The sequence below is a fragment of the Nocardioides sp. CFH 31398 genome (genome assembly GCF_022436705.1).
Lineage (GTDB): Bacteria > Actinomycetota > Actinomycetes > Propionibacteriales > Nocardioidaceae > Nocardioides.
Window position 1 is genome coordinate 56906 of the sequence record NZ_JAKUHT010000006.1, and the last position, 57023, is coordinate 113928.

Annotated in this window: 50 protein-coding genes (2 of these 50 running past the window's edge); 32 read left to right on the forward strand and 18 right to left on the reverse strand. The window is 73.7% G+C overall.

Annotated elements, in window-relative coordinates:
* Positions 1–595 carry the 5' portion of a hypothetical protein gene (locus tag MJ876_RS07040; RefSeq protein WP_240235531.1) on the reverse strand. Its footprint begins 935 nt before the window's first position, so the window shows 595 of its 1530 coding nt (coding positions 1–595); its start codon is at positions 593–595; the stop codon falls past the left edge of the window.
* Positions 596–666: 71 nt separating this feature from the next.
* On the opposite strand from MJ876_RS07040, the gene MJ876_RS07045 reads away from it, so the two are divergent.
* Positions 667–1584, forward strand: a complete 918-nt coding sequence (locus MJ876_RS07045; RefSeq protein WP_240235532.1) for a GNAT family N-acetyltransferase — start codon at positions 667–669, stop codon at positions 1582–1584.
* Positions 1585–1630: 46 nt separating this feature from the next.
* Positions 1631–3145 carry an IMP dehydrogenase gene (gene guaB / locus MJ876_RS07050; protein WP_240235533.1) on the forward strand — a complete coding sequence of 505 codons (1515 nt, stop codon included), beginning with the start codon at positions 1631–1633 and terminating at the stop codon, positions 3143–3145.
* Positions 3146–3173: 28 nt separating this feature from the next.
* Here the strand turns inward: guaB and MJ876_RS07055 are convergent, their stop codons facing one another.
* Positions 3174–3563, reverse strand: a complete 390-nt coding sequence (locus MJ876_RS07055) for a tautomerase family protein (protein ID WP_240235534.1) — start codon at positions 3561–3563, stop codon at positions 3174–3176.
* 44 nt (positions 3564–3607) lie between these two features.
* On the opposite strand from MJ876_RS07055, the gene MJ876_RS07060 reads away from it, so the two are divergent.
* The 5 genes from MJ876_RS07060 (at position 3608) to MJ876_RS07080 (ending at position 8573) form a co-directional block, all read left to right on the forward strand.
* Positions 3608–4426, forward strand: coding sequence for a hypothetical protein (locus MJ876_RS07060; RefSeq protein ID WP_240235535.1), 819 nt, complete (start codon positions 3608–3610; stop codon positions 4424–4426).
* Positions 4427–4435: 9 nt separating this feature from the next.
* Positions 4436–5542 (forward strand): GuaB3 family IMP dehydrogenase-related protein, encoded by a 1107-nt coding sequence (locus MJ876_RS07065; protein ID WP_240235536.1) that lies wholly within the window; start codon positions 4436–4438, stop codon positions 5540–5542.
* Positions 5543–5842: 300 nt separating this feature from the next.
* Positions 5843–7267, forward strand: coding sequence for an APC family permease (locus MJ876_RS07070; protein WP_240235537.1), 1425 nt, complete (start codon positions 5843–5845; stop codon positions 7265–7267).
* A complete protein-coding gene (locus tag MJ876_RS07075; protein ID WP_240235538.1) occupies positions 7267–7731 on the forward strand; it encodes a universal stress protein in 465 nt (154 codons plus the stop codon). The genes MJ876_RS07070 and MJ876_RS07075 overlap by 1 nt, the downstream gene beginning before the upstream one ends.
* Positions 7728–8573 (forward strand): carbon-nitrogen hydrolase family protein, encoded by an 846-nt coding sequence (locus MJ876_RS07080; RefSeq protein WP_240235539.1) that lies wholly within the window; start codon positions 7728–7730, stop codon positions 8571–8573. The genes MJ876_RS07075 and MJ876_RS07080 overlap by 4 nt, the downstream gene beginning before the upstream one ends.
* Here MJ876_RS07080 and MJ876_RS07085 read toward each other — a convergent pair.
* A complete protein-coding gene (locus MJ876_RS07085) occupies positions 8560–9048 on the reverse strand; it encodes a hypothetical protein (RefSeq protein WP_240235540.1) in 489 nt (162 codons plus the stop codon). The two genes, MJ876_RS07080 and MJ876_RS07085, sit on opposite strands and share 14 nt — an antisense overlap.
* Here MJ876_RS07085 and MJ876_RS07090 point away from each other — a divergent pair.
* Genes MJ876_RS07090 through MJ876_RS07100 form a run of 3 tightly spaced genes read left to right on the forward strand, consistent with a single transcriptional unit; the run spans position 9047 to position 13065 of the window.
* On the forward strand, positions 9047–10528 hold the full coding sequence (locus MJ876_RS07090) for an FGGY family carbohydrate kinase (RefSeq protein WP_240235541.1): 1482 nt from the start codon (positions 9047–9049) through the stop codon (positions 10526–10528). The genes MJ876_RS07085 and MJ876_RS07090 overlap by 2 nt on opposite strands.
* A 49-nt stretch (positions 10529–10577) precedes the next feature.
* Entirely contained in the window at positions 10578–11741 is a 1164-nt protein-coding gene (gene xylA, locus MJ876_RS07095; RefSeq protein WP_240235542.1) for a xylose isomerase, read from the forward strand.
* 1 nt (position 11742) lies between these two features.
* Positions 11743–13065: an ROK family transcriptional regulator gene (locus tag MJ876_RS07100; RefSeq protein WP_240235543.1), complete on the forward strand. Its 1323-nt coding sequence runs from the start codon at positions 11743–11745 to the stop codon at positions 13063–13065.
* On the opposite strand, the gene MJ876_RS07105 is transcribed toward MJ876_RS07100, so the two are convergent.
* The 4 genes from MJ876_RS07105 to MJ876_RS07120 all read right to left on the reverse strand — a co-directional run bounded on the left by MJ876_RS07105 (position 13052) and on the right by MJ876_RS07120 (position 17633).
* Positions 13052–14302, reverse strand: a complete 1251-nt coding sequence (locus tag MJ876_RS07105) for an ROK family protein (RefSeq protein ID WP_240235544.1) — start codon at positions 14300–14302, stop codon at positions 13052–13054. The two genes, MJ876_RS07100 and MJ876_RS07105, sit on opposite strands and share 14 nt — an antisense overlap.
* A gap of 6 nt (positions 14303–14308) precedes the next feature.
* Positions 14309–15622 carry a sugar ABC transporter permease gene (locus tag MJ876_RS07110; protein ID WP_240235545.1) on the reverse strand — a complete coding sequence of 438 codons (1314 nt, stop codon included), beginning with the start codon at positions 15620–15622 and terminating at the stop codon, positions 14309–14311.
* Positions 15623–15659: 37 nt separating this feature from the next.
* The gene (locus tag MJ876_RS07115) at positions 15660–16439 is read right to left on the reverse strand and encodes an ATP-binding cassette domain-containing protein (protein WP_240235546.1); all 780 of its coding nucleotides are present in this window, start codon (positions 16437–16439) and stop codon (positions 15660–15662) included.
* Between the two features lie 102 nt (positions 16440–16541).
* Positions 16542–17633, reverse strand: a complete 1092-nt coding sequence (locus MJ876_RS07120) for a sugar ABC transporter substrate-binding protein (RefSeq protein WP_240235547.1) — start codon at positions 17631–17633, stop codon at positions 16542–16544.
* Between the two features lie 299 nt (positions 17634–17932).
* Between MJ876_RS07120 and MJ876_RS07125 the strand changes: the two genes are divergently transcribed.
* The 5 genes from MJ876_RS07125 to MJ876_RS21580 all read left to right on the forward strand — a co-directional run bounded on the left by MJ876_RS07125 (position 17933) and on the right by MJ876_RS21580 (position 24587).
* Positions 17933–19549: a succinic semialdehyde dehydrogenase gene (locus MJ876_RS07125; RefSeq protein WP_240235548.1), complete on the forward strand. Its 1617-nt coding sequence runs from the start codon at positions 17933–17935 to the stop codon at positions 19547–19549.
* The gene (locus tag MJ876_RS07130) at positions 19546–21339 is read left to right on the forward strand and encodes a GMC oxidoreductase (protein WP_240235549.1); all 1794 of its coding nucleotides are present in this window, start codon (positions 19546–19548) and stop codon (positions 21337–21339) included. Before MJ876_RS07125 ends, MJ876_RS07130 begins: the two co-directional genes overlap by 4 nt.
* 165 nt (positions 21340–21504) lie before the next feature.
* A complete protein-coding gene (gene guaA / locus MJ876_RS07135; protein WP_240235550.1) occupies positions 21505–23094 on the forward strand; it encodes a glutamine-hydrolyzing GMP synthase in 1590 nt (529 codons plus the stop codon).
* Positions 23095–23336: 242 nt separating this feature from the next.
* On the forward strand, positions 23337–24410 hold the full coding sequence (locus MJ876_RS07140; protein WP_240235551.1) for a substrate-binding domain-containing protein: 1074 nt from the start codon (positions 23337–23339) through the stop codon (positions 24408–24410).
* Between the two features lie 51 nt (positions 24411–24461).
* A complete protein-coding gene (locus tag MJ876_RS21580; RefSeq protein ID WP_275694591.1) occupies positions 24462–24587 on the forward strand; it encodes a hypothetical protein in 126 nt (41 codons plus the stop codon).
* A 133-nt stretch (positions 24588–24720) separates the two neighbouring features.
* Here MJ876_RS21580 and MJ876_RS07145 read toward each other — a convergent pair whose 3' ends face one another.
* The 4 genes from MJ876_RS07145 to MJ876_RS07160 all read right to left on the reverse strand — a co-directional run bounded on the left by MJ876_RS07145 (position 24721) and on the right by MJ876_RS07160 (position 30508).
* The gene (locus tag MJ876_RS07145; RefSeq protein WP_308192575.1) at positions 24721–25857 is read right to left on the reverse strand and encodes an acyl-CoA dehydrogenase family protein; all 1137 of its coding nucleotides are present in this window, start codon (positions 25855–25857) and stop codon (positions 24721–24723) included.
* 45 nt (positions 25858–25902) lie between these two features.
* Positions 25903–27159: a YeeE/YedE family protein gene (locus MJ876_RS07150; protein ID WP_240235552.1), complete on the reverse strand. Its 1257-nt coding sequence runs from the start codon at positions 27157–27159 to the stop codon at positions 25903–25905.
* A gap of 89 nt (positions 27160–27248) precedes the next feature.
* The gene (locus tag MJ876_RS07155; RefSeq protein ID WP_240235553.1) at positions 27249–28292 is read right to left on the reverse strand and encodes an LLM class F420-dependent oxidoreductase; all 1044 of its coding nucleotides are present in this window, start codon (positions 28290–28292) and stop codon (positions 27249–27251) included.
* Complete coding sequence (locus tag MJ876_RS07160; RefSeq protein WP_240235554.1) at positions 28289–30508, reverse strand: acyltransferase family protein; 2220 nt, start codon at positions 30506–30508, stop codon at positions 28289–28291. The genes MJ876_RS07155 and MJ876_RS07160 overlap by 4 nt, the downstream gene beginning before the upstream one ends.
* Before the next feature lie 97 nt (positions 30509–30605).
* Here MJ876_RS07160 and MJ876_RS07165 point away from each other — a divergent pair, with 97 nt between their 5' ends.
* Positions 30606–31130: a hypothetical protein gene (locus MJ876_RS07165; protein WP_240235555.1), complete on the forward strand. Its 525-nt coding sequence runs from the start codon at positions 30606–30608 to the stop codon at positions 31128–31130.
* 304 nt (positions 31131–31434) lie between these two features.
* Here the strand turns inward: MJ876_RS07165 and MJ876_RS07170 are convergent, their stop codons facing one another.
* On the reverse strand, positions 31435–31977 hold the full coding sequence (locus MJ876_RS07170; RefSeq protein WP_240235556.1) for a YbaK/EbsC family protein: 543 nt from the start codon (positions 31975–31977) through the stop codon (positions 31435–31437).
* A gap of 67 nt (positions 31978–32044) precedes the next feature.
* On the opposite strand from MJ876_RS07170, the gene MJ876_RS07175 reads away from it, so the two are divergent.
* Positions 32045–33133 (forward strand): glycerophosphodiester phosphodiesterase family protein, encoded by a 1089-nt coding sequence (locus MJ876_RS07175; protein ID WP_240235557.1) that lies wholly within the window; start codon positions 32045–32047, stop codon positions 33131–33133.
* Positions 33134–33219: 86 nt separating this feature from the next.
* Entirely contained in the window at positions 33220–34443 is a 1224-nt protein-coding gene (locus MJ876_RS07180) for a glycerophosphodiester phosphodiesterase (RefSeq protein ID WP_240235558.1), read from the forward strand.
* On the opposite strand, the gene MJ876_RS07185 is transcribed toward MJ876_RS07180, so the two are convergent.
* Entirely contained in the window at positions 34440–34637 is a 198-nt protein-coding gene (locus tag MJ876_RS07185; RefSeq protein WP_240235559.1) for a PspC domain-containing protein, read from the reverse strand. The genes MJ876_RS07180 and MJ876_RS07185 overlap by 4 nt on opposite strands.
* Before the next feature lie 75 nt (positions 34638–34712).
* Here MJ876_RS07185 and MJ876_RS07190 point away from each other — a divergent pair, with 75 nt between their 5' ends.
* The 4 genes from MJ876_RS07190 to betT all read left to right on the forward strand — a co-directional run bounded on the left by MJ876_RS07190 (position 34713) and on the right by betT (position 40574).
* On the forward strand, positions 34713–35084 hold the full coding sequence (locus MJ876_RS07190; protein WP_240235560.1) for a hypothetical protein: 372 nt from the start codon (positions 34713–34715) through the stop codon (positions 35082–35084).
* The gene (locus MJ876_RS07195; RefSeq protein ID WP_240235561.1) at positions 35081–36607 is read left to right on the forward strand and encodes an aldehyde dehydrogenase family protein; all 1527 of its coding nucleotides are present in this window, start codon (positions 35081–35083) and stop codon (positions 36605–36607) included. Before MJ876_RS07190 ends, MJ876_RS07195 begins: the two co-directional genes overlap by 4 nt.
* Positions 36604–38367: a choline dehydrogenase gene (betA, locus tag MJ876_RS07200; protein WP_240235562.1), complete on the forward strand. Its 1764-nt coding sequence runs from the start codon at positions 36604–36606 to the stop codon at positions 38365–38367. The genes MJ876_RS07195 and betA overlap by 4 nt, the downstream gene beginning before the upstream one ends.
* A 152-nt stretch (positions 38368–38519) precedes the next feature.
* A complete protein-coding gene (gene betT, locus MJ876_RS07205; protein WP_240235563.1) occupies positions 38520–40574 on the forward strand; it encodes a choline BCCT transporter BetT in 2055 nt (684 codons plus the stop codon).
* Between the two features lie 27 nt (positions 40575–40601).
* On the opposite strand, the gene MJ876_RS07210 is transcribed toward betT, so the two are convergent.
* Positions 40602–41180 (reverse strand): TetR/AcrR family transcriptional regulator, encoded by a 579-nt coding sequence (locus tag MJ876_RS07210; RefSeq protein WP_240235564.1) that lies wholly within the window; start codon positions 41178–41180, stop codon positions 40602–40604.
* Between the two features lie 64 nt (positions 41181–41244).
* Here MJ876_RS07210 and MJ876_RS07215 point away from each other — a divergent pair, with 64 nt between their 5' ends.
* Together MJ876_RS07215 and pcrA are read left to right on the forward strand one after the other, a co-directional pair.
* On the forward strand, positions 41245–41898 hold the full coding sequence (locus MJ876_RS07215) for an NAD(P)H-dependent oxidoreductase (RefSeq protein ID WP_240235565.1): 654 nt from the start codon (positions 41245–41247) through the stop codon (positions 41896–41898).
* A 46-nt stretch (positions 41899–41944) separates the two neighbouring features.
* Complete coding sequence (gene pcrA, locus MJ876_RS07220; RefSeq protein ID WP_240235566.1) at positions 41945–44407, forward strand: DNA helicase PcrA; 2463 nt, start codon at positions 41945–41947, stop codon at positions 44405–44407.
* 280 nt (positions 44408–44687) lie between these two features.
* Here the strand turns inward: pcrA and MJ876_RS07225 are convergent, their stop codons facing one another.
* Positions 44688–45557: a M23 family metallopeptidase gene (locus MJ876_RS07225; RefSeq protein ID WP_240235567.1), complete on the reverse strand. Its 870-nt coding sequence runs from the start codon at positions 45555–45557 to the stop codon at positions 44688–44690.
* Between the two features lie 303 nt (positions 45558–45860).
* On the opposite strand from MJ876_RS07225, the gene sucC reads away from it, so the two are divergent.
* Both sucC and sucD read left to right on the forward strand, forming a co-directional pair.
* Positions 45861–47024: an ADP-forming succinate--CoA ligase subunit beta gene (gene sucC / locus MJ876_RS07230; protein ID WP_240235568.1), complete on the forward strand. Its 1164-nt coding sequence runs from the start codon at positions 45861–45863 to the stop codon at positions 47022–47024.
* 11 nt (positions 47025–47035) lie between these two features.
* On the forward strand, positions 47036–47917 hold the full coding sequence (sucD, locus tag MJ876_RS07235; protein ID WP_240235569.1) for a succinate--CoA ligase subunit alpha: 882 nt from the start codon (positions 47036–47038) through the stop codon (positions 47915–47917).
* Positions 47918–48027: 110 nt separating this feature from the next.
* On the opposite strand, the gene MJ876_RS07240 is transcribed toward sucD, so the two are convergent.
* On the reverse strand, positions 48028–49884 hold the full coding sequence (locus MJ876_RS07240) for a hypothetical protein (RefSeq protein WP_240235570.1): 1857 nt from the start codon (positions 49882–49884) through the stop codon (positions 48028–48030).
* A gap of 103 nt (positions 49885–49987) precedes the next feature.
* Between MJ876_RS07240 and MJ876_RS07245 the strand changes: the two genes are divergently transcribed.
* The 5 genes from MJ876_RS07245 to MJ876_RS07265 are packed head-to-tail and all read left to right on the forward strand — an operon-like array spanning position 49988 to position 54768.
* Positions 49988–51262 (forward strand): DUF6350 family protein, encoded by a 1275-nt coding sequence (locus MJ876_RS07245; RefSeq protein ID WP_240235571.1) that lies wholly within the window; start codon positions 49988–49990, stop codon positions 51260–51262.
* A gap of 33 nt (positions 51263–51295) precedes the next feature.
* Positions 51296–51907, forward strand: coding sequence for a phosphoribosylglycinamide formyltransferase (gene purN / locus MJ876_RS07250; protein WP_240235572.1), 612 nt, complete (start codon positions 51296–51298; stop codon positions 51905–51907).
* Positions 51904–53478, forward strand: a complete 1575-nt coding sequence (gene purH, locus MJ876_RS07255; protein WP_240235573.1) for a bifunctional phosphoribosylaminoimidazolecarboxamide formyltransferase/IMP cyclohydrolase — start codon at positions 51904–51906, stop codon at positions 53476–53478. Before purN ends, purH begins: the two co-directional genes overlap by 4 nt.
* Positions 53479–53521: 43 nt before the next feature.
* On the forward strand, positions 53522–54379 hold the full coding sequence (locus MJ876_RS07260; RefSeq protein WP_240235574.1) for a bifunctional methylenetetrahydrofolate dehydrogenase/methenyltetrahydrofolate cyclohydrolase: 858 nt from the start codon (positions 53522–53524) through the stop codon (positions 54377–54379).
* Positions 54380–54390: 11 nt separating this feature from the next.
* The gene (locus MJ876_RS07265; RefSeq protein WP_240235575.1) at positions 54391–54768 is read left to right on the forward strand and encodes a DUF3017 domain-containing protein; all 378 of its coding nucleotides are present in this window, start codon (positions 54391–54393) and stop codon (positions 54766–54768) included.
* Between the two features lie 68 nt (positions 54769–54836).
* Here the strand turns inward: MJ876_RS07265 and MJ876_RS07270 are convergent, their stop codons facing one another.
* Complete coding sequence (locus MJ876_RS07270) at positions 54837–55826, reverse strand: malate dehydrogenase (protein WP_240235576.1); 990 nt, start codon at positions 55824–55826, stop codon at positions 54837–54839.
* Positions 55827–55951: 125 nt separating this feature from the next.
* On the opposite strand from MJ876_RS07270, the gene MJ876_RS07275 reads away from it, so the two are divergent.
* Positions 55952–56665 (forward strand): hypothetical protein, encoded by a 714-nt coding sequence (locus tag MJ876_RS07275; protein WP_240235577.1) that lies wholly within the window; start codon positions 55952–55954, stop codon positions 56663–56665.
* Between the two features lie 41 nt (positions 56666–56706).
* Here MJ876_RS07275 and MJ876_RS07280 read toward each other — a convergent pair whose 3' ends face one another.
* Positions 56707–57023, reverse strand: the 3' portion of a protein-coding gene (locus tag MJ876_RS07280) for an MIP/aquaporin family protein (RefSeq protein WP_240235578.1). The gene runs 898 nt beyond the window's last position; the window shows 317 of its 1215 coding nt (coding positions 899–1215); the start codon falls outside the window, past its right edge — the gene reads right to left on this strand; its stop codon occupies positions 56707–56709.

The following is a 57023-nucleotide window of genomic DNA, read 5'->3' on the forward strand; positions in this document are numbered from 1 at the left end:
CGCGCGGGCCCAGGGTCGCCGAGGCGACGAGCAGCACGGCGCCGAACACGAGCCCGCCGACGAGGTTCTGCTTCATGCCGAGGGCGGCGGCGGCCAGGAACCCGGCGGCGGCCGCCTGCACCAGCGCGCGGGCCGGCGGGGGCTCCTCGGCGCCCGTGCGGGAGGCGAGCAGCGCCAGCCAGCAGCTGCCCATCACCAGCGGCAGCCCCAGCAGCTCGCCCTTCACCGCGACGGAGTCGATGGCGGTGTTGGAGACGACGGCGGCCGTGGCGACCGCCGTCCAGGCCGAGGCGCGCTCGCCCGCGACGACCCGGGCGCAGCCGGCCGCCGCGACCACGAGCAGCACCGCCGCGACGGCACCGGCCGCCCGCAGCGCGGTGACGCCGCCCAGGTGGTCCAGCAGCCCCACGAGGGCGATCAGCGGCGGGGGCCGGTCGACGAAGTACGGGCCGTACATGCTCGTCGGCTCCGGGCGCCAGGCCCGGGCGACGAGGATGAAGCCCGCCTCGTCGGGCCGCACGGGCCAGAAGTGGCCGGGGAAGCGGAGCAGGGCGGCGGCCCCGGCCGCCGCCGCGACCACAGCCCGACCCCCCACGTGGACCGAGGTTAGCGGCGCCGAAACACGGGCGACGCCGCTCCGCAACGACTCGGCGTCACCCTGGGCGCATGCTCTGGCGCGTCCGCACCACCCTGCCCGACCGTCCCGGCGCGCTCGCCGCCCTGGCCCAGGCCTGCGGCGAGGCCGGGGTGAACGTCATGGGCCTGCAGATCTTCCCCGGTGTCGTCGCGGTCACCGACGAGCTGGTGCTGCGCACGCCGGCGGGATGGGGAGCCGACGACCTCGCCCGGCTCGTGGTCGCCGCGGGCGGGGAGAGCGTCGCCGTGGTGGGGTGCTCCGAGGCGGCGCTCGTCGACCAGCCCGCCCGCTACCTGCGGGCGGCCCGGTCGGTGCTCGCGAGCCCGTCCAGCTTCACCGAGGTCGTCGCCGACCTCTTCGACGCGGGCGCCGGTCCGGAGCCCGGCCCCGGGCTGGAGGGAGGCCCGGGACCGGACGTCATGGAGATGAGGGTCGGCGACGTCGTCGTGCAGGTGTGGCGCCGGACGCCGTTCACGGCGACGGAGCACGCCCGCGGCGCCGCGCTGGCCGACCTGCTGGCCGACGTCCTCTCCCGGGGGCGGACCGAGCTGGCGCCGCCCGTCGCGGGCCCCGAGAGCCACGCCGACGTCGAGTACGTCGTCGGCCCGGGGGGCGCCGGCGACGTCGAGGCCGTCGTCGGTGCGACCGTGGTCGGGTCGGCGACCCTGGACGGGCCCACCCCGGACGGCGTGATGACGCTGCGGCTGCACGTCGACCCCACGTGGCGCCGGCACGGGATCGGCACCCGCCTGCTGCGGACGGCGGCCCGCGAGGCGGCGGAGCGGGGCGCCGGCGAGCTGCTCCTGGAGACCGCCGCCGACAACCAGGCCGTGCTCCCGATGGTGCTCGCGGCGGGCCTGCGGGGACGGATCCGCGTCAGCGCCGGACGGCTCGCCGTGCTCGTGCCGGTGCGGGGGCGGTCGCCCCGGGTCGCGCGCACGGGGTGACTACAGTGGGGGGTCCCGGCAGGCAGTGGAGAGGACCCCGCAGGCGATGGACGAGACGACCGGCATCCCGGACAAGTTCGCGGCGGTGGGGCTCACCTACGACGACGTGCTCCTGCAGCCCGGTCACTCGGACCTGGCGCCGTCGGACATCGACACCACCACGCGGCTGACCCGGGAGATCGACCTGCGGGTGCCGCTGATCAGCGCGGCGATGGACACGGTCACCGAGTCCCGCATGGCGATCGCGATGGCGCGCGAGGGCGGCATCGGCGTCCTGCACCGCAACCTGTCGACGGCCGACCAGGCCTACCAGGTCGACCTGGTCAAGAGGACCCAGACCGGCATCATCTCCAACCCGGTCACGATCGGCCCCGACGCGACGCTGGAGGAGCTCGACCGGATCTGCGGCGAGTACCGCGTCTCCGGCCTGCCCGTCGTCGACACGGACATGCGGCTGCTCGGCATCATCACCAACCGCGACCTCCGCTTCACCCCGGTCGCGGAGTGGGCGAGCACCAAGGTCGACGAGATGATGACCCCGATGCCGCTGATCACCGGCCACGCCGGCATCAGCCGCGACGAGGCCACCGCGCTGCTGCGCAAGCACAAGCGCGAGCGGCTGCCGCTGGTCGACGACGCCGGTCACCTCGTCGGCCTCATCACCGTCAAGGACTTCGTGAAGGGCGAGCAGTTCCCCCACGCCTCGTACGACGCCGACGGGCGGCTCATGGTCGGCGCGGCCATCGGCTACTTCGGCGACGCCTGGGAGCGGGCGACCACGCTGGTCGAGGCTGGCGTCGACGTCCTCGTCGCCGACACCGCCCACGGCCACGTCAGCCTGCTGCTCGACATGGTGCGGAAGCTCAAGTCCGACCCGGCCACGAAGCACGTCCAGGTCATCGGCGGCAACGTCGGCACCCGCGAGGGCGCCCAGGCGTTCGTCGACGCCGGCGCGGACGCCGTCAAGGTCGGCGTCGGGCCGGGCTCGATCTGCACCACCCGCATCGTCACGGGCGTCGGGGTGCCCCAGGTGACGGCCGTCCACGAGGCCTCGCTGGCGTGCGGCCCGGCCGGCGTCCCGGTCATCGCGGACGGCGGGATGCGCCACTCCGGGGAGATCGCGAAGGCGCTCGTGGCGGGCGCCGACTCGGTCATGCTCGGCTCGCTGCTCGCGGGCTGCGAGGAGTCGCCCGGCGACCTCGTCTTCGTCAACGGCAAGCAGTTCAAGAAGTACCGCGGCATGGGCTCGCTCGGCGCGATGAGCAGCCGGGGCAAGAAGTCGTACTCCAAGGACCGCTACTTCCAGGCCGAGGTGACCAGCGACGACAAGATCGTGCCCGAGGGCATCGAGGGCCAGGTCGCGTACCGGGGCCCGCTCTCCGCGGTCGCCCACCAGCTGCTCGGGGGGCTGAACCAGTCGATGTTCTACGTCGGCGCGCGGACCGTCCCGGAGCTGAAGGAGAAGGGCCGCTTCGTGCGGATCACCTCCGCCTCGCTCCAGGAGTCGCACCCGCACGACGTGCAGATGACGGTGGAGGCGCCGAACTACTCGGGCCGCTGAACGGCGCGCCCGTCCTGGGGCTGTCGGGTCACAGCTCGCCGGTCAGGAACTGCGCGCGGCCCCGGCCGAACGACCAGTCGTCGCGCCCCACCTCCGCGACGGAGACCAGCAGGTCCTCGCCCCGCAGCCCGCACCGCTCCTCGAGCCGCTCGGCGAGCGCGGCGTACAGGGCCTGCTTCTGCTCGGTGCTCCGGCCCTGCTGGAAGACGTGGACGACCACCTGCTGCGAGGTGCGCTCGTAGCCGAGCCCGGTGTCCTCGAGGATGATCCGGCCGGGCGGGTGCTCGGTGATGACCTGGTAGCGGTCGCGGGGCGGGGCGGCGAAGACGTCGAGCATGCACTCCTGGACGACGTCCGCGAGCAGACGGATCTCCTCGTCGGTGCGTCCGGTCTCGAGGTCGATGCGTACGAGGGGCATGGGAGCGGGGTACCCCACCGGCCCGTCGTGAGAGCATCCGGCACATGGGGAGCGTGCTGTCCGTGGAGGTGCGACGGCCCGCGGCGCCGGGGGAGGACCCGACGGGTGAGCCGTTCGCGACCTCCTTCGCGGTCGAGGAGGGCACGACGCTGTCGGGGTTCGCGGAGCAGCTGGTGTCGTCCGGGTACCTGCCCGGACTCCCCGGTGACGGCGCCGGCCTCGTCTGGATGCTGGTCGAGGGCCCCAGCCGCGACCCCGTCGTCCTGCTGCACGGCGGCGGCGCCGACCTGGTGCCCGCCGACCGCCCGCTGCGGGCGCCGTACCGCTTCCACCTGACGGTGCACCCGGCGGCCACGCCCGAGCAGGTGCGCCGGCGGGTGGAGCACGGGCCGTGGGACGGACCGGGGCGTCGTCCCCCACGCATGCTGCCGGGCGGGATCCAGGTCGGGCTGACCCGTGCCAGCGTCCACGCCGGCGACGACGCGGAAGCGCCCCACCACCGGACCCTCGACCTCCCTGCCGGGGCGACGATCGCGGAGCTCGCGGCCCGGGTGTTCGCCAGCGGGTACGGCGCCTCGGTGGTCGGCGGCTCGGTCTGGTTGCTCCGGCTGGGGGACAGCCCCGTGGCCGTGATCACTCAGGCCGACGCCGACGTGGTCAACGGCCGGGCGCGCCCCGACGGCACCCGCCTGAACCCCCACTCCGGTCGTTGGATCCAGGCCTCGATCCTCGTCGACTCGCTGCTGCTGGTCGGCCGGGGGTGGACCCCGGTCGACGACGGCGCGGAGGCCCACCTCGAGTACCGACGGACCGAGCCCCCCTTCGGCGTCCTCGACGAGGCACGGCGCAGCAGCCGGTCCTAGGCTGATCCCATGACCGAGATCCAGATCGGCCAGGCCAAGCGAGCCCGGCGGGCCTACGCCTTCGACGACATCGCGATCGTCCCGTCGCGGCGCACGCGCGACCCCGAGGAGGTCAGCACCGCCTGGCAGATCGACGCCTACCGCTTCGAGCTGCCGGTCATGGCCGCCCCGATGGACTCGGTGATGTCCCCGGCGACCGCCATCGCCCTGGGCCGTCACGGCGGCCTCGGCGTGCTCAACCTCGAGGGCCTCTGGACCCGCTACGAGGACCCCACCGGGCTCCTCGAGGAGATCGCCGAGCTGCGCGGCCCGGCCGCCACCCGGCGGATGCAGGAGATCTACGACCAGCCCGTCGTCCCCGAGCTCGTGGCGGAGCGGCTGCGGGAGATCCGCGAGGCCGGGGTCACCGTCGCCGGCTCGCTGTCGCCGCAGCGGACGAAGGAGCTGGCCAAGACGGTCGTCGACGCGGGCGTCGACATGTTCGTCATCCGCGGGACGACGGTCTCCGCGGAGCACGTCTCGTCGTCCTCGGAGCCGCTGAACCTCAAGGAGTTCATCTACGAGCTCGACGTGCCGGTCGTGGTGGGCGGCTGCGCGACCTACCAGGCCGCGCTGCACCTGATGCGGACCGGCGCGGCCGGCGTCCTCGTCGGCTTCGGCGGCGGCGCCGCGCACACCACCCGCTCGGTGCTGGGCGTCGCGGTCCCCATGGCCTCCGCGGTCGCGGACGTCGCCGCCGCACGCCGGGACTACCTCGACGAGTCCGGTGGCCGCTACGTCCACGTCATCGCCGACGGCTCGATCGGCCGGTCCGGCGACCTGGCGAAGGCCATCGCCTGCGGCGCGGACGCCGTCATGGTGGGCTCGCCGCTGGCCCGCGCGACCGACGCCCCCGGCAGGGGCTTCCACTGGGGCGCCGAGGCCCACCACCCCGAGCTCCCCCGCGGCGAGCGGGTCGAGTTCGGCACCGTCGGCACCCTCGAGCAGATCCTCTTCGGCCCCTCCGAGGTCGCCGACGGCACCATGAACCTCATCGGCGCCCTCCGCCGGTCCATGGCGACCACCGGCTACACGGACCTCAAGGAGTTCCAGCGCATCGAGGTCATCGTCCAGTAGGCCGTCCCTGCGCGGTCGAGCTCCTCGAGACCGCCGGTCGGTCGAGGTGTGGCGGGCACGACCCCCGATCCGGGGTCGTACCCGCCACAGATGCCCCCCCTGTGGAGATGTCCCCACACCCCGGAGGCCTCGTGGCTCGCCAGGGCTCGCTCCCTGCTGACCACCCCCGTCGGGCTCGGGCCCCACAGACCACCCCGGCAGGCCCGCAGCGCGCCTGGTTGACACACCCAGGCGATGACGGTCGACTGTGGGGTTCCGGCAGCACACACCACGGGCCCGGGCCCGGGAAGCGAGACGCTCGTGTCCGACAGCGCCGTACCGAAGGCCGAACCCGAGAGCGAGCTGAGGCGCTCGATCACGGGACGCCTGCTGTTCTTCTACGTGCTGGGCGACGTCCTCGGCTCCGGCATCTACGTCCTGATCGGTGCGGTCGCCGGTGAGGTCGGCGGAGCGTTCTGGGCGGCCTTCGCCGTCGGCGTCACCGTCGCCGCCTTCACCGGCCTGGCGTACGCCGAGCTCGCGACGAAGTACCCCCGGGCGGCCGGCGCCTCGCTCTACGTCAACAAGGCCTTCGGCAGCCGGGCCCTGACCTTCCTCACGACCGTGCTCTACCTGTCGGCGACCTTCGCCGCCGCCGGGTCGCTGGCCGCCGGCTTCGCCCGCTACTTCGGGCAGATCTGGTCGCTGCCGCCCGCGCTGCTGATCATGATCGTGTTCATCATCCTGCTGGCGATCGTCAACTACGTCGGCATCACCGAGTCGGTCGTCATCAACATGGCGATGACGATCGTCGAGGTCACCGGCCTCGTGATCGTGTTGCTCATCGGCGCCATCTACGTCGGCCAGGGCAAGGCCGACTTCACGGTGCTCACCAACTTCAGCAGCGGCGACAACGTGGTGTTCGCGATCATCGCCGGCGTCGCCCTGGCCTTCTTCGCGATGACCGGGTTCGAGAACGCCGCGAACGTCGCCGAGGAGACGATCGACCCGTCGCGCAACTTCCCCCGCGCGCTGATCGGGGGCATGGCGGCGGCCGGGGTCATCTACGTCCTGGTCTCGATGTCGGCGGCGCTCGTCGTCCCGGTCGACACGCTCGCGAGCTCCGACGCCGCGCTGCTCGAGGTCATCCGCGCCGGGATCCTCCCGATCTCGGTGTCGGTCATGGTCCTCGTCTTCGCCATCATCGCGATGGTGGCCATCACCAACACCACGCTGGTGCAGGTCGTCACGCAGTCGCGGATCCTCTACGGCATGGCCCGCGAGGACGTCGTCCCCGCGGCCTTCGCCAAGGTCCACCCGACCCGCCGCAGCCCCGTGGTGGCCCTGGTGTTCTCCGCGGTCGTCGTGATCGCGCTGCTGGTCGCCGGCGACCTGCTGAACCGGATCGGCCTCCAGGTCGACATCGTCGAGAGGCTCGCCGCCGTCACGGTCGTGCTGCTGCTCGTCGTGTACGCCGGCGTCATCGTCGCCTGCCTGAAGCTGCGGGGCAGCGACGAGACGTCCGACACCTTCCGTGCCCCGACGGCCCTGCTGCTCGTGGGCCTGGTCGGCAACGTCGTCCTGCTCTACTACGTGATCTCCACCGATCCCGGCTCGCTGATCTGGTGCGCCGGACTGGTGGCGGTGGGCTTCGTGCTGTTCGTCGCCGAGCTCGCCCTCGGCAAGCGTGACCGTCCCGCGGGTGTGCGGCGCGGGGAGCCCATCGACGGGAAGAAGGACCACTGATGGCCACGAAGGGGATGCACGTCGTCGTGGCGACGGACGGCTCGAAGCAGTCGCTCGCCGCCGCCAAGCACCTGATGTCCTTCGCCGACCCGGAGAAGATCGCCGAGATCTCCGTGGTGGGCGTGATCAGCCCGTACGCCTCCGTCGCCTTCGCCGACGACATCTCGGGCCGCGACGACCCGGACCAGTCGTTCCGCGACGCCGCCAACGACGCCGTGGCCACCGTCGCCGGGGTGCTCGAGGGCTGGGGACCGAAGGTGTCGAAGAAGGTCCGCAGCGGCTCCCCGGCGAACGAGATCGTCAAGGCCGCCACCGCGGTGGGTGCCGGCCTCGTGGTGGTGGCCAGCGGAGGTCGCGGCCTGTCCGAGACGATCCTGCTCGGCAGCACCGCCCAGCGCGTCCAGCACTCCGCACCGTGCCCCGTCCTCGTCGTGCGACCCGCGAAGCGCAAGAAGAGGAAGTGACCCTGCGGCTCGCCGCCGCCCAGGCGGAGGCCGTCGCCGCCCACGACACCGACGGGCTCGCGGCGAACGCGACCACGGCCGCACGCCTGGTCGACCGCGCCGCCGACGAGGGGGCGCGGGTGGTCGTGCTCCCCGAGGCCTTCCTGACCGGGTACGACGCCGCCGTGCTCGCGGGCCCGCTGCCCGGGCCGGGCGACCTCGACTCGGCCTGGCTGGACCCGCTGCGGGAGGCCGTCGAGCGCACCGGGGTGGTGGCGCTGGTCGGCGTCGCCCTGGACCGCGGCGGCTCACGCACCCTGTCGCTCCTCCTCGCCGCGCCGGGTCGCCAGGAGGTCGTCTACGACAAGCAGCACCTCGACGGCCCCGAGCGCCCCGCCTTCACGCCGGGCGCCCACGGCGTCCTCCTCGACGTCGACGACCACCTGCTCGGGCTGAGCGTCTGCTACGACGGGTGCTTCCCGGAGCACGCGCGCGCCGCGGCGGACGCGGGCGCGGTTGGCTACCTCGCGTCGGCGGCGTACTTCACCGGGGGAGAGCACCGCGCCGACCTCTACTACCGGGCGCGAGCCCTGGACAACGGCATGTACGTCGCGTTCGCCGGGCTCACCGGGCGCTGCGGCAGCGGGGACTTCATCGGCGCGTCCGCCGTCCACGACCCCGAGGGACGCACCCTGGCGCGGCTCGGTCGGGAGGAGGGCGTCGCGGTGGCCGACCTCGACCCCGACCTCGTCGCGGCCACCCGCGCCCGCCACACCATGACCGCGGACCACCGCGCCTCGCTGGGCGACATGGTCCGGCTGACGGTCCGAGGGACCTGCCCGCGGGGCCTCAGCGCATCGTGATGCCGGAGAGGTCCGCGCGGAGGGTCGTCTTGGCGCCGTCGGCCTCGAGCGCGTCGGCGGTCCTGCCGACCGGGCGTGACCAGGGGTAGCAGTGGAAGGCGAGGCCGAGGCAGGTCAGCGCGGCCGAGAGCCCGACCAGCAGGACCGGCTCGGGCGTGGGGAAGGCGAACGCGAGGGCGACGGTCACGACGAACGGGGCCTCGACGAGCGCGAAGCGCAAGATCATCCCGGTCCGGAAGCGCTCCACGGCCAGGGCGCGGGCGCGGTCCGGCTCGGTGCCGGCCGGGATCGGCGGCACGGTGTAGCCGACGAGCTCGGCCGCCACGATCCCCGCGACGCTGAGCACGGGGACGACGTACGGCCAGATCCCCCACTCCGCCCCGGGGTCGTTCGTCGCCGCGAAGTAGATCGCGACGGTGACGATCAGCGGCGCGCCGATCAGGGTGGACGCGAGCGTGGTGACGGACTGGCGCATGGCCGACATGATCCCGCACGCCGCCTCGCCGCGGCCGCGGACGACCCTGTTGACAATTAGTACGAGGCTCGTACTTAATAGGGGTGTGACGCTGGTCATGGGCATCGACTCCTCCACCCAGTCCTGCAAGGCCGTCCTCGTGGACGCCGCGGACGGGACCCTCGTCGACTCCAGGGCGACCCCCCACCCACCGGGGACGACGGTCGACCCGCGCGCCTGGTCCGCGGCCGTCGACGAGGCCACGGCCGGCCTGCTCGAGCGCGCCGACGCCGTCGCCGTGGGCGGCCAGCAGCACGGCATGGTCGCGCTGGACGACGCCGGCACACCGGTGCGTGACGCCCTGCTGTGGAACGACACCCGCTCGGCCGACGCCGCCGTGCGGCTCGTCGAGGAGATGGGTGGTCCGCAGGCCTGCGCGGACGCCGTCGGCAGCGTCCTCGTCGCCTCCTTCACCTCGACCAAGCTGCGCTGGCTCCGTGACGCCGAGCCCGAGCACGCCGCCGCCGTGCGCCGGGTCCTGCTGCCGCACGACTGGGTCTCGCTCCACCTCGCCGCGCCCGGCAGCGAGCCGTGGACCGACCGCGGTGACGCGTCGGGCACCGGCTACTGCGACCCCGCCACCGGGGAGTGGCGCCACGACCTGGCCGCGGCCGCGCTCGGCCACGAGGTCGCCCTGCCCCGGCTCGTCGCGCCCGGCGAGGTCGCCGCCACGACGCGGGCCGGCGCCTCGATCGGTGCGGGCACCGGCGACAACATGGCCGCCGCCCTCGGGCTCGGGCTGGCCACCGGCGACGTCCTGGTCTCGATCGGCACCTCCGGGGTCGCCTCCGCGGTCAGCGCGACACCCGTCGCCGACGGCAGCGGCGTGGTCACCGGCTTCGCGGACGCCGCCGGCGGCTGGCTGCCGATGGTCACCACGATGAACGCGGCGGGGATCCTCGACCTCCAGGCCACCTTGCTCGGCGTCGACCACGCCGGCCTCGCCGACCTCGCGCTGTCCGCCGAGGTGGGCGCCGGCGGCGTCGTGCTGTCCCCGTACTACGGCGGGGAGCGGACCCCGAACCGCCCGGGCGCCACCGGCACCTGGACCGGGCTGCGGCCCACCACGACCCGCGCCGACCTCGCCCGTGCCGCCGTGGAGGCCCTGCTCTGCAGCCTCGCCGAGGCCGTCGACCGCCTGGTCGCCGAGACCGGCCAGCAGCCGCGCCGCGTGCTGATGGTCGGCGGCGCCACCCGCAGCCCCGCCGTCCGCGCCCTCGCCCCCGCCTTCCTCGGCCACCCCGTGGTCCTGCCCCCGGCGGGGGAGTACGTCGCCCGCGGGGCGGCGCGACAGGCCGCCTGGGCGCTCTCCGGGGCCGAGCAACCCCCGGAGTGGGCGCTCGCCGGCGAGGAGCAGCTCGCCCTCGACGACGCGCTGGCGGCCCGCTGCGCCGACGTGCGCGCGGCGTACGCCGACCTGCGCGACGCCACCACCCCCTGACCCGCTCAGCCCTGACCCGAACCCCAGCCCCACCCACCCGAGGAGCCCCATGAGCCTGCCCGTCCCGACCCCCGCCGACCGCTTCTCCTTCGGTCTGTGGACCGTCGGCTACACCGGACGCGACCCGTTCGGCGAGGCCACCCGCGCCCCGCTCGACCCCGTCCACTCCCTCGAGAAGCTCGCCGAGCTCGGGGCCTACGGCGTGAACTTCCACGACGACGACCTCATCCCGTTCGGCAGCGACGACGCCGAGCGTGGCCGCATCCTCGACCGCTTCCGCAAGGGCCTGGCCGACACCGGTCTGGCGGTCACCACGGCGACCACGAACCTCTTCTCCCACCCGGTCTTCAAGGACGGCGCCTTCACCGCCAACGACCGCGACGTGCGTCGCTTCGCGCTGCGCAAGGTCATGCGCAACATCGACCTGGCCGCCGAGCTGGGCGCCGAGGTCTACGTGTGCTGGGGCGGCCGCGAGGGCGCCGAGTCCGGCGCCGCCAAGGACGTCGCCACCGCGCTCGACCGCTTCCGCGAGGCCTTCGACGTGCTCGGCGACTACGTCGTCGAGCGTGGCTACGACATCCGCTTCGCGATCGAGCCGAAGCCGAACGAGCCCCGCGGCGACATCCTCCTGCCGACGGTCGGCCACGCGCTCGCGTTCATCGAGCAGCTCTCGCGTCCCGAGCTGGTCGGCGTGAACCCCGAGGTGGGCCACGAGGAGATGGCGGGCGTCAACGCCGCCCACGGCTACGCCCAGGCCCTGTGGGCGGGCAAGCTCTTCCACATCGACCTGAACGGCCAGCACGGCCCCCGCTACGACCAGGACCTCCGGTTCGGGGCCGGCAACGTGCGCGGCGCCTTCTGGGTCGTCGACACCCTGCTCGCCGGCGGGTACGACGGCGTCGTCCACTTCGACTACAAGCCCGTCCGCACCGACGGCGAGGACGGCGTGTGGGAGTCGGCCAAGGCCTGCATGACGAACTACCTCGTCCTGCGCGACAAGGTCCGCGCCTTCCGCGCCGACCCCGAGGTCCACGAGGCCCTCGCCGCCTCGCGCGTGCACGAGCTGTCCCAGCCGACCCTGGCGCCGGGCGAGACCATCGCCGACCTGCTCGCCGCCCCGGCGGAGGACCCGGAGGAGATGGCGGCCCGCAGCATGGGCTACGAGCGGCTCGACCAGCTCGCGCTGGAGCACCTGTACGGCGTCCGCGGCTGACGTGCCCGACCGCACGCGCGCCCGGGCGGGCGTCGCGGCAGCGGGGGTGACGGCGGAGGCCGTCACCCCCGACGACCTGCGGCGCGCCACCACCGCGCGGGTCCTGCGCACGCTGCGCGAGGAGGGGCCGGCGAGCCGGGTCGAGCTCGCCGGCCGCACCGGCCTGTCGAAGGCCACCGTCGGCGTCGTCGTCGCGCGGCTGGAGCGCCTCGGCCTGCTCGGGGCCGCCGAGGCGTCCGAGGTGGGGGAGCCCGGCGCCGGGTCCGGTCCCGGGTCCGCCGCCGGGGCCGCGACGCGTGGGCGTCCCGCCCGGCCGGTGGCCCTGCGCCCCGGCGCCTGCTGGGGCCTCGGTCTCGAGGTGAACGTCGACTACGTCGCCGTCGCCGCGGTCGACCTCGCCGGTGTCGTGCTGACGGTCCAGGTGTGCGCGGTCCGGGCGACGTCGACGGGGGACGAGCGGCTCACCGTCCTGCTCGACCTCCTCGCCGAGGTGCTCGCCTCGCCCACCTGCCCGGACCGCCACGGCCTGCTCGGCGCCGTCGTCGCCATCCCCGGCCTCGTCGACGCCGCCCGCCACCGCGTGACCTGGGCGCCCAACCTCGGCGCCGAGGGCGACGAGGTGGGTCCCCGCCTCGCGGAGCTGCTGGGACCCGAGGTGACCGTGCACGTCGACAACGACGCCACCTGCGCGGCGTACGGCGAGCGCTGGCACGGCGCGGCGCAGGGCGCGGCGCACTCGCTCTACCTCACGGGCACCGTCGGCATCGGCGCCGGGATCGTGGCCGACGGTCGCGTCCTCCGCGGCGCGGTTGGCAACGCGGGCGAGGTCGGCCACGTCCCCCTCGGGCGCCCCGGCGCGCCCTGCGGCTGCGGCCGCACCGGGTGCTGGGAGACCGCGGTCGGCCTGGGCGCCATGCTCGCCGCCGTCGGCGCGGAGGAGTCCGGGACGCCGGTCGAGTCGGCCGCGGCCGTCGCCGAGCGGGCCCGCACGGTCCCGTCGGTGCGGGCCGGGCTGGAGGCGGTGGCCGAGGACCTGGCCCGCGGTCTCGCGGTGCTGGTCAGCGTCGTCGACCCGGAGGTGGTCGTGCTCGGCGGCTACTTCACCGCCCTCACCGAGCACCTGCTGCGACCGGCCGCGGAGCGTCTCGACGGGCTCCTGCCGTCGCCCGCGCAGCGCCGGCCCCCGCTGGTGGCGGGCCGGCTCGGCATCACCGCCGCGGCCGTCGGGGCGGCCGAGCTCGCGATGGAGCCGGTGGTGGCCGGACAGGTGGGGCTGCCGGAGCCCGCCACCGCGCCCGGCGGGCGGGGCGTCACGCCGGCGTGACGGCCCCCGACCCGAGCGCCCGGGCGGCGTCGGGCAGCGCGGTCGCGAGGACGCCGGCCGGGTCGGCCAGCAGCGGCTCGAAGGCGAGCTCGGCGGCGCCGAGCAGCACCGAGTCGCCGTCGAGACCGGGCAGGGCCAGCGAGACCGACTCGAGCGGGGCGGTGAGGGCGGTGGCCTCGAAGCCCGCGCGGACGTCGTCCGGCACGAGCCGGAACAGCGAGCGGAAGTAGCCGCCCATCACGACGACCTGCGGGTTCAGCACGTTGACGATCCCGGCCAGGCCCTCGCCCAGCTCGCGTCCGACGTCGTCGAGACCGGGCGGGGCGACGTCGTACCGCTCGAGCACGAGGTCGAGCTCGGCCACCTCGTCGTCCGCGCAGCCGATGGTGCGGGCGATCACGTGCCCGCCGACGGCGGTCTCCCAGCAGCCGCGCGCGCCGCAGTGGCACGCACGGTCGGCGGGGCTCAGGGCCAGGTGGCCGACCTCCCCGGCGTACCCGCCGGCGCCCGCCAGCGGCACCCCGCCGGAGACGACGCCCGCCCCGACGCCGACGTTGCCGGAGACGTAGACGAGGTCGTCGATGTCGATGCCGACGCCGCGGTGGTGCTCGGAGAGGGCCCCGAGGTCCGCGTCGTTGCCGACGCGGAGAGGGACCTCGACCCCGAGCGCGGCGAGGACCATCGGCCCGGGGGACACGTCCGACCAGCCGAGGTTCGGGGCCAGGCGGACCATGCCGTCCCGGCGGCGGACCATGCCCGGCACCGCCAGCCCGATGCCGGCGAGGGACGAGACCGGCGGGGCGTCGACGACGACCCGGCGCACGAGCCCGGCGATGTCGGCTGCGACGCGCCACGCCTCCCGGTCGTCGTGGACGCGGGCCTGGACCCGCGCGCGGATCCGGCCGCCGAGGCCCACGCGGGCCGCGGTGACCCGGTCGACCCCGAGGTCGACGGCGACCACGTACGGGCCGTCGTCGGCGACGCCGACCCCCTGGGACGGGCGGCCGGCGCCCTGCCGGGGAGCGGTCCGGGCCGCGGTGGACTCGGTCAGGCCCAGCTCGACCAGCTCGGCGACCAGGCCGGCGATGGTGCTGCGGTTGAGCCCCATCGCGCTGGTGAGCTCGGCCCGCGACACCGGCCCGGGTGCGAGGTGCACCTGCCGCAGCAGCGTCGAGAGGTTGTGGCGTCGTACCGCCTCCTGGTTGGTCCCGGTCCCGCGACGGTGTGCGGTGACCACGCCGGCCTAGAGGCCCGACGCCGAGCGCCGGCGGCGCGAGACCGCGTCGACGCCCGCGGCGACGAGCAGCACGATGCCCGTGACCAGGAAGTTGATGTAGGCGGACTGGTTCAGCAGGCCGAGGCCGTTCGCGATCGTGGCGATCACGGTGCCGCCCAGGATGGCGTCCAGCGCCCGGCCGCGACCACCGAAGAGGCTGGTGCCGCCGATGACGGCCGCACCCACGGCGTACAGCAGCGTGTTGCCGCCACCGGCGGCGGTCGAGACGCCACCGGTGTAGGACGACTGCACGATGCCGCTGACGGCCGCCAGGGTGGAGCAGATGATGAACGCCGCCACCTGCATGCGGGCGACGTTGATGCCGGCGCGGCGGGCGGCCTCGGCGTTGCCGCCGACGGCGTACAGGTGGCGGCCGAACGTGGTGCGGTCGAGCACGAAGGTGCACACCAGCAGCAGCACGACGACGAGCGGCAGCACGTAGGGGATGCCGGCGATGGGGAAGAACGGGTTGAGGCTGCGGTTGATGCTGAGCAGCCCGGTGATGCCGAGGACGATCACGGCGACCACGACGACGCGCAGGATCACCAGGCTCAGCGGGTGGTGCTGGAGCTTGTTGGCGACCTGGGTGCGGTACCGGAGGAAGGAGCCGGCCGCGAAGGCCACCACGAGGACGACGGCCGCGGCCCACCCCAGCGGCACCGGGACGTTGGAGATGGTCAGGCCGCGCAGGACCGGGTCCTCGACGCCGACCGAGCCGCCCTGGCCGATCGCGAAGAGGATCACGCCCTGCAGGCCGAGGAAGAACGCCAGGGTGACCACGAACGAGGGGATGCCCAGGTTCGCGACCAGCAGGCCGATCAGCAGCCCGATGACGGCGCCGACGAGCAGACCGGCCAGCACGGCGACGAACCAGGGGAGGCCCCGGTCGGCGATGGCGAGGGCCGTCATGGCCGCCGACAGGCCGCCGGCGACGCCCGCCGACAGGTCGATCTGCCCGAGCAGCAGCACGAAGACGAGGCCCATCGCGAGCAGGCAGATGGGGCCGGCCTGCACGACCAGGTTCGCCATGTTGAGCAGGGAGAAGAACTGGTCGGAGGCGAGGCCGAAGACGACCATGAGGACCGCCAGGCCCAGGATCGCGGGCAGGGAGCCCATGTCGCCGCCGCGGACGCGGGCGACGTAGCCCCGCAGGCTCTCCATCAGGGTGGAGGCCTGGGTGCTGTCGTGGGCGAAGTCGGTGTCGGCGAGGGAGGCGCCCTTGGCGGGGGAGTCCTTGCCGCCCTTGTCGGTGGACGGCGTCCCGGTGGTGCTGGTGCTCATTGGTGGTCCTCGAGATCTGCGTGTGCGGGGCGGGGGCTCAGACGGTGGCGGTGGCGGGGTTCTCGGCGATCCCGAGCGAGCCGCTGCGGCCCGCGGTGATCAGCTCGACGACCTGGCTGTGGTTCAGCTCCGAGGTCGGGACGTCGGCCGCCACGCGACCGAGGTAGAGCGCCGTGATCCGGTCCGCGACCTCGAAGACGTCGACCATGTTGTGCGAGATGAGGACGACGCCGAGGCCGCGGTCGGCGAGCCGGCGCACGAGGTCGAGCACCTGGCGGGTCTGGGCGACGCCGAGCGCGGCGGTGGGCTCGTCGAGGAGGACGATGCGCGAGTTCCACAGCACCGCCTTCGCGATCGCCACGGTCTGGCGCTGGCCGCCGGACAGGCTGGCCACGGACTGGCGGACGGACTTCACGGTCCGCACCGACAGCGAGGCGAGCGTCTCGCGGGCGCGGGACTCCATCGAGGTCTCGTCGAGCACGACGCCCTTGCGGGACTCGCGGCCGAGGAACATGTTCTGGACGATGTCGAGGTTGTCGCACAGCGCGAGGTCCTGGTAGACGACCTCGACGCCCATCGCCGCGACGTCGCGCGGCCCGGTCACCTCGACCGGCTTGCCCTCGAAGAGGTAGTCCCCGTCGTCGCGGCCGTAGATGCCCGCGATGACCTTCACCAGCGTCGACTTGCCGGCGCCGTTGTCGCCGACGAGCGCGGTGACCTGGCCCGGGTAGACGGAGAAGTCGACGTCGTGCAGGACGCGGACGTTGCCGAAGCTCTTGTTGACCGAGCGCAGCTGGAGCAGGGGGGCGGTGGACATGGTTCCTCCGAGGATCGGGTCGAGCGGGACGTGCTGGTGGGACGCGGCCCCCACGGGGCTGGACCGAGGGGGCCGCGTCCGGTCAGGTGGTGCGGGGGCCGGTCAGGAGATGCCGGCGTCCTCGCACATGGCCTCGTAGCGGCCGGTGCACACGTCCTCGACGGTCTGGCCGCCGTCGTCGAACACGACGTCCAGGTTGTCGGCCGTGATCGACTCGGGCTCGAGCAGCACCGAGGGGACCTGGCGGTCGCCGTCGACGTCCTCGGTCTCGCCGGTGGTCTCCGGCTCCTCGCCGTTCACCAGCGCGATGGCGGTGTCGGCCAGCGCCGCGGCCTCCTGCTTGGCGGACTTGTAGACCGTCATGCACTGGTCGCCGGCGAGGATGGCCTGCAGGCCCTCGACGGTCGCGTCCTGCCCGGTGACGGGCACCTCGCCGTTGCGGCCGTTGCGCTCCAGGATGGAGATCGCGGCGCCCGCGAGGCCGTCGTTGGCGGCGTAGACGCCGTCGACCTCACCGCCGGCCTGCGTGTAGAGCTGGTCGAAGATGGTGACGGCCTCGTCCGGGTCCCAGTCCGGCACGGCCTGCTCGCCGACGTTCTCGTAGCCCGACACCTCGTCGAGGACGCTGTGGGCGCCCTCGGAGAACAGGGTGGCGTTGTTGTCGGTGGGCGAGCCGTTCAGGTAGACGAGGTTCGCGTCCTCGTCGCCGAGGCAGTCCGCCAGGCCCTGGCCCTGCAGCTCGCCGACGACGGTGTTGTCGAAGCTGACGTAGTAGCCGGCCGAGCCGCCCAGGGTGAGGCGGTCGTAGTCGATGGTCTGCACGCCCTGCGACGCGGCGCGCTCCTGGATGGCGGCGCCGGAGTCGGAGTCGAGGTTGACGATCGCGAGGACGGTCGCGCCGCCCGAGATCATGCTGTCGGCGATCGTCGCCATCCGGTCCGCGCTGCCCTCGGCGTTCTGGATGTCGTAGTCGACGCCGGCCTCGTCGAAGGCGGCCTCGAGGGCCGGGCGGTCCGCGCTCTCCCAACGCACCGAGGACTCGGTGTCGGGCAGGATCACGCCGATCGAGCCCTGGGGGGCCTCGTCGCCGCCACCGCTGCCGCCGGACCCCGAGTCCGAGTCACCACCACAGGCGCCGAGGGTCATGGTCAGACCGACCACGGCCGCCAGGGCCACACCACGCTTCAGCTTCACGAGCAACCGCCTTGTCTTCGGGGTTCGGCGTCCGGCCCCTCGTGAGCCGGATCACCATTTGTTGTCCGCGACAACGTAAAGGCGTGGCGTCCGTCACGTCTAGGGGGTCTCATCATCAAGATTTCCGCAGGACAGGCTGTGCGGGCGGCCCTGCCGAGGTCACGAAACGGCAACGACGAATGTCGTTCCGAACAACAAAACCGTGGCTGATCTGGGCGTTCGTGCGGGCGGCCGGGTGTGACGGACGCCCGGGTTACCGAGGGGTAGGCAGTGTGCGACCGTTCACATACCCTCGGTACATGAACGCTCCCGAGCCGTCCGGGCCCGCCGACCTCCAGGGCCTGCGGGACCCCGAGCACGACCCCCGCGCCTCCTACGCCCTCGAGCCCGAGTACGTCGCCGGGCTGGCCGGGCGGCTGCGGGCGACGTCCGGCGAGACCCGGGCCCTCGAGTCGCCGCTCGCCGGTCAGCCGCTGGCGCACCTGGCGGTGTCGCAGACGTCCGACGTCGACGAGGCCTTCGCCCGGGCCCGCCGCGCCCAGGAGGCCTGGTCCCGCACGTCGGTGACGGAGCGCAGCGCCGCGCTGCACCGCCTGCACGACCTGATCCTCGACCGCCAGGACGAGATCATCGACCTCATCGTCTGGGAGTCCGGCAAGGCCCGCAAGGACGCCTTCGACGAGCCGCTCCACGTCGCGATGACGGCCCGGTACTACTCGCGGAAGCTGCCCGGCCTCGTCGCGCCGCGACGCGCGGCCGGCGCCATCCCGGCGCTGACCCGCGTCGACCTCGCCCGGATCCCCAAGGGCGTCGTCGGGATCATCTCGCCCTGGAACTACCCGTTCACCATGGCGCTGTCCGACGGCATCGCCGCCCTCGCCGCCGGCAACGCGGTCGTCGCGAAGCCGGACGGCCAGACGATGCTCACGGCGCTGTACGGCGCCCGCCTGCTGGAGGAGGCCGGCTTCCCGGCCGACCTGTGGCAGGTCGTCCACGGCCCGGGCTCGCAGATCGGGCCCGCGATCATCGACCGTGCCGACTACGTCTGCTTCACCGGCTCGACCGCCACCGGCCGCGACGTCGCCCGTCGGTGCGCGGACCGCCTCATCGGCTGCTCGCTCGAGCTCGGGGGCAAGAACCCCCTGCTCGTGCTGCGCGACGCCGACCTCGAGCGCGCCGCGGAGGGCGCCGTGCGCGCCAGCTTCTCCAACGCCGGCCAGCTGTGCGTCTCGATGGAGCGGATGTACGTCGCCGACCAGGTCTACGACCGCTTCGTCGAGCGGTTCGTGGCCCGGACCCAGGCCCTCACCGTCGGCGCCAGCCTCGACTGGGGCAACGACATGGGCTCCCTCATCTCCGCCGCCCAGCTGGAGACCGTCGTGCGCCACGTCGACGACGCCGTCGCCAAGGGCGCCCGGGTGCTCACCGGCGGCCGGGCGCGCCCCGACCTCGGCCCGTACGTCTACGAGCCGACGATCCTCGAGGGCGTCACGCCCGACATGACCTGCTTCGCCGACGAGACCTTCGGCCCCGTGATCGCCCTCTACCGGTTCTCCGACGAGGCCGACGCCGTCGCCCGCGCCAACGCCGGCGACTACGGCCTCAACGCCTCGATCTACAGCCGCGACGTCCGTCGCGCCCGGGCCCTGGCCGGGCAGATCCGCTGCGGCACGGTCAATGTCAACGAGGCGTTCGCGGCCACCTTCGCCTCCATCGACGCGCCCATGGGCGGCATGCGCACGTCGGGCCTCGGCCGCCGCCAGGGCGCGGAGGGCCTGCACCGGTTCACCGAGACCCAATCGGTGGCGACGCAGCGGCTCCTGCGCTTCGGCCCGTCGTACGGGATGTCGGACCGGGCCTACGCCCGCATGATGACCGCCAGCCTGCGCGTCCTCGACAAGCTGGGCCGCGCGTGAGCGCCCCGGCGGACCAGGAGTTCGACTACGAAGTCCTCGTCGTCGGGTCCGGCTTCGGCGGGTCGGTCAGCGCCCTGCGGCTGAGCGAGAAGGGCTACTCCGTCGCGGTGCTCGAGGCCGGTGCGCGCTTCGCCGACGCCGACTTCGCCTCGACCTCCTTCGACGCCAAGCGGTTCCTCTTCGCGCCGGCCGCCGGCTGCTACGGCGTCCAGCGGATCGACGTGGTGAAGGACTGCGTCATCCTGGCGGGCGCCGGCGTCGGGGGCGGGTCGCTGAACTACGCGAACACGCTCTACGAGCCGCCGGACGCGTTCTACCGCGACCGGGCCTGGTCGCACATCACCGACTGGAAGGCCGAGCTCGCGCCGTACTACGACCAGGCGAAGCGGATGCTCGGCGTGGTCACCAACCCGACCCACACGCCGTCCGACGAGGTCATGCGGTCCGTCGCGGCGGAGATGGGGGTCGAGCACACCTTCCGCTCGACCCCGGTCGGGGTGTTCTTCGGGCCCGAGGGCACCGCGCCGGGCGAGACCGTCGCCGACCCGTTCTTCGGGGGTGCCGGCCCGGACCGCCAGGCCTGCAAGGAGTGCGGCGAGTGCATGACCGGCTGCCGCCACGGCGCCAAGAACACGCTGGTCAAGAACTACCTGCACCTCGCCGAGAACCTCGGCGCCGTCGTCCACCCCCTCACGACCGTCACCCGGATCCGGCCGCTCGACGGCGGTGGCTACGAGGTCATCGCCCGGTGGACGAAGGCCAAGCTGTCGCGCCGCCGAGCGGTCCGCACGTTCCGGGCTCGGCAGGTCGTGCTCTCCGCGGCCGCGCTCGGGACGCAGAAGCTGCTGCACCGCCTCAAGGCGGACGGCGACCTGCCGCGCGTCTCCGACCAGCTCGGCGTGCTGACCCGGACGAACTCCGAGGCCATCCTGGGCGCCATCGCGCCGAGGTCGACCACCGACTTCACCCACGGCGTCGCCATCACCTCCTCGTTCCACCCGGACGACGACACCCACGTCGAGCCGTGCCGCTACGGTCGCGGCTCGAACGCGATGGCGCTGCTGCAGACCGTCCTGACCGACGGCGACGGCCCCGGCAAGCGCTGGCGGACGTGGATGGTCGAGCTGGTCAAGCAGCGCCGGCACCTGCTCGGCATGTACGACGTCAAGCACTGGTCGGAGCGCACCGTCATCGCGCTGGTGATGCAGACGCTGGACAACTCGATCACCACCTCGGGACGCCGGACGCCGTTCGGCTACCGGCTCACCTCCCGCCAGGGCCACGGCGCGCCGAACCCGACGTACATCCCGGTGGCGAACGACGTGGTGCGGCGCATGGCCCAGCGCATCGGCGGCTTCGCCGGCGGCTCGATCGGCGAGCCGTTCGACAAGCCCATGACCGCCCACTTCATCGGCGGCTGCACCATCGGCGACACCCCCGAGACCGGCGTCGTCGACCCCTACCAGCGGGTGTTCGGCCACGAGGGCCTGCACGTCGTGGACGGGTCGACCATCTCCGCGAACCTCGGCGTGAACCCGTCGCTGACGATCACGGCCCAGGCCGAGCGGGCCATGGCGCTGTGGCCGAACAAGGGCGACGCCGACGCCCGGCCGCCGCTCGGCGCGTCGTACGAGCGGGTGGCGCCGGTGGCCCCCCGATCGCCGGCCGTGCCCGAGGCCGCCCCGGGGGCCCTGCGCCTGCCGGTGGTGGCGGTGCGCCAGGGCGCCGAGGCGAGGATCGGCCAGGGGCCCGGCCGTAACCAGGCCCCCGAGGCCTCGTTGAGCCAGTAGGAGCCGTCGGCGCCGAAGCACCACCCTCCCGGCCGCGGCTCCTCGCCCGGTGGCCCCGAGCCGCCGGGCAGGCCAGGACCCGGCCATCCTCCCTCCCGGTCGGGTCCTGGCCCCAGGCCCACCCACGCGGCGGTGGGGGACCGGCACGATCGGTAGGGTGCGGACGTGCCAGACGAGTCCGTGACCGACGCACGTCCCGAGGCCCACCACGACCTGGTCCTGGTCGTCGACTTCGGAGCCCAGTACGCCCAGCTGATCGCCCGGCGGGTCCGCGAGGCGCGGGTGTACTCCGAGATCGTGCCCCACACGATGCCGGTGGAGGACATGCTCGCCCGCTCCCCGAAGGCGATCATCCTGTCCGGCGGGCCGTCCTCGGTGTACGCCGACGGCGCACCCGGCATGGACGAGACCGTCTTCACGGCCGGCATCCCCGTCTTCGGGATGTGCTACGGCTTCCAGCTCATGGCGCAGGGCCTGGGCGGCCAGGTGGCCGCGACCGGCGCCCGGGAGTACGGCCGCACCCCGGTGTCGGTGACCGAGCCCGGGACGCTGCTCGCCGACGTCCCCGCGGAGCACCGCGTGTGGATGTCCCACGGGGACGCCGTCACCGCCGCGCCCGAGGGCTTCTCCGTGCTGGCCTCGACCCCCACGACGCCGGTCGCCGCCTTCGAGGACCTGACGCGCGGCATGGCCGGCGTGCAGTGGCACCCGGAGGTCATGCACACCGAGCACGGCCAGCAGGTGCTCGAGCACTTCCTGCACGACATCGCCGGCTGCCGCCAGACCTGGACGATGCTCAACATCGTCGAGGAGCAGGTCGACGCCATCCGCACCCAGGTGGGCGACGGCCGCGCCATCTGCGCGCTGTCCGGCGGGGTCGACTCCGCCGTCGCGGCGGCGCTGGTGCAGCGGGCCATCGGCGACCGCCTGACCTGCGTGTACGTCGACCACGGGATGATGCGCGCCGGTGAGACCGACCAGGTGCGGCGGGACTTCGAGGAGGTCTTCGACTCCCTCGACGTGGTCGACGCCGCTGACCAGTTCGTCGGCGCCCTCGCGGGCGTGACCGAGCCCGAGGAGAAGCGCAAGATCATCGGGCGGGAGTTCATCCGCACCTTCGAGGCCGCGCAGGCCCGGGTGTTCTCCGACGCCGAGGAGGGCGACACCGCCTTCCTGGTCCAGGGCACGCTCTACCCCGACGTCGTCGAGTCCGGCGGTGGCGCCGGCACCTCGACCATCAAGTCCCACCACAACGTCGGGGGCCTGCCCGACGACCTGACGTTCGCCCTGGTCGAGCCGCTGCGGACGCTCTTCAAGGACGAGGTCCGTGCCGTGGGGGAGCAGCTGGGGCTGCCCTCCACGATGGTCTGGCGCCAGCCGTTCCCCGGCCCGGGCCTGGGCATCCGCATCATCGGCGAGGTCACCCACTCCCGCCTCGACCTGCTGCGCTCGGCCGACCTCATCGCACGCGAGGAGCTCACCCGCGCGGGCCTGGACCGCGACGTGTGGCAGATGCCCGTGGTGCTGCTGGCCGACGTCCACTCGGTCGGCGTGCAGGGTGACGGCCGGACCTACGGCCACCCCGTCGTCCTGCGCCCCGTGACCTCCGACGACGCGATGACGGCGGACTGGGCGCGGCTGCCGTTCGAGCTGCTCGAGCGCATCTCCACGCGCATCACCAACGAGGTCCCCGACGTCAACCGGGTCGTGCTCGACGTGACGAGCAAGCCGCCGGGCACCATCGAGTGGGAGTGACCGCCCCCCGGCGCGGCCGCCGGGCCTGTGGAGGAGCGACGACGCCCGCGCGCTGATCGGGGCAGGCTCCTGGCCACGAGCCGCGACCACGGCTGGGCGCGGGCCCCGGTGGGGGCCTGCCGCCGCGCGGGCGTGCCGACGGAGGTGGTGCACCTGGCCACGGACACCGACCTGCGGCCGCTGCCCCTCGAGGTCCTCGGGGCCGCCTGAGCCGTTCCGGGCGGCGTGGGACGATGGCCCCCATGCCTGGGAGGAGCCGTGTCCGCACCGCTCTGGTCGCCGGGGTCCTCGCCCCGGCCCTGACGCTCGGTGCGGCCGCCTGCAGCGGTGGCGCCGACGAGGACTCCCCCCGACCGGTGGTGGCGTTCCTGGGCGGTGCCGACCCGGACTCCCGGCACGTCCAGGACGACGCCGAGCTGCTGCGCGCGGCGCTGGTGGCCGACTGCGAGGACTGCGAGTACGTCGAGCTCGACGCCGAGGGCGACGCCGACGTCCAGGCCGAGCAGATGGCCCGGGTGGCGTCCGGCGGGGCGGACGTGGTGCTGCTCGAGGCCGTCGACGCCGACGCCGCGGAGGAGATGATCGCCGAGGTCGGCGACCTGCCCGTCATCACGCTCGACCGGTCCGTGCCGGGCGCGGACTACCACGTCGGCTACGACCCGGTCGCCGGCGGGCGCAGCCTCGCCCGCGCCGGGATGGAGGCGGCGGTCGAGGCCGGTGCGCCCGCACAGGGCGCGGGCGTGCTGCTGCTCGGGGCGGGCTCCGGCGACCTCGCCGGGACCGCCCGCACCCAGGCCGCCCGCGAGGCCATCGGCAACCGGGGAGGCGAGGTGCTCGCTGCCGACGAGCCGGAGGTCGCGACGACCGAGGACGCCCGGGAGTGGACCGCGGGCCAGGTCGCCGAGCGCGGCGCCGAGGCGATCGACCTCGTCGTCGCGGTCGACGAGTCCCAGGCGGAGGGGGTGCTGGCCGCCTTCGAGGACGCCGGCGTGGCGCCCGCCGACCGCCCGGTCGTGGTCGGCTCGGGGGCCGACGTGGCCTCCCTGCAGCGCGTCGTCCGCGGCGACCTCGGGGTCCTGCTGTACCGCCCGCGCCCGCCCATGACCTCCCGGGCCGTCGAGACCGCCGCCGAGGTGCTCGAGGGCGCCCCGGTCACCGACACCGAGGACGTGGACGGCGTCCCGTCGTTCCTCGGGACGGCCGAGGCCCTCACGTTGCGCAACCTGACGAGCGTGGCCGTCGGGCGGGACCTCGTCACCACCGAGGAGCTGTGCGACGGCGTCGCGGACGCGTGCGCGGCCAACGGCATCCGCTGATCCATGGCGTGGTGGTCACGACGCCCGCGACGTTCCGCGGCCGAGTCCGTCGTGACGGCCGAGAAGCACGAGGGCGTCGTCGGGGTGGGCAGCACGGTTGCCGTGATGGCGCCCCGCCTCGTGCTCACCGGCCTCTTTGCGGCCGACCTGACACCCGGTTCGCTCGTCAGCCGCTGATGTCCAGCACCCCGCGACCGGCCGTCCTCCCACGTGCGCGGAGGACAGGAGAGATCGCCGGGATCGGGGCCTCAGGCCGGGGCCCAGGCGCTCCTCTCCTGTCCGGCGTGCACACCGGACCAGGTCGGACCCCTCAGAGGCCCAGCGACCGGCCGATGATCTCCTTCTGGATCTCGGTGGTCCCGCCGTAGATCGTCTGCACCCTGCTGTCCAGGAACGCCTTCGCGACCGGGTACTCCATCATGTAGCCGTAGCCGCCGTGCAGCTGGACGGCGACGTCGGCGATCTTGGTCTGGAGCTCGGTCGTCCACCACTTCGCCATCGAGGCGAGGCTGGTGTCGAGGGTGCCCTCGTTGTGCCGGCGGACGCAGTCGTCGAGGAAGACGCGCGCGACGTGCACCTCGGTCGCCATCTCGGCCAGCGTGAAGCGGGTGTGCTGGAACTTGGAGATGGGCCTCCCGAAGGCCTGCCGCTCCTTGACGTAGGCGAGCGACAGCTCGAGCAGCCGCTCGCAGGCGGTGACGGCGATCATCGCGATCGACAGGCGCTCCTGCGGGAGGTTCTGCATGAGGTAGACGAACCCCTGGCCCTCCTCGCCCAGCAGGTTCTCCTTCGGGACGACGACGTCGTCGAAGCTCAGCTCGGCGGTGTCCTGGGCCTTCATGCCGACCTTGTCGAGGTTGCGGCCGCGCTCGAAGCCCTCCATGCCGCGCTCGACCACGAGCAGGCTGATGCCCTGGTGCCCGGCGTCCGGGTCGGTGCGGCAGACCACGATGACGAGGTCGGCGTTGATGCCGTTGCTGATGAACGTCTTCGACCCGTTGAGCACCCAGTGGTCGCCCTTGTCGATCGCGGACGTGCGGATGCCCTGCAGGTCGCTGCCCGCCCCCGGCTCGGTCATCGCGATCGCCGAGATCGTCTCGCCCGAGACGCATCCCGGCAGCCAGCGCCGCTTCTGCTCCTCGGTCCCGAGCGTCGTGATGTAGGGGACGATGATGTCGGTGTGCACCGGGAAGCCCGGCCCGCTCGCCATCGCCCGTGACATCTCCTCGCTCAGCACGAGGTTGAAGCGGAAGTCGGTCGTGCCGAGCCCGCCGTACTCCTCAGGTACGTCGAAGCACAGCAGCCCCGCCTCGCCGGCCTTCCGCCAGAGCTCCCGCGGGACGATGCCCGCGGCCTCCCACTCGGCGTGGTGGGGGACGACCTCGCGGTCCATGAAGGCCCGCGCGGTGGCCCGGAAGTCCTCGTGCTCCTGCTCCAGCAACGTCACGGGCTGATCGTGACACCATCACTGTCACGGTTCAAGGGTGCCGGGTCAGCAGACGGAGTCCGTCGGCCTGGGGTTGCCGAGGCCGAACAGGGGACGGAGCGCGAGACCCACCGCCGTGCCGCCGAGCGCCATGAGGCCCCACAGCCAGCCGTGGAGGCTGAACGAGGCGATGCCGCCGAAGTAGGCGCCGATGTTGCAGCCGAAGGCGATGCGGGCGCCGTACCCCATCATGATCCCGCCGACCACGGCGCCGAGGGCGAGCCTGCCCGGGATGCGGCGGTGGACGACGAAGGCGCCCGCTGCGGCGGAGGCGACCAGGGCGCCGAGGATGATGCCGAGGTCCATGACCGACGTCTTCTCGGCGAGGACGCCGGCCTGGTACTTGGCCAGGTTGGCGGGGTCCTGCCAGAAGCCCCACGACAGGACGTCGACGCCCACGGCGTCGAGGATCTTGCTGCCCCACAGGCTGAAGGCGAAGGTGATGCCCCAGGCCCCGCCGGAGACCCACAGGGTCAGCGCGTTCAGGCCGGCGAGCAGGAGGGCGCCCACCCACAGCGGCCACGAGCCGCGGACGGCGCGGGCCAGGCCGCGGGCGACGGGGGCGCGACCCACCGGGGGAGCGCCGCGACGGGCCACGACGTACGTCGCGCCGACGATCAGGCCGATCGCGGCCATGGTGAGGACCCACGCGCCGAGGTAGCCGAACGGCTGGACGTCGGCCAGCGACACCGTGCCCGCGTCGGGCAGGCCCGTCCAGAAGCCGAAGGTGTACGCGCCCAGCACCGAGCCGACGACGAAGCCGCCGAGCGTGATGAGGATGGCGGTCTGGCCGCTGCCGACCGCGAACAGCGTCCCGGAGGCGCAGGAGCCGCCGAGCTGCATGCCGACCCCGAACAGGAACGCGCCGACGACGACGCCGAAGCCGATGGGCGCGAGCGACGGGGTGGCGGCGACCCCCTGCCAGGCGACGCCGGACGCCAGGATCGGCGCGAACAGCGTGGCCGCCACGCCGATCATCAGCATGTGCGCGCGCAGGCCCGCCCCCTGGCGCACCGACACCAGCTGGCGCCAGGCGGAGGTGAAGCCGAAGCGGCTGTGGAAGAGCACGAAGCCCAGTGCGGTGCCGATGGCGAACAGCACACCCGCCGTGGTCCCCGAGCGGAGCCAGATGACGCCGCCCAGCGCCAGCGCGGCCAGCAGGCCGACCAGCACGACCCCCACCTGCGGCGGGGGAGCCTCCTGCGCCTCGCCCGCCGTCAGGGCCGACGGCGCCCTGCGGGTGTCCTTCACGGTCGTCGCCATGCTGCGGGTGCTCCTCGTCTCGACGGTGGTCCGAGGAGGAGAAGGCGGGACGCCGGCCGCGTGTTCCCCGGACCGGCCCGCGCGCGACGTCAGGCCAGCCACTCCTTGACCTGCGAGACCAGGCCCGGCTGGTCGCCGTCCAGGGCCGCGGGGACGATGCTGAGCGTCGTCACGCCGGCCTCGGCGAAGGCGGCGATGCGCTCCTGCACGTACGAGGCAGGACCGACGAGGTTGGCCGCGCGGAGCCACTCGAGCGGCACCTCCGCCTCGGCCTCCTTCTTCTTGCCGTTGAGGTACAGGTCCTGGATGCGGGTGGCCTGCTCCTCGTAGCCGTACGCCCGGGCGACGTCGTTGTAGAAGTTCTTGCCGCGCGCGCCCATGCCGCCGACGTACAGCGCGAAGTGGGGGCGGGCGAAGTCGAGGACGGCGTCCGCGGTGGCGGTGTCCTCCGTGACCGACAGGACGCCGCCGGCGGTGACCTCAAGAGGCCCGAGGGCCGGGTCGCGCTTCTCGGCGCCGGCGCGCAGGGCGTCGCCCCAGACGCGGTCGGCGCGCTCGGGGTGGAACAGCGTCGGGATCCAGCCGTCGGCGATCTCGGCGGTCTGCCGGACCGACTTCAGGCCCAGCGCGGCGATCCAGATCGGGACGGAGTCGCGCTCGGGGTGGGTGAGGATCTTCAGGGGCTTGCCGAGGCCGGTGCCCTGCCCCTCCGGCAGCGGGAGCGGGTAGAGGCCCTCGTTGGTGAGCACCTCGCGCCGCATGCCGCGGCGGAGCAGCCCGACGATCTCCCGCAGGCGTGCCAGCGGCTTGTCGTAGGGCACGCCGTGGAAGCCCTCGATCACCTGCGGTCCGCTGGCCCCGAGGCCGAGGATCGCGCGGCCGCCGGAGACGTTGTCGAGGCCGGCGGCGGTCTGCAGCAGCGCGCTGGGCGTGCGGGAGTAGATGTTCACGATGCCCGAGCCGATCTCGACGGTCTCGGTGCGGGCGGCCAGGTAGCCCATCAGGGTGGGGGAGTCGAAGCCGTAGGCCTCCGGGACCCACAGGACGTCGAGCCCGGCCCTCTCGAGGGCGGCCACGTCGTCGGCGGCCTCCCGGGGGTTGCCGGCGTACATGAGCTGGAGGCCGAGCTTCACAGGTCCACCTTGTCGGAGAGGGCTTGGTCGAGGGCGGCGGTCAGGTCCTCGGCGTACGAGGTCGTGAGGTGACCGGGGTCGCGGTAGGTGACGGTCGAGCCGACGACCGCGGGGCACTCGTCGTCCACGCAGAGCCACGCGTACGGGTTCAGGTAGGGCACGCGCTGGGACCAGGCGACCCGCTTCGTCGTGTCGGCCACGAGCGTCGTGCGGTCGTACGGCGTGCCGAGGCAGGAGCCCAGGTCGACGTCACCGCTGGTCAGGCACTCGGCGGGGTCGATGTCGAGCTGCGGGACGTCGCCCAGCACGAGCAGCTGCGAGGTGAGCGGCTCGAGGGTGCGCAGGCGCTCGTCGATGCCGACCCTGACCGCCTCCGCGACGCCCTCGTCGTCGTCGACGTACTCGCCGTCGACGTAGACGCCCTTCGGCGGCGCGGTGCTGGCGACGATCGTCAGGTCGGGGGCGAGCTCCTCGACCTGGGAGTCGACCCAGTCCTGGAACTCGTTGCACTCGGGCCACGGGTCGGGGGAGCCCTGGACCGTGGTGACCACCCGGGCGGCGGTGCACCGCGGCTTGACCAGGTAGTAGGCGGTGTAGCCGCGCTCCTCCGCGATGGCCTGGATGGCGGGGATCCACGCCCGGGCGTGGGAGTCGCCGGTCAGCACCAGCGTCCTGTCGCCCTCGGTGTCGCCCTGCGGGCACAGCTCGCGCAGGTCGTTGTCGAGGTAGTCGCACTCGACGGGCGCGATGGCGTCGCGGATGTCGAGCAGGTCGGGGGTGAGCTCGCTCGGCACCGGGTCGCCGTCGCGGGCCGCGGCCACCGACGCCCTGACCAGCGCCCTGGCCTCGGCGTCCGGGGACACCTCGGGCGGCTCCTCACCCGGGGGTGCGCTGGGCTCGGGGGCGGTGATCGCCGGGGCGTCGCCGGCCTCGGCGGCCCAGTTCACGTAGCCCCAGCCGACGGTGCTGCTCGCCACGACCAGGACGATCGAGGCGGGGTAGAGGACCAGGCCGCGGGGCAGGCGCGCGCGCAGCCGCAAGGGAGCCCCGGGACGCCGGCGCTCGGCGAGCGGTGCGCGGAACGGCTGCTCGACGTAGCGGTAGGTCAGCGCCGACAGGCCGAACGTCGCCGCGACGGCGACGATGCTGCCGAACACGCCGAGCGGACGGCCCAGGGCGCTCGCCGGGATGATGAGCAGCGGCCAGTGCCAGAGGTAGAGCGAGTACGACCAGTCGCCGATCACCCGCATGGGGGAGACGGCGAGGACGCGCGTGGGCCACGGCGGCGCCTCGCGGAGGCGCAGCCCGGCCACCAGCAGCATGGCCGTGCCGACCACCGGCGGCATCGCGGCCAGGCCCGGGAACGGGGTCGAGGAGTCGTAGGCGACCGCCGGGACCAGGATCGCCGCCAGGCCGACCGCGCCCACGGCGGTGCGGCCGCGCGTCGAGAGCCGGTCCGCCACCGCCGGGCCGACCAGGGCGGCGAGGGCGCCGAGCGACAGCTCCCAGATGCGGGCCGTGGTGGAGAAGTACGCCGCCTCCGGCTCGACGCTGGTGGTGACCAGCGACCACACCAGGCTGAGCGCCGTGACCACCACGAGCAGCCAGAACACCGTCAGGCGCGGCAGGCCGCGGCGCGCGTCGGGGCCCTGGCGGTGGCGGTGCCAGATCAGCGCGGCCAGGATCAGCAGCGGCCAGACGAGGTAGAACTGCTCCTCCACCCCGAGCGACCAGTAGTGCTGCAGGGGGCTCGGGGTGAGGCCGTCGGCGAAGTAGTCGGTGCCCGTCTCGGCGAAGCGCAGGTTGGCGACGAACAGCCCCGCCCACACAGCGTCCACCAGGATCGTCTCGACCTCGATGAGGCTCAGCCACGTCATCGAGGCGAGCAGCGTCGCCACGATGACGACCGTGGCCGCGGGCAGGATGCGGCGGGCCCGCCGTACGTAGAAGGTGCGGAGCGAGATCGTCCCGTGGCGCCCGACGTGGCGGAACAGCAGGCGGGAGATCAGGAACCCGGAGATCACGAGGAAGACGTCGACGCCGAGGTAGCCGCCGGAGAACGGGCCGAGGCCCGCGTGCGCGCTGATGACGAGGAGGACGGCGAGGGCCCGCAGGCCCTGGACGTCGCCGCGCAACGCGGAGCCCGTCGGTGCCGGGGCGGCCGGACCGTCGCCGCGCGGGGCGCTCGGGTCCTGCTGCGTCGTGCTCGCGCCCACGTGTCCCGCCCGTCCGTGCCCCGCCCCAGAGTCGCCCGTCGGGAGTGGACGGGCTGGTCGAGTTTATCAACGCGACGCGGACTACGATCGGTGGTTGATGAGCGTGGACTGGTGCGACCTGTGCGAGCTGCCGAAGAGCCAGTGCCCCCACGGGGCACCCCCGCCCCCGCCCCGTCCGGCGAAGGAGGCGACGCCCGTCCGCACCCGGTCGGTGCGCTCCACCTCGGCGGGCGCCCGCGGCTCCGCGACGAGCGCCGCCCCGGCCGCCCCGCGGCCGCCGGCGAAGCCCCGGACCCCGCCCGGCCGGACGCCGCAGACGGAGTTCCGCAAGCACCTGCTCGCCGTCCTCGCGACGTACCCGGTGGCGGCCGAGCGCGACGCCGTCCTCGACGAGATGGGCGAGCGGATGACCCTCACCACCCAGGACAGGGGCATCACCGCCGACGGGCAGGTCCGCTGGCGCCGGGCGGCGATGAAGGAGCGCGCGGCCATGGCCGAGGAGGGCCTCGTCGCCTCCGAGGGCCACGCGCTGTGGGTCCTCACCGCCACCGGACGCTCGCTCGCCGCCGAGCTGGCGGAGGAGGAGTCGGGGTCGGAGGAGTCCGGGGACTCCCAGGGCTGACGTCGAGTCGGCCCGAACGCACGTCGTGGGGACGCCGAGTCGGCCTGAACGCACGTCGTGGGGACGCCGAGTCGGCCCGAACGCACGTCGTGGGGACGCCGAGTCGGCCCGAACGCGCGTCGTGGGGACGCCGAGTCGGCCCGAACGCACGTCCTGAGGGCCCGCGTGCGGGTCGGTACGGGGTCAGTTCGGGCCGACTCGGCGTGTGGGGCGTCTGTTCGGGCCGACTCAGCGTGTGTACGGCGTCCGTTCGGGCCGACTCGGCGTGTGTGGGGCGTCTGTTCGGGCCGACTCGGCTGATCCGTCAGACAGCCAGGCCCTCGACGACCTCGGCGCCGGGGAGGTCGGCGAGCAGGTCACCGGGCATGAGCAGCTTCGAGTGGCGGACGCCGGAGCCGAGGACGGCGACCTCCATCGAGAGGCAGCGGTCGTCGACGAACAGCCGCCACCCGGAGGGCAGGCCGAGCGGGGTGATCCCGCCGTGCTCCATCCCGGTCTCCTCGACGGCCCGGTCCATCGGCAGGAACGACGCCTTGCGGACGTCGAGGAGCCGCTTCACGGCGGTGTTGACGTCGACCCGGGTGTCGGCGCGGACGACGCACGCGGCGACCCTCTCCTCCCCGCCGCGACGACCGGCGACGACGAGGCAGTTCGCGCCGGCCTCCATCGGGACCGCGTAGGCCTCGGACATCGCGGCGGTGTCGGCCAGCCCGGGGTCGATCTCGACGACGGCGGTGCGCTGCGAGCCCGCCCAGCGGACGAGGGCGGCGCCGACGGGGTCGGCCAGCAGGCCCGGGTGGTCGAGCACCGGCAGCGAGGTCAGGCCGTCGATCCGCGGAAGGCTCATCCGGACATCATCGGCCATTCACGGAGGCGTCACCGCGCGGACCACCTGCCCCGGTCCCCTGGATGTCGTGAGCGTCTCCGACGTCCTTCCCCTCACGCCCGTCGCCGGGCGGCGCACCGCGGGCCTGCTCGCCGGGCGCGCCGACAGCCTCGTCGTCACCCCGGCGGTGGTCGGCCACCGCGGCGCTTCCGGCTACCGCCCGGAGCACACCCTCGAGGCCTACCGCACCGCCATCCGCATGGGCGTCGACGACGTCGAGCTCGACCTCGTCACGACCGCGGACGGCGTGCTGCTCGCCCGGCACGAGAACGAGCTGTCGCTGACGACCGACGTCGCCGAGCACCCGGAGCTGGCGGGGCGCCGCACCACCCGCGAGGTGGACGGCGTCGAGGTCACCGGCTGGTTCGCCGAGGACCTCACCGCCGCCGAGGTCGCGACCCTGCGGGCCCGGGAGCGGAGCCCCCGGATGCGCCCCCACAGCGCGACGTACGACGGCCGGGAGGGTGTGCCGACGCTCGAGCAGGTCCTCGTCGCGGTCGCCGAGGAGTCGACCCGCGCGGGCCGCAGCGTCGGCGTGATGCTCGAGCTCAAGCACTGCGCGCACCTCGCCGCGCGCGGCGTCGACGTGGTCGGGCCCCTGCTGGACACGCTCCGGCGCCACGGTCTCGACCACGCCCGCTCCCGGGTGACGCTCATGTCCTTCGAGGTCGACGTCCTGCGTCGCCTCGCCCCGCTGACCCGGGTGCCGCTGCTGCAGCTGGTCGACCGCCTCGACCGGCGTCCCCCCGACCTCGCCGCGGCCGGCGAGCCCACGACGTACGCCGACCTCGTCAGCGCCGAGGGCCTGGCCGAGGTCGACCGGTACGCCGACGGGCTGGGCGTGCACAAGGAGCTGGTGCTGCCGCGCCACGAGGACGGCACGTCGGCCGGGGTCTCCGAGCTGGTGCGCGACGCCCACCGGCGGTGGCTGACCGTGCACGTCTACACGGTCCGCGCCGAGAACCGCTTCCTGCCCGTCGAGGCCCGCTCGAGCGACGACCCCGACGAGCGGGGGTACGTCGGCGCGGAGGTCCGGGCCCTGCTCCGTGCGGGCGTCGACGGCCTCATCTGCGACCAGCCGGAGGACGCGCTCGCCGCCCGCGACGCGCTGCTGTAGACCCGACCGCGGCCCGGCGCCGGACGGCCCCGGGCGTTCACCCGGAGGTCTGGACCCCGTCACCGCGGTGGGGCACGATCCGAGCCATGACGACTCGGGTCCACCTCCGCCCCGCCCTGCTCGGCTCCCTCGGCGCCGGCCTCGCCCTCGCGGTGACCGCCGGCCTCACGCCGTCCGCGGTGGCCACCACCGACGCCCCCGACGGCGCCGGGAACGACGCGTACGTCGTCGCCCCGAGCGACGCGGAGCGCCGCAGCGCGGCCGACACCTCCGCGCGCCGGGCGCAGGCCGAGCAGGTCCGCCGGCCGCTGGTCGTCGCCCACCGCGGCGCCTCCGGCTACCGGCCCGAGCACACGCTCGCGGCGTACCAGCTGGGCATCCGGATGGGTGCGGACTACATCGAGCCCGACCTCGTCGCGACGAAGGACGGCCGGCTGGTCGCCCGCCACGAGAACGAGATCAGCGGCACCACCAACGTCGAGGACGTCCCCGAGTTCGCCGACCGCGAGACCACGAAGTCGATCGACGGCGTGGCCGTCACCGGCTTCTTCACCGAGGACTTCACCCTCGCCGAGCTGAAGACCCTCCGCGCCGAGGAGCGGCTGCCCGACGTCCGCCCCGACAACACCCGCTACGACGGCCGGTTCCAGATCCCGACCTTCGAGCAGGTCCTGCGGATGGTCCGCGACCACAACGAGAAGCCGGGCCGCGACGTCGGCGTCTACATCGAGACGAAGCACCCGACCTTCTTCGACTCGATCGGCCTGTCGCTGGAGGAGCCGATGCTCCGCGCGCTGCGCCGGTTCGGCTTCGAGGAGCCGGGCTCGAAGGTCTTCCTGCAGTCGTTCGAGACCGGCAACCTGCAGGAGCTCGACACGATGACCGACCTGCCGCTCGTGCAGCTCATGAACAACACGGGCGCGCCGTACGACCTCGTCGTGAAGGGCGACCCGCGCACCTACGAGGACCTCGCGTCCCGTCGCGGCCTGCGCGGCGTCTCGACGTACGCCGACGGTGTGGGCCCGGAGAAGTCCCTGGTGATCCCGCGCAACCCGGACGGCTCCGCCGACCGTCGTACGGCGCTCGTCGGCGACGCGCACGAGTTCGGCATGCTCGTCCACGTCTTCACCATCCGCGACGAGAACCAGTTCATGGCCACCGACTGGCGCCGCGGGACCGACCCGGACGCCAAGGGGAACGTGTTCGGCGAGATCACGTCGTACCTCGAGGCCGGTGTCGACGGCTTCTTCGCCGACTACCCCGACTCCGGCGTCGACGCCCGCGACGCCTGGGTGGCCTCGAACCGCTAGAAGCCCGGACCCTCCTGCTTCGGCAGCACGGCCCACAGCACGACGTACAGGATCGCGACGGTGCCGAAGCCGAACACGACGCCCAGCACGGTGGCGGCGCGGATGATGTTGACGCTGACGTTCGTGCGGGCGGCGATGCCGGAGCACACCCCGCCGAACCAGGCGGTGTCGGAGCGTCGGACGAGTGCAGCCATGTGAATCCCTCCCAGGAATCGCGAGCGTCCATGGTGGCAGGCGGAGGTGAACGACGTCGCCACTAGTGTGCGGCCGTGGAGACGTTGCGCCTTGTCCTGCTGTTCCTGCACATCCTCGGCTTCGCGGCCCTCATCGGTGGCCTGCTGAGCCAGGTCCGCTCCGACGAGAAGAAGGTCCTGCCGATCATGCGGGACGGCGTCGGGACGGCGTTCGTCACCGGGCTCGGCCTGGTGGGGGTGCTGGAGGCCGGCGACGGCGACGTCGACCACGTGAAGATCGGCATCAAGTTCGCGGTCGGCCTCGTGCTGCTCGTGCTGGTGATGGCCAACATGCGCAAGCCCACCATCCCGAACGGGCTCTTCTGGGGCCTGCTGGCGCTGTCGGTCCTCAACGTGGCCGTCGCCGTCTTCGTCTCCCCGACCCACGTGACGGAGGTCCCCGCGTGAGCACACCCGAGCAGGTCCCCACGATCGACCACGTCGTCGGCGGCGCGCGGCGTCCCGCGAGCGACGGCACGACCCGCGAGATCCGCTGCCCCGCGGACTCCACGCTCGTCGCGACCGTCGCCGAGGGCACCGCGGACGACGCCGAGGCGGCGGTCCTCGCCGCCCGCGACGCCTTCGACAACACCCACTGGCCCTGGACGCCGACCCCGGAGCGCGCGGCGGTCCTCACCCGGGTCGCCGACCACCTCGAGCGCGACCTCGAGACCGTCGCCCGCCTCGAGGCCCTCGACACCGGCAAGCGGATCGTGGAGGCGCGCATCGACATGGCGGACGTCGTGTCGGTGCTCCGCCACTACGCCGCCGTCGGGCAGGGGGAGGCGGGCCGCGTCGTCGACACCGGCGTCCCCGACATCTCCAGCCGCGTCGTGACCGAGCCCGTCGGGGTGTGCTCGCTCATCACCCCGTGGAACTTCCCGCTGCTGCAGACCTCCTGGAAGGTCGCGCCCGCGCTGGTGGCCGGCAACACGTTCGTGCTGAAGCCGAGCGAGCTGACGCCGTCCACCGCGTCGTGGCTCATGGACGCCCTCGCCGAGGCCGGCCTGCCGGACGGCGTCGGCAACCTCGTCCTCGGCGCCGGCGACCGCGTCGGCCCCACGCTCACCGGGCACCCCGGCGTCGACCTCGTCTCCTTCACCGGCGGCGTCGTCACCGGCCGGCGGATCATGGCCGCCGCCGCGCCCACCGTGAAGAAGATCGCCCTCGAGCTCGGCGGCAAGAACCCCAACGTGGTCTTCGCGGACGCCGACCTCGAGGCCGCCCTCGACATGGCGCTGACCGCGGTCTTCCTCGACTCCGGCCAGGTCTGCTCCGCCGGCGCGCGCCTGGTGGTCGAGGAGTCGATCCACGACGAGTTCGTCGACGAGCTCGTCCGCCGCGCGGGCGAGATCCGCCTGGGCGGCCCCTACGACCGCGACGCCGAGACGGGGCCGCTCATCAGCAGCGCGCACCGCGACAAGGTCGAGGCGTACGTCGCCGCCGGGGTGGCCGAGGGCGCCGTCCTGCGCGTCGGCGGGGAGCGCCCGACGGGGGAGTCCTACGACGACGGCTGGTTCTACCCGCCGACCGTCCTCGACGGCTGCTCGGCGGACATGTCCTGCGTGCAGGACGAGTCCTTCGGCCCCGTGCTGACCGTCGAGACGTTCTCCGGGGCGACCCGCGAGGAGGCGGAGCAGGCGGCCGTGTCGATCGCGAACGACACGATCTACGGCCTCGCGGGCGCCGTGTGGACCTCCGACGCCGGCCGCGCCGAGCGCGTCGCGGCCCGCCTGCGGCACGGGACGATCTGGATCAACGACTACCACCCGTACGTGCCTGCCGCCGAGTGGGGCGGGTACAAGCAGTCAGGCATCGGGCGCGAGCTCGGGCTGGCCGGGCTCGCCGAGTACCGCGAGACCAAGCACATCTGGCACCACACCCGGCCCGTGCCGCAGCAGTGGTTCGGCGGACAGGAGAAGAACGAGTGAGCGAGCGGTTCGACTACGTCATCGTCGGCGGGGGCTCCGCCGGCTGCGCCCTGGCGAACCGGCTGAGCTCCGATCCGCGGACCACCGTCCTCGTCCTCGAGGCCGGGCGCTCGGACAACCGGCTCGACCCGTTCATCCACATGCCCGCCGCGCTGCCCTACCCGATCGGCAACCGGCTCTACGACTGGAAGTACGACAGCGAGCCCGAGCCCCACATGGGCGGCCGCACGGTCTACCACGCGCGCGGGAAGGTGCTCGGCGGGTCGTCGTCCATCAACGGGATGATCTTCCAGCGCGGCAACCCGCTCGACTACGAGCGCTGGGGCGCCGACGAGGGCATGGAGACGTGGGACTACGCCCACTGCCTGCCGTACTTCAAGCGCATGGAGACCCGCCTGCTCGAGGACGGGACGTCGGGCGCCGACGCCTGGCGGGGCGGCTCCGGGCCGCTGGTCACCGAGAAGGGACCCGCGACCCGCGCGATCTTCGGCGCGTTCTTCGAGGCCGTCCAGCAGGCCGGTTACCCGCTGACCGACGACGTCAACGGCTACCGCCAGGAGGGCTTCGCGCCCTTCGACCGCAACGTCCACCGCGGACGCCGGCTCTCGGCCGCCCGCGCCTACCTGCACCCGGTCCGACGCCGCAAGAACCTCGTCGTCCGCACGCTCGCGCAGGTCACCGGCCTGCGGACGACGGGCAGCGGCGACACGACCCGCGTCACCGGCGTCGACTACCTCCGCGGCGCCGCCGGGCGGGGGGCGCGGCGCAGCGTGGACGCCGGCGAGGTCATCCTCTGCGGCGGCGCGATCGGCTCCCCGCAGCTGCTGCAGCTCGCCGGCATCGGCCCGAGCGGGGTGCTCGGCGCCGCCGGCGTCCGCACCCTCGTCGACCTGCCCGGGGTGGGGGAGAACCTCCAGGACCACCTCGAGGTCTACATCCAGCACGCCGCCAAGCAGCCCGTCTCGATCGCGCCATGGCTGGCGCACCAGCACAAGCCGCGCATCGGCGCGGAGTGGCTGTTCCTGCGCAGCGGTGTCGGCGCCTCGAACCACTTCGAGGCCGGTGGCTTCGTGCGCTCGAACGACCGCGTGGCGTACCCGAACCTGATGTTCCACTTCCTGCCCATCGCCATCCGGTACGACGGGTCGCGGCCCGCGGAGAGCCCCGAGCCGGGCGGCCATGGCTACCAGGTGCACATCGGACCCATGTACTCCGACGTCCGCGGCCACCTGCGCATCCGGTCGTCGGACCCGATGCAGCACCCGGCGCTGCAGTTCAACTACCTGTCGACCGAGAACGACCGGCAGGAGTGGATCGAGATGGTCCGCGCGGCGCGGAACATCCTGGAGCAGCCGGCGTTCGCGGCGTTCAGCGCGGGCGAGATCTCGCCCGGGCCGTCGGTGGAGACCGACCAGGAGATCCTCGACTGGGTCGCGAAGGACGCCGAGACCGCGCTGCACCCCTCGTGCACCGCGGCGATGGGCACCGGCCCGCAGTCGGTGGTCGACCCGCTGACCATGAAGGTGCACGGCGTCGAGGGCGTCCGCGTCGTCGACGCGTCGGTGATGCCGTACGTCACCAACGGCAACATCTACGCCCCGGTCATGATGCTCGCCGAGAAGGCCGCGGACCTGATCATGGGCAACCACCCGCTCCCGGCCCTCGACGTCCCCTTCTACCGCCACGGCGCCGGCATGCCGCTGTGGCCCGAGGGCGACCCCCGCAACAACGAGGTCGTCCCGGGCACGGTGCACGGCTGACGCAGCCGAGCGCCGGGTGGGCGAGGGGTGGCCGGCGGGGAGGGACGGTCACGGTTCTGGGACAGGTGGGCCCAGGGACTAGGACCCGGAGCCGATCCGGGTCATGATGCTGCGGCCCCGGAGCCCTCGCCGGGGCAGGAGGAGTACTCAGCATGAGCGCACCGACCACCGAGCCGCCGGCGTCCTCGTCGGCCCCGAAGCCCGCCGACCGCTACGTCGCCCCGCCCATCAACTGGGTGGTCTTCGGCGTCGCGGGCGGCGTGACCCTGGCGATCACCCTCTGGGCCGTCGTGGCCCCCACCAACGCGGAGGCCACGCTGGCCACGGTCGTGGGGTGGGTGAGCAACAGCCTGGGCTGGTACTACATCCTGCTCGGCACCGTCGTCCTCGGCTTCGTGATCTTCCTGGCCTGCTCCCGGTTCGGACGGGTGAAGCTGGGCCCGGAGCACTCCCAGCCGCAGTACGGCACCTTCTCCTGGGCCGCGATGCTCTTCGCGGCCGGCATCGGCACCGACCTGATGTTCTTCTCGGTCGCGGAGCCGATCACGCAGTACCTCGCCCCGCCGTCCGGCGACCCCGAGACCGTCGAGGCCGCCCGTGAGGCGACGGTCTGGACGCTGTTCCACTACGGCATCACCGGCTGGGCCATGTACGCCGTCATGGGCGTCGCGCTCGCCTACTTCACCTACCGGATGAACCTGCCGCTGGCGATCCGCTCCACGCTGGTCCCGCTGTTCGGCAAGCGGATGCAGGGCGGCCTCGGCGACGCGGTCGACTCCGCCGCCATCCTCGGCACCATCTTCGGCGTCGCGACCACGCTGGGCATCGGCGTCGTCCAGCTGAACTTCGGCCTCTACCTGCTGTTCGGCGTCCCGCAGAACGTCGCCGTCCAGATCGCCATCGCCGTCGTCGGCGTCACCGGGGCGACCATCTCGGCCATCACCGGCGTCGACCGCGGCATCAAGCGCCTGTCCGAGCTCAACGTGTGGCTGACCATCTTCCTGGCCGGCTGGATCCTCGTGACCGGCCGCACGACGTACCTGCTCGACGCGATGGTCCTCAACATGGGCGACTTCGTCCGGCTCTTCCCCGACATGACGATGCAGACCTTCGCCTTCGAGGACACCGGCGACTGGATGAGCCTGTGGACCCTCTTCTTCTGGGCCTGGTGGGTCGCCTGGGCGTGCTTCGTCGGCCTCTTCCTGGCCCGCATCTCGCGCGGCCGCACCATCCGCCAGGTCGTGGCGGGCGCGCTCATCATCCCGTTCCTGTACGTGCTGATGTGGGTGTCGATCTTCGGCAACGCCGCCATCGACATCATCCGCCAGGGCAACGCCGAGTTCGGCGAGAACGCCCTCGCGCTGCCCGAGGTCGGCTTCTACAGCTTCCTCGCCGAGTACCCCGCCTTCGGCTTCATCGCCGGCCTCGCCACCTTCTGCGGCCTGCTGTTCTACGTCAGCTCCGCCGACTCCGGCGCGCTGGTCATGGCGACCCTGTCGTCGCGGGTGGTCGACACCCGCACGGACGGCGGCCGGCGCCTGCGGATCTTCTGGGCCGTCGCGACCGGCGCGCTCACCGTGGCCCTGCTTCTGATGGGCGGCATCTACACGCTGCAGTACGCCACCGTGATCATGGGTCTGCCGTTCGCGATCGTCATGGTGTTCGTGATGGTCGGGCTCTACCGCGCCCTGCGCGTCGAGGCGTACGTCGAGGACACTAGGGCCGGCGTCCTGCAGGGGGCCGTCTCCGGTCGCAGCGACGGCGGCGGGCGCGGCACGCCCTGGCAGGCGCGGCTGCGCCGGGTGATGGCGTTCCCGACCGCGGAGCGGGCCGAGGAGTTCCTCGACGAGGTCGCGCTGCCGGCGCTGACCGAGGTCGCCGAGGAGCTCACCGAGACGGGCGTGGCCGCCTCGGCGTCGCGCGGCGTCGACCCGGAGGGCAGGCCCTGCGTGGAGCTCGTCACCGAGTCGTCGAGCGAGGCCGAGCCGGCGTTCTGCTACCGCGTGGTCCACACCGACGCGGCGATGCCGGCGTACGGCGGGACGATGCCGAGCGACAGGACGACGTACTCGCGTCTCGAGGTGCACCTCCGCCTCGGCGGCGAGGGGTACGACGTCATGGGCTACTCGCACACCCAGCTGATCGACGACGTCCTCGACCAGTACGAGCGGCACCTGACCTTCCTGCGCCTGCACTCCGACGCCTGACGCGGGACCCGCGACGGACGGCCCGCCTCACAGGCCGAGGCGGGCCTCCAGCGCCGGCCGCACGGCGCCCACCGGCAGGTGGCCGTCGCCGACCAGCGCGGCCAGGCCGTGCACGGTGCCCCACAGCGCGTCCGCGAGGGCCGGTGCCCTGGCCGGGTCCTGCCCGCGCGCGGTGAGCAGGTCGGTCACGCACCGCGCCAGCAGCTCCTCGTTCCTCGCGATGAGGACCGCCCGCTCCGGGCTCGGGTCGCCCGGCGGGCAGAGCTCGGGGTCGAAGACGAGGGCGAACGCGTGCGGGTGGGCGGCGGCGTACCCCACGTAGGCCTCGCCCAGGGCGACCAGCCGCGCGTCGGGGTCGTCGTGCGCCGCGACCGCCGTCTCCTGCGCGGCCAGGAAGTCGGCCATGCACCGGTCGCCCGCGGCCTTCAGCAGCTCACCACGGTCGGCGAAGTGGTGGTACGGCGCCGCGTGGCTGACGCCGGCCGCGCGAGCGACCTCGCGCAGGCTCAGGCGGGCGGGCGACTGCTCCTCCACGAGCGTCACCGCCGCGTCGACCAGGGCCGCCCGCAGGTCGCCGTGGTGGTACGCCGCCGCTGATCTTGACACAAGAAAGATCCTACCGCAGGCTGGCTGTGTCCCGATCTTTACAGTGTCAAGAAAGGCAGGCCCCATGTCCCACGTCCTCGTGGTCGACGGCCACCCCGGCCGCGACTCCCTCTGCGCCTCCCTCGCCGCCTCCTACGCCGCCGGCGCCCGGGAGACCGGTGCCGACGTCACCGTGCTGGCGCTCCGCGACCTCTCCTTCGACCCCGACCTGCACACCGGCCGACGGGTCGCCCAGGCGCTCGAGCCAGACCTTGTCCGCGCCCAGCGCGCCCTCGTCGACGCCGACCACGTCGTGGTCGTGACCCCCGTCTGGTGGGGCTCCGTGCCGGCCCTGCTCAAGGGCTTCCTCGACCGCACCCTCGAGAGCGGGTGGGCCTACCGCTACCGCGACAACGGGCTGCCGCAGGGCCTGCTGGCCGGTCGCACGGCCCGCGTGGTGGTCACGACGGACTCGCCCGGGTGGTGGCTGCGGGTCCTGATGGGGGACACGACCGTCCGCCAGCTCGTCCGCAGCACGCTGCGGTTCTGCGGCCTGCGGAAGGTCCGGACCACCCGCATCGGCGCCGTCCACGGCAGCGACGAGACCCGTCGCGCGGCGTGGCTCGAGGAGGTCGCCGGGCTCGGCCGGCGCGACGCCGCCCGACCCGCCCGCGCCGACAAGGCGGTGCCGCCCCGGCGTCCCGCGGAGGGTCGGGCGGAGACCTCCCCGGCGGCCTGAGGGGGAGCACCCGGTGTCGGCGGGCGGACGTAGGCTGGGAAGCCTCATGACCCCTCCCGGCACCGACCTCGACACCATCCCGGGCCTCGAGTACGACGACCCGCGCCCCGACAGCGGCCCGGGGTCGAAGCGGCGCTCCGGGCCGACCCGGGACGAGCTGCTGGAGGGCCTCAACGGACCCCAGCGCGAGGCCGTCCAGCACGCGGGCACGCCGCTGCTGGTCGTGGCGGGGGCGGGGTCGGGCAAGACCCGGGTGCTGACGCGGCGGATCGCCTGGCTGATCTCCGAGCGGGGCGCCCACCCGGGGTCCATCCTGGCCATCACCTTCACCAACAAGGCCGCGGCCGAGATGAAGGAGCGGGTCAGCGAGCTCGTCGGCAACCGCGCCCGCATCATGTGGGTCTCGACCTTCCACTCCGCGTGCGTGCGGATCCTCCGCAAGGAGATCCACGTGCTCGGCTTCAAGTCGAACTTCTCGATCTACGACGCCGCCGACTCCCGCCGCCTCATGCAGCTGGTCTGCACCGACCTCGAGCTCGACCCGAAGCGCTACCCGCCCCGCGCCGTCCTGAACTGGGTCTCCGACGCCAAGAACGAGCTCAAGGACGCCGACGACGCCGCGAAGGGGGCCGAGAACGCGCTCGAGGAGAACTACGCCAAGGCGTACGCCGTCTACCAGCGGCGCCTGCGCGAGGCCCACGCGCTGGACTTCGACGACCTGATCATGACGACGGTGCGCCTGCTCGCGGCGTACCCGGAGGTCCGCGAGGTCTACCGCCGCCGCTTCCGGCACGTGCTGGTCGACGAGTACCAGGACACCAACCACGCGCAGTACGCCCTCATCGGCCAGCTGTGCGCGCCGAACCCCGAGGGCGACGACGGCGTCGACGCCCGCGTGCCGCCCAGCGAGCTCATGGTCGTCGGCGACGCCGACCAGTCGATCTACGCCTTCCGCGGTGCCGACATCCGCAACATCAACGACTTCGAGTCCGACTTCCCGGACGCCGAGACCATCCTGCTCGAGCAGAACTACCGCTCGACCCAGACCATCCTCGAGGCCGCGAACGGCGTCATCGGCCACAACCGGGAGCGCCGGGAGAAGCGGCTGTGGTCCGACTCGGGCCAGGGGGAGCGGATCGTCGGGTACGTCGCGGACGACGAGCGCGACGAGGCCCGGTTCGTCTCCGAGGAGATCGACGCGCTGACCGACTCGGGCGACGTCCGGGCCGCGGACGTCGCGGTGTTCTACCGGACCAACGCGCAGTCCCGGGTGCTGGAGGAGGTCTTCATCCGCACCGGGCAGCCCTACAAGGTCGTCGGCGGCGTGCGGTTCTACGAGCGCCGGGAGGTCCGTGACGCGCTGGCGTACCTGCGGATGCTGGTCAACGCCGCCGACGAGATCTCGCTGCGGCGGGTCCTCAACGTGCCCAAGCGCGGCATCGGCGACCGGGCCGAGGCGTGCGTGCAGGCCTTCGCCGAGCGGGAGCGGATCACTTTCTGGGAGGCGCTGCAGCGCGCCGACGAGGCCCCCGGCGTCGCCACCCGCTCGCTGAAGGCGATCCAGGGCTTCGTGCGGATGGTCGAGGAGCTCCAGGCCATGGTCGAGGCGGGGGAGCGGGCGGACGTCGTCCTCGAGTCCGTGCTCGCCCGGTCGGGCTACCTCGAGGAGCTGGAGGAGTCCGAGGACCCCCAGGACCACACCCGCGTCGAGAACCTCGCTGAGCTCGTCGCGGTGGCCCGGGAGTTCGCCGAGGACCCGGTCGCCGGGCCGTCCGCCGACCCCGCCGACGTCGAGGCCGGCGAGGTGGCGCCGACGCTCGCCGACTTCCTCGAGCGGGTCGCACTGGTCGCGGACACCGACCAGATCCCCGACGCACCCGACGCCGAGGACGGCGAGGACCCGGGCGTCGTCACCCTGATGACGCTGCACACCGCGAAGGGCCTCGAGTTCCCCGTCGTGTTCCTCACCGGGATGGAGGACGGGATCTTCCCCCACATGCGGGCCCTGGGCGGCGACCGCAAGGAGCTGGAGGAGGAGCGCCGGCTCGCGTACGTCGGCGTCACCCGCGCCCGCCGGCGGCTCTACGTGTCGCGGGCCGTCGTCCGGTCGGCCTGGGGCGCCCCCGCCCACAACCCGGCGTCACGGTTCCTCGACGAGCTGCCCGTCGACCTCGTCGACTGGCGCCGCACCGAGGCCGCGCAGACCCAGTGGACCCGCCGCGACGAGGCGTCCTGGTCACCCGCGGCCCGGGGCCTCGGCGCGCCGACCGCCGCCGGCCGCCGCAACTTCTCCAGCGCGGCCGCCCGCGCGGACGCCGCGTCGAAGTCGCGCCCGGCCCGCGCCGTCCCCGCGCTCGACCCCGGCGACCGCGTCCTCCACGACTCCTTCGGCATGGGCACGGTCGTCACCGTCGAGGGCTCCGGCGACAAGTCCGTCGCGAGCATCGACTTCGGCTCCGAGGGCGTCAAGCGCCTGCTGCTGCGCTACGCGCCGGTGGAGAAGCTCTGACCGCAGCGCCGCTCACCGACCGTTCCGGAGCGCTGCGGCGGCCTGCGGCTCACCACGCTAGGCAGGGGAGCCGTCGGGTAGCGGGGCGAGCCCACCGCGCCAGGCTGCTGCTCACCCACCCAGCGTGGTGAACCGCGGAGCGGCGCGGCTGCCACCCGATGCTCACCACGCTAGCCAGGCGAGCCGTCGGGTAGCGGGGCGAGCTCGCCGCGCCAGGCTGCTGCTCACCTACCCAGCGTGGTGAACCGCGGAGCGGCGCGGCGGACGCGGGACGGAAGGCTCAGACCGTGACGCCGTGGACGGCGAGCGCCTCGGCCGGGTCGACCGGGTCGCCGGCGCCGGGGCGCACCTCGAGGTGCAGGTGGGGGCCGGTCGAGTTGCCGGTGGAGCCCACGGTGCCGATCTGGTCGCCCGCGGCGACGGTGTCGCCGGTGTTCACCGTGATCGACGTCTGGTGGCAGAACCACAGCTCGGTGCCGTCGTCCAGCGTGATGACGGTCTTGTTGCCGTAGGCGCCGTCGTACCCGGTCTCGGTCACGGTGCCGTTGGCGACGGCGACGATCGGCGTACCGGTGGGCGCCGCGAAGTCGAGGCCGGTGTGGTAGCCGGAGGAGTAGTACGAGCGGGCCAGCCCGAAGGTGTTGGTCAGGCGGTAGCCGGTGACGGGCAGGACCCAGCGGTTGAGGGCGAGCTCGTCGGCCTGCTCCTCGGCCTGCTGCGCGAACTGCTGCAGGGCGGCGTTGCGCTGCTCGGCCTGCTGCTCGGCCTGCTCGACCTCCTTGTCCGCGGCGGCGTCCTCGAGGGCGTCGCGGGCGGAGTCGCGGGAGACGGCGGCCTGGCGCGAGCGCAGCAGGTCGGAGCTGGCGGTGCCGCTCTTGCCGCTGGCGGCGTTGGCCGGGGCGTACTGGGCCAGGTCGTTGGCGACGACGTCCGCGCTGTCGACGGCCCCGGCGGTCACGGCGCCGGCGCCGGAGACGGCGAGGGCGGTGACGCCGACCAGCAGCGGCGCGGACGGGAGGGCGGAGACGACACCAGTGCGACGTGCGGCAGGACGCTCGGCCCTGCGCTTGCCCCCGGCCTGGCGGGCCGGCGGAGTCGCCGAGGAGTCAGCGCGGCGGGGGCCGCGGCGGTCTGCTCGGTGATTGCCCATGGGCAGGTGAATCCCTAGAAGCTCGGGTGCGGGGGCGGCGTGCGCGCGGGGGAACGGCACGGCGACGACCGACTGTAACGGAGGTGCCACGCGGACCGAAATCCGCACCGACGCACACGTGGACGAACGGGGGAGCCCCCGGTGCGGTCACGGGACCGGGGCCCGGAGTGACGGAGCACACGTGTCGCGGCCCGTCCCCCGGCATGGCCCGGCGCGCCGCGGCGGGACTAGGGTGCCGGACGGACCAGAGCGCCCGCACGGAGCGTACGGAGCGCCGCGAGCAGACCCGGACAGGATGCAGACGTGGACCTGATGGAGTACCAGGCGAAGGAGCTCTTCGCCAAGCACGGAGTGACGACGACGCTCGGCACGGTCGTGACGACCGCCGAGGAGGCGCGCGCCGCGGCCGAGGAGATCGGTGGCGTCACCGTCATCAAGGCCCAGGTCAAGGCCGGAGGTCGCGGGAAGGCCGGTGGCGTCAAGATCGCCAAGACGGCGGACGAGGCCCAGCAGCACGCCGAGGCCATCCTCGCGCTCACCATCAAGGACCTGCCGGTCAACCGCGTCCTCGTGACGCCCGCGACCCCGCCGGTGGAGGAGTACTACTTCTCCTTCCTGCTCGACCGCTCCAACCGCTCGTACCTCTGCATCGCCAGCGTCGAGGGCGGCGTGGAGATCGAGGAGGTCGCCAGGACCAACCCCGACGCGGTCAAGCAGATCCCGGTGGACGCCGGGCAGGGCGTGGACGACGCCAAGGCCGCCGAGATCGTCGACGAGGCCGGCTTCCCGGCCGAGCTGCGCGACCAGGCGATCACCATGGTCAAGGCGCTGTGGACGGTCTTCACCGAGGAGGACGCGACCCTCGTCGAGGTCAACCCGCTGGCCCGTCTCGAGGGCGACAAGCTCGAGGCGCTGGACGGCAAGGTCTCCCTCGACGAGAACGCGGAGTTCCGTCACACCGACCACGCCGGCTTCGAGATCCGCGAGGAGACCGACGCCCTCGAGGCGAAGGCCAAGGACAAGGGCCTCAACTACGTCAAGCTCGACGGCCAGGTCGGCATCATCGGCAACGGTGCGGGCCTCGTGATGAGCACCCTCGACGTCGTCGCCTACGCCGGCGAGAAGCACGGTGGCGTCAAGCCCGCCAACTTCCTCGACATCGGCGGTGGCGCGAACGCCCAGGTGATGGCCGACGGCCTCGACGTGATCCTCAACGACGAGCAGGTCCGGAGCGTCTTCGTGAACGTCTTCGGCGGCATCACCGCCTGCGACGAGGTCGCCAACGGCATCAAGGGCGCGCTGGAGATCCTCGGCGACGACGCGACGAAGCCGCTCGTCGTCCGCCTCGACGGCAACAACGTCGACAAGGGCCGGGCGATCCTCGACGAGCTGAACCACCCGCTCGTGACGCAGGTGGACACCATGGACGGCGCGGCCGACAAGGCCGCCGAGCTGGCGAACGCCTGAGGAGCGCGACGATGTCGATCTACCTGAACCAGAACTCCAAGATCATCGTCCAGGGCATGACCGGTGGCATGGGCTCCAAGCACACCACCCTCATGGTCGAGTCCGGCTCGAACATCGTCGGCGGCGTCAACGCCCGCAAGGCCGGCACCAGCGTCGAGCTCGGCGGCAAGGACCTCCCGGTCTTCGGCTCCGTCGAGGAGGCGATGAAGGAGACCGGCGCGAACGTCTCCGTCGTCTTCGTGCCCCCGGCCTTCACCAAGGACGCGTGCATCGAGGCCATCGACGCCGGCATCGAGCTGCTCGTCGTCATCACCGAGGGCGTGCCGGTGCAGGACAGCGCCGAGGTGTTCGCCTACCTCGAGGGCAAGTCCACCCGGATGATCGGCCCGAACTGCCCCGGGATCATCACCCCCGAGGAGTCGCTGGCCGGCATCACGCCCCACACCATCGCCGGCAAGGGCCCCATCGGCCTGGTGTCGAAGTCGGGCACGCTGACCTACCAGATGATGTTCGAGCTGCGGGACTTCGGCTTCACCACCGCCATCGGCATCGGCGGCGACCCGGTCATCGGCACCACGCACATCGACGCCCTCGCGGCGTTCGAGGCCGACCCCGAGACCGAGGCCATCGTGATGATCGGCGAGATCGGCGGCGACGCCGAGGAGCGTGCGGCCGACTACATCAAGGCCAACGTGACCAAGCCGGTCGTCGGCTACGTCGCCGGCTTCACCGCCCCGGAGGGCAAGACGATGGGCCACGCCGGCGCCATCGTCTCCGGCTCGTCCGGGACCGCGCAGGCCAAGAAGGAGGCCCTCGAGGCCGCCGGGGTCAAGGTCGGCAAGACGCCGTCCGAGACCGCTGCGCTGATGCGGGAGATCCTGCAGTCGCGCTGAGGTGAGCCTCACCGCGCACGACGGGGCCCGGACGCCGCACGGCGTCCGGGCCCCGTCGCGTCCCGCCCCGGCGCTCGTCGCGCCCCGACCGGTGCGTGGGGAGCGGGGGCTCAGAGGCCGGGGGTGGCGCCGAGGCGGACCTGGGCGCGGGTGACCAGGTCGGTGAAGGCCGTCTGGTCGACGGGGGTGCCGGCCGGCACGTAGCCGACCTGGCCGACGGCACGGCCGTTGCGGACGACGCCCATGAGGAACTCCACGCTGCGGTTCTCCGACAGCTCCGTGGTCACCCGCCAGGCGAGGCGCTGACCGGTGTCGTCGGTCTCGTCGAGGATCACCTCGACCTCGGAGCCGAGCTGGTCGTCCTCGCAGGCGTCCATCCGGCCGCGGACGCCGTCGACGAAGCCCTGGGCCCCGACGTCGCGGGGGAACAACCCGACGGTCTCGGTGAGGCCGAACTCGTCGGGCAGGGAGCTGCCGGGGACGACGAAGGTGCGGGTGAGGTCGTCGGTGATCGGCTCCGCCGAGAAGTCGGTCTCGTCGCAGCTCGTCGCGGCCGTGTTGACGTCCGCCGGGGCCGGGTCGGTGCCGACCCAGGGCTGGTCGACGTCCTCGACCGGGGGCAGGTCGAGCGTGCCGAGCATCCCGCCGGCGGGCCCGCCCAGGGGGAGCGGTGCGGTGATCTCGGTGGCGGGCGGGCCGGCGCACCGACCGGCGCCGTCGAGCCCGCACAGCCCGTTGACGGCGGTCGCCAGCAGCGTGGTCAGCGGCGCGCGCACCGGGCGGTCGGCGCTCTGCACCGAGCGCGCGAGGGTCGTCACGGTGCGGCCGCTGCGGGCCACGCCCACGGTGTGGGTGGTCACCGGGTCGTCGTAGGAGCGCAGCACGAAGAGCGTCGCCTGCTCGCCGACGTCGGTGACCTTCTCGGTCGCCAGCAGCTGCACCCGGTCGGCGGCGCACGCGGCGAACCACCGCGTCGTCGTCCGGTACGCCGCCCGGGCGTCGTCCTCGGAGGCCGACAGCTCCGTCATCTGGGTGAGGTCGATGCGGGCGGGGCCGTCCTGGCGGCCGCCGTCGGGGAGGTCGGAGCGGAACTGCCGCACCAGCGCCTCCTCGCCGTCGGGGTCGGCGTACCGCGCCCCCTGGCAGGGCAGGACGAGCCCGTCGCCGGTGGTGTTGTCGCTGGTCGAGCGCAGCCGCCACGGCCGGTCGGGCCACAGGCGCGAGGCCTGGTCGCGGTCGAGCAGCCGACGTGCCTCCAGGCCCGCGTCGCGGCCGGCGGCCTGCTGGGCGCCGACGCCGCCGTTGACCCCGGCGAGGCGCTCGGTCTCGAGCGAGGGCCGCAGGCCGTCGGAGTCGGTGACGAGGACGCCGCTGGCCACCAGGGCGCCCGTGACCAGGACGGCGCCCGCGACGACGTGCAGCCGGCGCCGGGTGGTGCCGGCGCGCCGCACGATGGTCACGCGGGGCCAGCGCACGGACTCCGCGGCGCTCGAGAGCGGCTCGAACAGCGCGCTGACGGACGTCGAGGGCACCCCGCGGTGCAGCGAGAGGTTCGCGGTGGCCGACTGGAGCTCGCGCTCCACCGTCGGCTGGACCAGCGCCAGCTCCTGCGCGATCTGCGGGAGCGTCAGCGAGGCCTGGTGGGCCAGGATCAGGACCTTGCGCTGGGTGAGGCTGAGCTTGCCCAGCGCCTCCAGGGTCGCCCGGACCTCCTCGTCGAGGCCCCGCTCGCGGTGGAAGGGCCGGGTCGTGCTGCGGCGCAGCGCCGACGCCCAGGCCTGCGGGCGGACGACGCTCTCGGGGTCCTCGTGGCGCGACACCTTGCGCCAGCGGTGCCACGCGGAGACGTAGGCGTCCCGGACGGCACGACGTGACGCCGGGAGGTCACCGGTCAGGGCCCACGTCTGGACGAGCAGGCGGTGCCGGCCCTCGGCGTAGAACGCGTCGAAGTCGGGCGGGGAAGTCATGGCAGCCGTCCACGGTACCGATGGGGCCCACCGCGGCGCGAACCCGAGCGTCTGCGGCGTGGGTCCCCGCGGCGGGGGCCGGTGCGGGACAGGATGGTCGGCCATGACCTCCCTGCTGCCGAACCCCGGCCGCACCCGGGACCGCGGCGACTCCCCGGGCGGGACCGGCGACGCCGCGGGACCGGCGACGCCCTTCCCGGGAGCCCGTCCGCTCACGCTGGTCGCGCTGCTCGCGGGTGCGCTGGCGGCCGCGGCGACGCTGACGGTCTGCCTGGCGCTGGGCGTCCTGGGGTGGTTCCTCGTGGACTCCGGCGCCCACGGGACGCCGGGGGAGGCGCTCCGCCTGGCCTCGGTCGGCTGGCTGGTCGCGCACGGGTCCGCCGTCACCGTCCAGGGCAGCCTGGTCACCCTCGTGCCGCTCGGGCTGACGGCGCTCGCCGCGTGGACCACGTGGCGCGCCGCCGTCCGCTCCGGCGAGCTCCTCGCCGGCCACGGCCCCGACGTCCACCGCCTCGGCGACGGCGAGCGGGACTGGACCGTGCTCGTCGCCTCGACCCTCTTCGCCGCCGGGTATGTCGTCGTGGCCGTCGTGACCGTCGTCCTCGCGGCGACGCCCGGGACCGGGCCGTCGACCGTCCGCGCGATCGCCGGTGCGCTGGCCCTGTCGCTGCTCGTGGGGGCGCCGGGCATCGCCGTCGGCTCCGGCCGCGCCGCGCTCTGGGTCAGCCAGCTGCCGCCGGCCGTCCCGGCCGCCGTCGCGGCCTGCGGCCGCCTGCTCGTCGCCGTGGCTGCCGCCTGCGGCGTCACCGTGCTGGTCGCCGTCGTCCTCGCCTTCGACGACGTCGTCAACGTCTTCGCCCGCCTGCACACCGGCACCGGGGAGGCCGTCACGCTGGTCGTCCTCTGCCTGGTCGTGCTGCCGAACGCCGCGGTGTACGCCGGGTCGTGGCTGCTCGGGCCCGGGTTCGCCGTCGGCACCCAGACGCTGGTCTCTCCCGGGCTCGTCGTGGTCGGCCCGCTGCCGCTGTTCCCGCTCGCCGGCGCCGTGCCCGCGGGCGGCGGCACCGCGCCGTGGGGGATCGCCGCCCTGGCCGTCCTGCCGGTCGTCGCCGTGTGGGCGGTCTCCCGGGCCCTGCGACGCCACCCCACGACCCGCTGGGACGACGGCGCCCTCCGGGGCTGTGCCGCCGGGCTGCTCGCCGGACTGGCGCTCGGGCTGCTCGCGTGGCTGGCCTCCGGCGCGGTCGGCCCGGGCCGGATGACCGAGATCGGGCCCGCCCCCGTCGCGGTCGTGCTGCACGCCGTCCCCGCCCTCGGCCTCGGGGGGCTCCTCGGGGGGCTGCTCGCGACGTGGCGCCACCGCCGCGCGACCGCCTGAGACCCGACGACCCTCCGCCACTACAGTGAGCCGGTGCCCTCGCGAAGCCCCGCGCGACTCGTCGTGCTCGTCTCCGGGACCGGCACCAACCTCGCGGCACTGCTGCACGCCTGCGCCGAGCCGTCGTACGGCGCCGTCGTGGTCGCCGTCGGCGCGGACCGCCCCGGCATCGCCGCGCTCGAGCGTGCCGAGGCAGCAGGGGTGCCCACCTTCGTGCACCGCGTCCGGGACTTCGACACCCGCGAGGCCTGGGACGCCGCGATGGTTGGGTCGGTGGGGTCGTTCGAGCCGGACCTGGTGGTGTCGGCCGGGTTCATGAAGCTGGCCGGTCCCGCGTTCCTCGACGCGTTCGGCGGCCGCTACCTCAACACCCACCCCGCCCTGCTGCCGTCGTTCCCCGGCATGCACGGCGTCGCGGACGCCCTCGCGCACGGCGTGAAGGTCACCGGGGCGACGCTGTTCGTGGTCGACGCCGGCGTCGACACCGGGCCGATCCTCGCGCAGGTGGCCGTGCCCGTCCTCGACGACGACGACGAGGACTCCCTCCACTCCCGCATCAAGACGGCCGAGCAGGCGATGCTCGTCGAGCACGTCGGCCGGCTGGCCCGCGAGGGTCTCGACAGGAAGGTCAGCACCGGATCATGAGCACCACCACGAGCGGCGACGGCACGAGCGAGGCTCGCGTCCCCCTGCGCCGGGCCCTCGTCTCGGTCTTCGACAAGTCCGGTCTCGAGCAGCTCGTCCGCGGCCTCGCCGACGGCGGCGTCGAGCTGGTCTCCACCGGCGGCTCCGCCCGGCTCATCGAGTCGGTCGGCCTGCCCGTCACGAAGGTGGAGGACCTCACCGGCTTCCCCGAGTGCCTCGACGGCCGCGTGAAGACGCTGCACCCCCGCGTGCACGCCGGGATCCTGGCCGACCGCCGCCTGCCCGACCACGTCAGCCAGCTCGAGGACCTCGGCGTGGAGCCGTTCGACCTCGTCGTGTCGAACCTCTACCCCTTCACCGACACCGTCGCGTCCGGTGCCGGCTTCGACGAGTGCGTCGAGCAGATCGACATCGGCGGCCCGTCGATGGTGCGCGCCGCCGCGAAGAACCACCCCTCGGTCGCCATCGTGACCAGCCCGGCGGCGTACGGCGCGACGCTGGAGGCGCTGGCCGCCGGCGGGTTCACCCTCGACCAGCGCCGCCGCCTCGCCGCGGAGGCCTTCGCGCACACCGCGGCGTACGACGTGGCGGTGGGCCGCTGGTTCGCCGAGCAGGTCGAGCCCGACGGCTGGCCCGCCTTCACCGGCGCCGCCCTCCACCGCGGCAGCACGCTGCGCTACGGCGAGAACCCGCACCAGCAGGCCGCGCTCTACCTCGACGGCACCGGCGGGCTCGCGGAGGCCGAGCAGCTCGGCGGCAAGGAGATGTCGTACAACAACTACGTCGACACCGACGCCGCCTGGCGCGCCGCGCACGACCACGACGGCCCCGCCGTCGCGATCATCAAGCACGCCAACCCCTGCGGCATCGCCGTCGGCTCCGACGTCGCTGACGCCCACGCGAAGGCCCACGCCTGCGACCCCACCTCGGCCTTCGGTGGCGTCATCGCGACGAACCGCCCGGTGAGCGTCGCCATGGCCACCCAGGTCGCTGAGGTCTTCACCGAGGTGCTCGTCGCCCCGGCCTACGAGGACGGCGCGGTCGAGGTGCTCGCCGCGAAGAAGAACCTGCGGATCCTGCGCTGCTCCACCCCGCCGACCGCCGCCGCCCTCGAGCGCCGTCCGATCTCCGGCGGCGAGCTGGCCCAGGAGCGCGACGTCTTCCAGGCCGACGGCGACGACCCCGCGGGCTGGACCCTGGCCACCGGCGAGGCGGCGTCCGACGAGGTGCTCGCCGACCTCGCCTTCGCCTGGCGCGCGGTGCGCGCCGTGAAGTCCAACGCGATCCTCCTCGCCTCCGACGGCGCCTCCGTGGGGGTCGGGATGGGCCAGGTCAACCGCGTCGACTCCTGCCGCCTGGCCGTCGAGCGGGCCGGTGAGCGTGCCGCCGGGTCGGTGGCCGCCTCTGACGCGTTCTTCCCGTTCGAGGACGGCCCCCAGGTCCTCATCGACGCCGGGGTCCGCGCCATCGTGCAGCCCGGCGGGTCCAAGCGGGACCAGCTGACGATCGACGCCGCGAACGCCGCCGGCGTGACGATGTACTTCACGGGCACGCGCCACTTCGCCCACTGAGCCAACCCCGGCCCACCCGGGCCGACCCAGACAGGGAGCCCCCATGACCGCCCAGACCCTCGACGGCAAGGCGACGCTCGCCACTATCCTCGACGAGCTGCGCGGCCGGGTCGCCGCGTTGCGCGAGCGCGGCGTCGTCCCCGGCCTGGCGACCGTGATGGTGGGGGAGGACCCCGGCAACCAGTGGTACGTCGGAGCGAAGCACAAGGACTGCGCGAAGGTCGGGATCGAGTCGTTCCGCCACGACCTGCCGTCCGGCACCTCGCAGGCCGAGGTCGAGGCGCTCATCGACGACCTCAACGCCGACGACCGGGTCACCGGCTTCATCGTCCAGCAGCCGACGGGCCTCGACGAGTTCCGTCTGCTGTCGCGCGTCTCCCCGGAGAAGGACGTCGACGGTCTCCACCCGGTCAACCTCGGCAAGCTCGTCCTCGGTGAGCCCGGCCCGCTGCCGTGCACCCCGGTCGGCTGCCTCGACCTGCTGCGCCGCCACGGGGTCGAGCTGGCCGGCGCGGAGGTCGTCGTCGTCGGCCGTGGCCTGACCGTCGGTCGTCCGCTCGGGCTGCTGCTGACCCGTCGTAGCGAGAACGCCACGGCGACCCTGTGCCACACCGGGACCCGCGACCTCGCCGCCCACGTCCGCAACGCCGACGTCGTCGTCGCCGCGGCGGGCGTCCCGGGGATCATCTCGGGCGACATGGTCAAGCCCGGCGCCGCCGTCCTCGACGTCGGGGTCTCGCGGGTCGACGGGAGGATCGCGGGCGACGTCGCGGACGACGTCTGGGACGTCGCGGGGTGGGTCTCCCCGAACCCCGGCGGGGTCGGGCCGATGACCCGGGCGATGCTCCTGGAGAACGTCGTCTCCCTCGCGGAGCGGTCCGCGGCACGGCAGGCCGGGTGACGGCCCTCCCGATGTCCGACGCCAGCCCACCGACCGCCCCCGACGAGGAGCCCGACGAGACCCCCGACGGTCCTGCCGGCGACGCCCCGGAGGACGCCCCGGAGGAGCCGGCCCGGTTCTACCCCTCGACGGTGGGCGGCGCGCTGTACCTGCTGGTGATGGCCGCGACCGCGGCCGGGATCGTCGTCGTCGGCCTGGGTCCGTGGCGGACCGGCGTCCGCATCCTCGCCGGGGCCCTGCTGGCGGCCGCGGCGCTGCGGTTCGTGCTGCCGAGCAAGGACGCCGGGATGCTCGCCGTCCGGCACCGCGCGTTCGACACCGTGCTGCTGACGGTGCTGGGCGGGGTGCTGGTGTTCCTGACGTACTCGATCCCCGACCAGCCCGTCTGAGACGGGCCGATCGGGGATCGGTGGTGGTGCGGTGACCCGGCCGGCTCGTTCCTCGCCGAACGAGGCGGTCAGATGAGCCCGAGGTCCTTCACGGCGTCGCGCTCCTCGGCCAGCTCGGCGACGGAGGCGTCGATCCGGCCGCGCGAGAAGTCGTCGATCTCGAGGCCCTGGACGATCTCCCAGTCCCCGTTGCTCGTGGTCACCGGGAAGGACGACACGATCCCGGCCGGGACGTCGTAGCTGCCGTCGGAGACGACCGCCATGGAGACCCAGTCGTCGGCGGCGGAGCCGGTCAGCCAGTCGCGGGCGGCGTCGATCGTCGCGGAGGCGGCGGACGCGGCCGAGGACGAGCCCCGCGCCTCGATGATGGCGGCGCCGCGCTTGGCGACGGTGGGGATGAAGTCGTCCTCGATCCAGCCCTGGTCGCCGACGACCTCGGCGGCGTTGCGGCCGCCGACCTTCGCGTGGAACAGGTCGGGGTACTGCGTCGCCGAGTGGTTGCCCCAGATGGTCATGTGGCTGATGTCGGTGACGGGGGCGCCGGTCTTCGCCGCGAGCTGGCTGATGGCGCGGTTGTGGTCGAGGCGCGTCAGCGCGGAGAAACGCTCGTCCGGGATGTCGGGGGCGTTCGTGCACGCGATGAGGGCGTTGGTGTTGGCCGGGTTGCCGGTCACGCCGATGCGGACGTCGTCCGCGGCGACCTTGTTCAGCGCCTTGCCCTGCGCGGTGAAGATCGCGCCGTTGGCCTCGAGGAGGTCGCCGCGCTCCATGCCCTTGGTGCGCGGGCGGGCGCCGACCAGCAAGGCGAGGTTGACGCCGTCGAACACCGTCTCGGCGTCGTCGCCGATCTCGACGCCGGCGAGCGTCGGGAACGCGCAGTCGTCGAGCTCCATCACGACGCCCTCGAGCGCCTTCAGCGCCGGGGTGATCTCCAGCAGCCGCAGCTCCACCGGGCGGTCGGGGCCGAGCAGGGCGCCGCTGGCCAGGCGGAACAGCAGGCTGTAGCCGATCTGACCGGCGGCACCGGTGACGGCGACCTTGAACGGGGCTGCGCTCACGACGTACTCCTCCGTGGTGCGGACCCGTCCGGGCCCGCGAAGTCGGGTTCTGGTCCGCCCGCGAACCTAGCAGCGCGCGGCCGCGCCTGCCGTGTCGGTCCGCGGCCTCTGGGATGCTTCGCAGCATGAGGCACGACGGCCGACGGCGGGCGGCTGCAGTCAGCGTGGTGGGGGCCCTGCTCCTGGCCGGGTGCGGCGGCACCCCGCCGGTCAGCCCGACCGCCGGCGTGGACGAGCTGACCATCCCGACGCCGGACCCCGACCCGTACGACTTCACGGCCCGCGTCGACCACCCGCTCTTCCCGCTGGTGGACGACCCGACCTGGACGTACGAGGGTCCGCAGGGCAGCAGCGTCGAGCTCAGCGTCGACGGCACCGACCTCGTCGACGGCGTCGAGGTCACCACGGTGCGCCGGGTGCTCCTCGACCGCCGCGGCCGCACGGTGGGGGAGCGGCGCTCGTCGTTCGCGCAGGACAACGACGGCAACGTGTGGTCCTTCGGCCGCGAGGTCCTGGAGGGCGACGGCGAGTCGTGGGAGGCCGGCACGGACGGCGCCGAGGCCGGCCTGCTCCTCCCGGCCACGCCGCGGGTGGGTGACGCCTGGCTCCAGCAGGAGTCGTCCGCGCTCACCACCACCGTCGAGGTGCTCGAGCTGGACGCCCGTGTCCCCGCCCTCGGCGGTCAGGTGGAGGCCGTCGCCACCCGCGACCAGGCCACCGGCACCGAGGTCGACGAGGACGTCGTCCGCTACTACGCCCCCGGCGTGGGCATCGTCCGCGTCGAGGACGCCGTCACCGGTGAGCCGCTCCTGGAGCTGACCGAGGTCGACCGCTCCTAGACCGACCGGTCACCGGAGCGCTCCAAAATCATGGAGCGGTCTCAGGGCTGGTCGGGGCGCATCCGGGTGTGGTCGTCGTCCCGGGCGGGCCCGCCGGACGGCGGGGAGTAGGGCTGCTGCTGGTAGCCCTGGTCGCCGTACGGCTGCTGCGCCTGGCCGGCCTGGCCCTGCCACCCGCCCTGCTCGCCGTACTGCTGCTGTGGGTGCTGGGGCTGCTGGGGCTGCTGGGGCTGCTCGTAGTAGCCGCCCTGCTGCGGGGGCTGCCCCGGCTGGTTCTGCCACCCGCCCTGCTGGTCGTAGTAGCCCTGCTGCCCGGGCTGCTGGCCCCACGCCTGCTGGTCGCCGTAGCCGGGCTGGC

What these genes read in the sequence shown, in the direction of transcription:
- MJ876_RS07245 (WP_240235571.1), top strand. Translation starts at nt 49,988, where the DNA reads ATGACCTCCCTGCTGCCGAACCCCGGCCGCACCCGGGACCGCGGCGAC.
- MJ876_RS07275 (WP_240235577.1), top strand. Translation starts at nt 55,952, where the DNA reads ATGAGGCACGACGGCCGACGGCGGGCGGCTGCAGTCAGCGTGGTGGGG.
- MJ876_RS07115 (WP_240235546.1), bottom strand. Translation starts at nt 16,439, where the DNA reads ATGTCCACCGCCCCCCTGCTCCAGCTGCGCTCGGTCAACAAGAGCTTC.
- MJ876_RS07075 (WP_240235538.1), top strand. Translation starts at nt 7,267, where the DNA reads ATGGCCACGAAGGGGATGCACGTCGTCGTGGCGACGGACGGCTCGAAG.
- MJ876_RS07240 (WP_240235570.1), bottom strand. Translation starts at nt 49,884, where the DNA reads ATGACTTCCCCGCCCGACTTCGACGCGTTCTACGCCGAGGGCCGGCAC.
- MJ876_RS07215 (WP_240235565.1), top strand. Translation starts at nt 41,245, where the DNA reads ATGTCCCACGTCCTCGTGGTCGACGGCCACCCCGGCCGCGACTCCCTC.
- MJ876_RS07055 (WP_240235534.1), bottom strand. Translation starts at nt 3,563, where the DNA reads ATGCCCCTCGTACGCATCGACCTCGAGACCGGACGCACCGACGAGGAG.
- MJ876_RS07060 (WP_240235535.1), top strand. Translation starts at nt 3,608, where the DNA reads ATGGGGAGCGTGCTGTCCGTGGAGGTGCGACGGCCCGCGGCGCCGGGG.
- MJ876_RS07170 (WP_240235556.1), bottom strand. Translation starts at nt 31,977, where the DNA reads ATGAGCCTTCCGCGGATCGACGGCCTGACCTCGCTGCCGGTGCTCGAC.
- pcrA (WP_240235566.1), top strand. Translation starts at nt 41,945, where the DNA reads ATGACCCCTCCCGGCACCGACCTCGACACCATCCCGGGCCTCGAGTAC.
- MJ876_RS07150 (WP_240235552.1), bottom strand. Translation starts at nt 27,159, where the DNA reads ATGGCGACGACCGTGAAGGACACCCGCAGGGCGCCGTCGGCCCTGACG.
- betT (WP_240235563.1), top strand. Translation starts at nt 38,520, where the DNA reads ATGAGCGCACCGACCACCGAGCCGCCGGCGTCCTCGTCGGCCCCGAAG.
- MJ876_RS07165 (WP_240235555.1), top strand. Translation starts at nt 30,606, where the DNA reads ATGAGCGTGGACTGGTGCGACCTGTGCGAGCTGCCGAAGAGCCAGTGC.
- MJ876_RS07185 (WP_240235559.1), bottom strand. Translation starts at nt 34,637, where the DNA reads ATGGCTGCACTCGTCCGACGCTCCGACACCGCCTGGTTCGGCGGGGTG.
- MJ876_RS07110 (WP_240235545.1), bottom strand. Translation starts at nt 15,622, where the DNA reads ATGAGCACCAGCACCACCGGGACGCCGTCCACCGACAAGGGCGGCAAG.
- MJ876_RS07085 (WP_240235540.1), bottom strand. Translation starts at nt 9,048, where the DNA reads ATGCGCCAGTCCGTCACCACGCTCGCGTCCACCCTGATCGGCGCGCCG.
- sucD (WP_240235569.1), top strand. Translation starts at nt 47,036, where the DNA reads ATGTCGATCTACCTGAACCAGAACTCCAAGATCATCGTCCAGGGCATG.
- MJ876_RS07045 (WP_240235532.1), top strand. Translation starts at nt 667, where the DNA reads ATGCTCTGGCGCGTCCGCACCACCCTGCCCGACCGTCCCGGCGCGCTC.
- purH (WP_240235573.1), top strand. Translation starts at nt 51,904, where the DNA reads ATGAGCACCACCACGAGCGGCGACGGCACGAGCGAGGCTCGCGTCCCC.
- MJ876_RS07225 (WP_240235567.1), bottom strand. Translation starts at nt 45,557, where the DNA reads ATGGGCAATCACCGAGCAGACCGCCGCGGCCCCCGCCGCGCTGACTCC.
- xylA (WP_240235542.1), top strand. Translation starts at nt 10,578, where the DNA reads ATGAGCCTGCCCGTCCCGACCCCCGCCGACCGCTTCTCCTTCGGTCTG.
- guaB (WP_240235533.1), top strand. Translation starts at nt 1,631, where the DNA reads ATGGACGAGACGACCGGCATCCCGGACAAGTTCGCGGCGGTGGGGCTC.
- MJ876_RS07065 (WP_240235536.1), top strand. Translation starts at nt 4,436, where the DNA reads ATGACCGAGATCCAGATCGGCCAGGCCAAGCGAGCCCGGCGGGCCTAC.
- MJ876_RS07265 (WP_240235575.1), top strand. Translation starts at nt 54,391, where the DNA reads ATGTCCGACGCCAGCCCACCGACCGCCCCCGACGAGGAGCCCGACGAG.
- MJ876_RS07180 (WP_240235558.1), top strand. Translation starts at nt 33,220, where the DNA reads ATGACGACTCGGGTCCACCTCCGCCCCGCCCTGCTCGGCTCCCTCGGC.
- MJ876_RS07260 (WP_240235574.1), top strand. Translation starts at nt 53,522, where the DNA reads ATGACCGCCCAGACCCTCGACGGCAAGGCGACGCTCGCCACTATCCTC.
- MJ876_RS07090 (WP_240235541.1), top strand. Translation starts at nt 9,047, where the DNA reads ATGGCCGACATGATCCCGCACGCCGCCTCGCCGCGGCCGCGGACGACC.
- MJ876_RS07125 (WP_240235548.1), top strand. Translation starts at nt 17,933, where the DNA reads ATGAACGCTCCCGAGCCGTCCGGGCCCGCCGACCTCCAGGGCCTGCGG.
- MJ876_RS07140 (WP_240235551.1), top strand. Translation starts at nt 23,337, where the DNA reads ATGCCTGGGAGGAGCCGTGTCCGCACCGCTCTGGTCGCCGGGGTCCTC.